This window comes from Streptomyces sp. NPDC037301 (assembly GCF_055602785.1).
Window position 1 is genome coordinate 1 of sequence record NZ_JBVJWD010000014.1, and the last position, 55,081, is coordinate 55,081.

56 protein-coding genes, 2 tRNA genes and 1 pseudogene (1 of these 59 cut by a window edge) are annotated in these 55,081 nt (G+C 68.8%); 24 read left to right on the forward strand and 35 right to left on the reverse strand.

What is annotated here, in order from left to right:
* Positions 1-662 precede the first annotated feature (662 nt).
* Both ACZ7IB_RS22455 and ACZ7IB_RS22460 read left to right on the forward strand, forming a co-directional pair.
* Positions 663-1,421, forward strand: a complete 759-nt coding sequence (locus ACZ7IB_RS22455) for a helix-turn-helix domain-containing protein (protein WP_470915000.1) — start codon at positions 663-665, stop codon at positions 1,419-1,421.
* Between the two features lie 2 nt (positions 1,422-1,423).
* The gene (locus ACZ7IB_RS22460; protein ID WP_470915002.1) at positions 1,424-1,897 is read left to right on the forward strand and encodes an NUDIX domain-containing protein; all 474 of its coding nucleotides are present in this window, start codon (positions 1,424-1,426) and stop codon (positions 1,895-1,897) included.
* On the opposite strand, the gene ACZ7IB_RS22465 is transcribed toward ACZ7IB_RS22460, so the two are convergent.
* Both ACZ7IB_RS22465 and ACZ7IB_RS22470 read right to left on the reverse strand, forming a co-directional pair.
* Positions 1,885-2,457, reverse strand: a complete 573-nt coding sequence (locus tag ACZ7IB_RS22465) for an HD domain-containing protein (protein ID WP_470915004.1) — start codon at positions 2,455-2,457, stop codon at positions 1,885-1,887. The two genes, ACZ7IB_RS22460 and ACZ7IB_RS22465, sit on opposite strands and share 13 nt — an antisense overlap.
* On the reverse strand, positions 2,454-2,921 hold the full coding sequence (locus tag ACZ7IB_RS22470) for a GntR family transcriptional regulator (RefSeq protein ID WP_470915005.1): 468 nt from the start codon (positions 2,919-2,921) through the stop codon (positions 2,454-2,456). The genes ACZ7IB_RS22465 and ACZ7IB_RS22470 overlap by 4 nt, the downstream gene beginning before the upstream one ends.
* Positions 2,922-4,980: 2,059 nt before the next feature.
* Between ACZ7IB_RS22470 and ACZ7IB_RS22475 the strand changes: the two genes are divergently transcribed.
* A complete protein-coding gene (locus ACZ7IB_RS22475) occupies positions 4,981-5,193 on the forward strand; it encodes a DUF4287 domain-containing protein (protein WP_401997951.1) in 213 nt (70 codons plus the stop codon).
* A gap of 162 nt (positions 5,194-5,355) precedes the next feature.
* Here the strand turns inward: ACZ7IB_RS22475 and ACZ7IB_RS22480 are convergent, their stop codons facing one another.
* The 3 genes and pseudogenes from ACZ7IB_RS22480 to ACZ7IB_RS22490 all read right to left on the reverse strand — a co-directional run.
* Positions 5,356-5,703: a hypothetical protein gene (locus tag ACZ7IB_RS22480; protein WP_470915007.1), complete on the reverse strand. Its 348-nt coding sequence runs from the start codon at positions 5,701-5,703 to the stop codon at positions 5,356-5,358.
* Positions 5,700-6,287 carry a DUF6232 family protein gene (locus ACZ7IB_RS22485; RefSeq protein ID WP_470915009.1) on the reverse strand — a complete coding sequence of 196 codons (588 nt, stop codon included), beginning with the start codon at positions 6,285-6,287 and terminating at the stop codon, positions 5,700-5,702. Before ACZ7IB_RS22485 ends, ACZ7IB_RS22480 begins: the two co-directional genes overlap by 4 nt.
* Positions 6,288-6,473: 186 nt before the next feature.
* Positions 6,474-6,593: pseudogene (locus ACZ7IB_RS22490) on the reverse strand (bifunctional DNA primase/polymerase); the annotation flags it as partial.
* A gap of 110 nt (positions 6,594-6,703) precedes the next feature.
* Here ACZ7IB_RS22490 and ACZ7IB_RS22495 point away from each other — a divergent pair.
* From ACZ7IB_RS22495 to ACZ7IB_RS22525, 7 genes are all read left to right on the forward strand, one after another.
* A complete protein-coding gene (locus ACZ7IB_RS22495) occupies positions 6,704-7,879 on the forward strand; it encodes an acyl-CoA dehydrogenase family protein (protein ID WP_470915011.1) in 1,176 nt (391 codons plus the stop codon).
* Positions 7,876-8,835, forward strand: a complete 960-nt coding sequence (locus ACZ7IB_RS22500) for a bifunctional MaoC family dehydratase N-terminal/OB-fold nucleic acid binding domain-containing protein (protein WP_470915013.1) — start codon at positions 7,876-7,878, stop codon at positions 8,833-8,835. The genes ACZ7IB_RS22495 and ACZ7IB_RS22500 overlap by 4 nt, the downstream gene beginning before the upstream one ends.
* 1 nt (position 8,836) lies before the next feature.
* Positions 8,837-9,871 (forward strand): acyl-CoA dehydrogenase family protein, encoded by a 1,035-nt coding sequence (locus tag ACZ7IB_RS22505; protein WP_470915015.1) that lies wholly within the window; start codon positions 8,837-8,839, stop codon positions 9,869-9,871.
* A complete protein-coding gene (locus ACZ7IB_RS22510) occupies positions 9,868-10,263 on the forward strand; it encodes a MaoC family dehydratase (protein ID WP_470915017.1) in 396 nt (131 codons plus the stop codon). The genes ACZ7IB_RS22505 and ACZ7IB_RS22510 overlap by 4 nt, the downstream gene beginning before the upstream one ends.
* Positions 10,260-11,426: a lipid-transfer protein gene (locus ACZ7IB_RS22515; RefSeq protein ID WP_470915019.1), complete on the forward strand. Its 1,167-nt coding sequence runs from the start codon at positions 10,260-10,262 to the stop codon at positions 11,424-11,426. Before ACZ7IB_RS22510 ends, ACZ7IB_RS22515 begins: the two co-directional genes overlap by 4 nt.
* Before the next feature lie 189 nt (positions 11,427-11,615).
* Positions 11,616-12,239, forward strand: a complete 624-nt coding sequence (locus tag ACZ7IB_RS22520) for a SigE family RNA polymerase sigma factor (RefSeq protein WP_470915021.1) — start codon at positions 11,616-11,618, stop codon at positions 12,237-12,239.
* 145 nt (positions 12,240-12,384) lie between these two features.
* The gene (locus ACZ7IB_RS22525; protein ID WP_470915332.1) at positions 12,385-14,034 is read left to right on the forward strand and encodes a long-chain fatty acid--CoA ligase; all 1,650 of its coding nucleotides are present in this window, start codon (positions 12,385-12,387) and stop codon (positions 14,032-14,034) included.
* A gap of 120 nt (positions 14,035-14,154) precedes the next feature.
* Here the strand turns inward: ACZ7IB_RS22525 and ACZ7IB_RS22530 are convergent, their stop codons facing one another.
* A complete protein-coding gene (locus ACZ7IB_RS22530; protein ID WP_470915023.1) occupies positions 14,155-18,192 on the reverse strand; it encodes a PAS domain-containing protein in 4,038 nt (1,345 codons plus the stop codon).
* Positions 18,193-18,407: 215 nt separating this feature from the next.
* Entirely contained in the window at positions 18,408-18,854 is a 447-nt protein-coding gene (locus ACZ7IB_RS22535) for an SSI family serine proteinase inhibitor (protein WP_470915025.1), read from the reverse strand.
* A 240-nt stretch (positions 18,855-19,094) separates the two neighbouring features.
* Between ACZ7IB_RS22535 and ACZ7IB_RS22540 the strand changes: the two genes are divergently transcribed.
* Together ACZ7IB_RS22540 and ACZ7IB_RS22545 are read left to right on the forward strand one after the other, a co-directional pair.
* Positions 19,095-19,185 (forward strand) — tRNA-Ser (locus ACZ7IB_RS22540).
* A 272-nt stretch (positions 19,186-19,457) separates the two neighbouring features.
* Positions 19,458-19,530: transfer RNA gene (locus ACZ7IB_RS22545), tRNA-Arg, on the forward strand.
* Positions 19,531-19,607: 77 nt separating this feature from the next.
* Here ACZ7IB_RS22545 and ACZ7IB_RS22550 read toward each other — a convergent pair.
* The 14 genes from ACZ7IB_RS22550 to ACZ7IB_RS22615 all read right to left on the reverse strand — a co-directional run bounded on the left by ACZ7IB_RS22550 (position 19,608) and on the right by ACZ7IB_RS22615 (position 27,158).
* Entirely contained in the window at positions 19,608-20,834 is a 1,227-nt protein-coding gene (locus tag ACZ7IB_RS22550) for a site-specific integrase (protein ID WP_470915027.1), read from the reverse strand.
* A complete protein-coding gene (locus ACZ7IB_RS22555; protein WP_470915029.1) occupies positions 20,831-21,037 on the reverse strand; it encodes an excisionase family DNA-binding protein in 207 nt (68 codons plus the stop codon). The genes ACZ7IB_RS22550 and ACZ7IB_RS22555 overlap by 4 nt, the downstream gene beginning before the upstream one ends.
* The gene (gene repSA / locus ACZ7IB_RS22560) at positions 21,037-22,440 is read right to left on the reverse strand and encodes a replication initiator protein RepSA (RefSeq protein WP_470915031.1); all 1,404 of its coding nucleotides are present in this window, start codon (positions 22,438-22,440) and stop codon (positions 21,037-21,039) included. Before repSA ends, ACZ7IB_RS22555 begins: the two co-directional genes overlap by 1 nt.
* The gene (locus ACZ7IB_RS22565; protein ID WP_470915034.1) at positions 22,437-22,607 is read right to left on the reverse strand and encodes a hypothetical protein; all 171 of its coding nucleotides are present in this window, start codon (positions 22,605-22,607) and stop codon (positions 22,437-22,439) included. Before ACZ7IB_RS22565 ends, repSA begins: the two co-directional genes overlap by 4 nt.
* A gap of 5 nt (positions 22,608-22,612) precedes the next feature.
* Entirely contained in the window at positions 22,613-22,795 is a 183-nt protein-coding gene (locus ACZ7IB_RS22570; protein WP_470915036.1) for a hypothetical protein, read from the reverse strand.
* Positions 22,796-22,888: 93 nt separating this feature from the next.
* Positions 22,889-23,125 carry a hypothetical protein gene (locus ACZ7IB_RS22575; RefSeq protein WP_470915038.1) on the reverse strand — a complete coding sequence of 79 codons (237 nt, stop codon included), beginning with the start codon at positions 23,123-23,125 and terminating at the stop codon, positions 22,889-22,891.
* A 14-nt stretch (positions 23,126-23,139) separates the two neighbouring features.
* Entirely contained in the window at positions 23,140-23,691 is a 552-nt protein-coding gene (locus tag ACZ7IB_RS22580) for a GGDEF domain-containing protein (protein ID WP_470915041.1), read from the reverse strand.
* Between the two features lie 5 nt (positions 23,692-23,696).
* Positions 23,697-24,038 carry a SpdD protein gene (locus ACZ7IB_RS22585; RefSeq protein WP_470915044.1) on the reverse strand — a complete coding sequence of 114 codons (342 nt, stop codon included), beginning with the start codon at positions 24,036-24,038 and terminating at the stop codon, positions 23,697-23,699.
* A 12-nt stretch (positions 24,039-24,050) separates the two neighbouring features.
* A complete protein-coding gene (locus ACZ7IB_RS22590) occupies positions 24,051-24,239 on the reverse strand; it encodes a mobile element transfer protein (RefSeq protein WP_406381178.1) in 189 nt (62 codons plus the stop codon).
* A gap of 6 nt (positions 24,240-24,245) precedes the next feature.
* Positions 24,246-24,425, reverse strand: a complete 180-nt coding sequence (locus ACZ7IB_RS22595; RefSeq protein WP_470915048.1) for a hypothetical protein — start codon at positions 24,423-24,425, stop codon at positions 24,246-24,248.
* A gap of 12 nt (positions 24,426-24,437) precedes the next feature.
* Entirely contained in the window at positions 24,438-25,118 is a 681-nt protein-coding gene (locus ACZ7IB_RS22600) for a DUF2637 domain-containing protein (protein WP_470915051.1), read from the reverse strand.
* A gap of 79 nt (positions 25,119-25,197) precedes the next feature.
* Positions 25,198-25,389, reverse strand: a complete 192-nt coding sequence (locus ACZ7IB_RS22605; RefSeq protein ID WP_470915053.1) for a hypothetical protein — start codon at positions 25,387-25,389, stop codon at positions 25,198-25,200.
* Positions 25,390-25,473: 84 nt separating this feature from the next.
* The gene (locus tag ACZ7IB_RS22610; protein WP_383971497.1) at positions 25,474-26,826 is read right to left on the reverse strand and encodes an FtsK/SpoIIIE domain-containing protein; all 1,353 of its coding nucleotides are present in this window, start codon (positions 26,824-26,826) and stop codon (positions 25,474-25,476) included.
* Between the two features lie 2 nt (positions 26,827-26,828).
* On the reverse strand, positions 26,829-27,158 hold the full coding sequence (locus ACZ7IB_RS22615; RefSeq protein WP_328898328.1) for an SCO3933 family regulatory protein: 330 nt from the start codon (positions 27,156-27,158) through the stop codon (positions 26,829-26,831).
* Positions 27,159-27,296: 138 nt separating this feature from the next.
* Between ACZ7IB_RS22615 and ACZ7IB_RS22620 the strand changes: the two genes are divergently transcribed.
* Positions 27,297-28,163, forward strand: a complete 867-nt coding sequence (locus tag ACZ7IB_RS22620; RefSeq protein WP_470915058.1) for a GntR family transcriptional regulator — start codon at positions 27,297-27,299, stop codon at positions 28,161-28,163.
* A 34-nt stretch (positions 28,164-28,197) separates the two neighbouring features.
* Entirely contained in the window at positions 28,198-28,851 is a 654-nt protein-coding gene (locus ACZ7IB_RS22625) for an HAD family hydrolase (RefSeq protein ID WP_470915061.1), read from the forward strand.
* Between the two features lie 460 nt (positions 28,852-29,311).
* On the opposite strand, the gene ACZ7IB_RS22630 is transcribed toward ACZ7IB_RS22625, so the two are convergent.
* Entirely contained in the window at positions 29,312-29,704 is a 393-nt protein-coding gene (locus tag ACZ7IB_RS22630) for a hypothetical protein (RefSeq protein ID WP_470915062.1), read from the reverse strand.
* A gap of 286 nt (positions 29,705-29,990) precedes the next feature.
* Entirely contained in the window at positions 29,991-30,473 is a 483-nt protein-coding gene (locus ACZ7IB_RS22635; RefSeq protein WP_470915064.1) for an SMI1/KNR4 family protein, read from the reverse strand.
* Positions 30,474-31,667: 1,194 nt separating this feature from the next.
* Here ACZ7IB_RS22635 and ACZ7IB_RS22640 point away from each other — a divergent pair.
* The 7 genes from ACZ7IB_RS22640 (at position 31,668) to ACZ7IB_RS22670 (ending at position 40,586) form a co-directional block, all read left to right on the forward strand.
* A complete protein-coding gene (locus ACZ7IB_RS22640; protein WP_470915065.1) occupies positions 31,668-32,606 on the forward strand; it encodes an SRA domain-containing endonuclease in 939 nt (312 codons plus the stop codon).
* Between the two features lie 239 nt (positions 32,607-32,845).
* A complete protein-coding gene (locus tag ACZ7IB_RS22645; protein ID WP_470915067.1) occupies positions 32,846-33,727 on the forward strand; it encodes a DUF2797 domain-containing protein in 882 nt (293 codons plus the stop codon).
* A gap of 34 nt (positions 33,728-33,761) precedes the next feature.
* Positions 33,762-34,640 (forward strand): amidohydrolase family protein, encoded by an 879-nt coding sequence (locus ACZ7IB_RS22650; RefSeq protein WP_470915068.1) that lies wholly within the window; start codon positions 33,762-33,764, stop codon positions 34,638-34,640.
* A gap of 91 nt (positions 34,641-34,731) precedes the next feature.
* Positions 34,732-35,472: a response regulator transcription factor gene (locus ACZ7IB_RS22655; protein ID WP_114245611.1), complete on the forward strand. Its 741-nt coding sequence runs from the start codon at positions 34,732-34,734 to the stop codon at positions 35,470-35,472.
* Positions 35,473-35,476: 4 nt separating this feature from the next.
* Positions 35,477-37,033 (forward strand): HAMP domain-containing sensor histidine kinase, encoded by a 1,557-nt coding sequence (locus ACZ7IB_RS22660; RefSeq protein ID WP_470915071.1) that lies wholly within the window; start codon positions 35,477-35,479, stop codon positions 37,031-37,033.
* Between the two features lie 26 nt (positions 37,034-37,059).
* Positions 37,060-38,400 (forward strand): bifunctional glycosyltransferase family 2/GtrA family protein, encoded by a 1,341-nt coding sequence (locus ACZ7IB_RS22665; RefSeq protein ID WP_470915073.1) that lies wholly within the window; start codon positions 37,060-37,062, stop codon positions 38,398-38,400.
* Positions 38,397-40,586: an ArnT family glycosyltransferase gene (locus tag ACZ7IB_RS22670; protein ID WP_470915075.1), complete on the forward strand. Its 2,190-nt coding sequence runs from the start codon at positions 38,397-38,399 to the stop codon at positions 40,584-40,586. The genes ACZ7IB_RS22665 and ACZ7IB_RS22670 overlap by 4 nt, the downstream gene beginning before the upstream one ends.
* Positions 40,587-40,590: 4 nt before the next feature.
* On the opposite strand, the gene ACZ7IB_RS22675 is transcribed toward ACZ7IB_RS22670, so the two are convergent.
* The gene (locus tag ACZ7IB_RS22675; protein ID WP_470915077.1) at positions 40,591-41,448 is read right to left on the reverse strand and encodes an endonuclease/exonuclease/phosphatase family protein; all 858 of its coding nucleotides are present in this window, start codon (positions 41,446-41,448) and stop codon (positions 40,591-40,593) included.
* A 129-nt stretch (positions 41,449-41,577) separates the two neighbouring features.
* On the opposite strand from ACZ7IB_RS22675, the gene ACZ7IB_RS22680 reads away from it, so the two are divergent.
* On the forward strand, positions 41,578-43,107 hold the full coding sequence (locus tag ACZ7IB_RS22680; RefSeq protein ID WP_470915079.1) for an MFS transporter: 1,530 nt from the start codon (positions 41,578-41,580) through the stop codon (positions 43,105-43,107).
* A 94-nt stretch (positions 43,108-43,201) separates the two neighbouring features.
* The gene (locus tag ACZ7IB_RS22685) at positions 43,202-43,960 is read left to right on the forward strand and encodes a TetR/AcrR family transcriptional regulator (protein WP_470915081.1); all 759 of its coding nucleotides are present in this window, start codon (positions 43,202-43,204) and stop codon (positions 43,958-43,960) included.
* 452 nt (positions 43,961-44,412) lie between these two features.
* Here the strand turns inward: ACZ7IB_RS22685 and ACZ7IB_RS22690 are convergent, their stop codons facing one another.
* The 4 genes from ACZ7IB_RS22690 to ACZ7IB_RS22705 form a co-directional block, all read right to left on the reverse strand.
* Complete coding sequence (locus ACZ7IB_RS22690; RefSeq protein WP_470915083.1) at positions 44,413-44,883, reverse strand: PPOX class F420-dependent oxidoreductase; 471 nt, start codon at positions 44,881-44,883, stop codon at positions 44,413-44,415.
* A 9-nt stretch (positions 44,884-44,892) separates the two neighbouring features.
* Positions 44,893-45,708 (reverse strand): YceI family protein, encoded by an 816-nt coding sequence (locus ACZ7IB_RS22695; protein ID WP_470915086.1) that lies wholly within the window; start codon positions 45,706-45,708, stop codon positions 44,893-44,895.
* 155 nt (positions 45,709-45,863) lie between these two features.
* Positions 45,864-48,278 carry an MFS transporter gene (locus tag ACZ7IB_RS22700; RefSeq protein WP_470915333.1) on the reverse strand — a complete coding sequence of 805 codons (2,415 nt, stop codon included), beginning with the start codon at positions 48,276-48,278 and terminating at the stop codon, positions 45,864-45,866.
* A gap of 104 nt (positions 48,279-48,382) precedes the next feature.
* A complete protein-coding gene (locus ACZ7IB_RS22705) occupies positions 48,383-48,904 on the reverse strand; it encodes a MarR family winged helix-turn-helix transcriptional regulator (RefSeq protein WP_470915087.1) in 522 nt (173 codons plus the stop codon).
* A gap of 566 nt (positions 48,905-49,470) precedes the next feature.
* Here ACZ7IB_RS22705 and ACZ7IB_RS22710 point away from each other — a divergent pair.
* Positions 49,471-49,689, forward strand: coding sequence for a hypothetical protein (locus ACZ7IB_RS22710; RefSeq protein ID WP_470915089.1), 219 nt, complete (start codon positions 49,471-49,473; stop codon positions 49,687-49,689).
* A 39-nt stretch (positions 49,690-49,728) separates the two neighbouring features.
* Here ACZ7IB_RS22710 and ACZ7IB_RS22715 read toward each other — a convergent pair whose 3' ends face one another.
* The 7 genes from ACZ7IB_RS22715 to ACZ7IB_RS22745 all read right to left on the reverse strand — a co-directional run.
* Positions 49,729-50,535, reverse strand: a complete 807-nt coding sequence (locus ACZ7IB_RS22715) for a hypothetical protein (protein WP_470915092.1) — start codon at positions 50,533-50,535, stop codon at positions 49,729-49,731.
* Positions 50,536-50,602: 67 nt separating this feature from the next.
* Positions 50,603-51,469: an RNA polymerase sigma factor SigF gene (locus tag ACZ7IB_RS22720; RefSeq protein ID WP_266747420.1), complete on the reverse strand. Its 867-nt coding sequence runs from the start codon at positions 51,467-51,469 to the stop codon at positions 50,603-50,605.
* Positions 51,470-51,704: 235 nt separating this feature from the next.
* Positions 51,705-52,613, reverse strand: a complete 909-nt coding sequence (locus tag ACZ7IB_RS22725) for an RNA polymerase sigma factor SigF (protein WP_470915094.1) — start codon at positions 52,611-52,613, stop codon at positions 51,705-51,707.
* Between the two features lie 197 nt (positions 52,614-52,810).
* Positions 52,811-53,104 carry a Dabb family protein gene (locus tag ACZ7IB_RS22730; RefSeq protein ID WP_470915097.1) on the reverse strand — a complete coding sequence of 98 codons (294 nt, stop codon included), beginning with the start codon at positions 53,102-53,104 and terminating at the stop codon, positions 52,811-52,813.
* A 9-nt stretch (positions 53,105-53,113) separates the two neighbouring features.
* Complete coding sequence (locus ACZ7IB_RS22735; RefSeq protein ID WP_176729265.1) at positions 53,114-53,278, reverse strand: hypothetical protein; 165 nt, start codon at positions 53,276-53,278, stop codon at positions 53,114-53,116.
* Between the two features lie 668 nt (positions 53,279-53,946).
* A complete protein-coding gene (locus ACZ7IB_RS22740; protein WP_470915100.1) occupies positions 53,947-54,459 on the reverse strand; it encodes a GNAT family N-acetyltransferase in 513 nt (170 codons plus the stop codon).
* Positions 54,460-54,499: 40 nt separating this feature from the next.
* Positions 54,500-55,081, reverse strand: the 3' portion of a protein-coding gene (locus ACZ7IB_RS22745) for a GntR family transcriptional regulator (RefSeq protein ID WP_470915334.1). 195 nt of this gene lie beyond the right edge of the window; 582 of the gene's 777 nt are visible here — the last part of the coding sequence; its start codon lies off the right edge, out of view; it ends in the stop codon at positions 54,500-54,502.

The window sequence follows — 55,081 nt, forward strand, 5'->3', positions numbered from 1 at the left end:
GCGATGTGTCCGGCCACAATGTTCTTCATGGGTCGTGGTTCTCCTTAGCGGTGGAACGGCCCAGAACAGCGGGCCCGGTGCTCGAACACCGGGGCCGCGCGCCGTTCAGATGGGGTGAAGCGGGAAGTGATCTCCGGCTCCCCTCAACCCCGCCCGTACGAGACGGGCAGAGGAGGCAACCGGCCGTTTCGCGAGGAAGCGGCAGTCGTTCGGTTCTCCGATTCGCATGGCGCTGCTCGTTCCGGGGAGGCCCGAAATCCCGGAAGTCGTCGCAGTCTCGAAGGTGTGCCGTAGCGGTTCTTTAGAGCCGATGGCGTGTCCCCCATCTGGGGTGTGGGGCCCGGTTGTGACGCGGGCCCGTTCTCGGTCGGCTGGTCTCCACTCGCCTCGGCCAGAGTCGTCACGGCCGTCGTGCTGCGGTGGATCACGCTGTGGAGTTGTTGAGTAACCCGCCCCGGCGAACCGATGCGATACCTGTATTACAGGTCTTGCATCATGGGTTCGTCAAGCGGAGCGGTGGAACTTCTTGGCTTCGCGCCGGGACTTCCTGGCGCACCATCAGCATCGGTGCAGGCCAGGGGCGTTGGTTACCCCGTACGTGGACAGCTCAGATTCATCTGGATACCTTCAAGAGGTCCCAAGACGTCCCATCGGGGGTTGCGATGTCCAACGAACGCTTGCGGTCGGCCCTGCTGGCGCAAGGCATGACCGTGCAGGACCTGGCCGATTCAATCGAGGTCAACCCGAAGACAGTCGAACGTTGGATCACTCAGGGCAAGGTTCCGTACCGGCGACATCAGTACGCCACCGCGTCGCTGCTCCAGGTGGACGTGACAACCCTGTGGGACGACTCCCGCGCCGTCGACACGGCGGCAGACCTGAGCAAAGCGGAGATCGTCACCATCTATCCGCACCGCCACATGGTGCCCAACAGCCTGTGGCGCGAGATCTACGAGCGAGCAGAAGCGCGCATCGACGTTCTCGTCTACTCCGGTCTGTGGCTATCAGAAGATCCCTTGTTCCATGATCTTCTGAAAAGGAAGGTGCAGGGGCCAACGCAGGTACGAATCCTGCTGGGAGATCCCGACTGTACGGCTGTGCACCAACGCGGCATAGACGAAGGTCACCGCATCATGGACGGCAAGATTCGCAACGCCCTGCTGAACTACCAGCCACTCTTCACGAGCCACCCCGACATCGGCTTTCGCCTGCACGACGGAACGCTCTACAACTCACTCTTTCGTTCCGACGACGAGATGCTCGTGAACACCCACGTGTACGGAATCGGGGCGTACATGGCGCCTGTCCTGCACCTGCGTCGACTCCCCGGCGGTGGGCTCTTCGACACTTACGCGAATAGCATCGAACAGACCTGGGGCAGCGCACGCCCGGTCACGGATCGCGACATCACGGGAGCTTGAGCATGGGACGCATCGACTACCTTCACGACCCCGCCGCTCCGCCGGCCAACTCGGTCGTACCGTCCGTCGTGGCCTTCGTGCAGAACGACGCGGGCGATGTCCTGCTGATCCAGCGCTCTGACAACGGTCGTTGGGCGCTACCGGGCGGCGGTCATGACGTGGGCGAGTCCATCAGTGACACCGTGGTGCGTGAGGTCTGGGAAGAGACAGGGATCAAAGCCGAAGTCGTCGACATGTCGGGGATCTACACAGACCCGGGCCACGTGATGCTGTACGACGACGGCGAGGCCCGGCAGCAGTTCAGTATCTGTTTCCGCGCTCGTCCGGTCGGCGGCGACGTCCGTACGAGCGACGAAACGACACAGGTCCGCTGGGTCTCCCCTGCGGACCTGGTGGATTTCGACATCCACCCCACCATGCGGCTCAGGATCGAGCACGCGATGGACCGGGCGCGGACCGCGCCTTACGTCGGCTGACGTTTGGCGGCGGCGAGCCGTTCGACGACGCGGGCAGTACTCGCGAGGATCTCCGGTTCGGCCCGGCGGATGAATGTGCCGATCAAGCTGTCCGGTCCGTAGCGCCCTGCGATCTCGTTCACCCGGTCCACGGGATTCGTTGGGGTACCGTCCGGCGTCGTGTTCATGTCGCAGTAGCAGAGCGCATCGGCGAGGTGGGGATGCTCCCGAGGGAACTCCCCTTCCAGTTCCTCGCGTAGCCCGCGCGCCTCTGCCTCCATCCACGCACAGGAGTGGTGCGCTACCAGGCACACGACCCGCTCGTCTGCGCGGGCAACGTTTCGGAGGTACCGCGCACCGTCCAGTGGGTGAAAGCCGGTCTTGGCGAGGTCCGGCGCGTAGCCGATGTCATGCAGGACCGCGGCTGCCTCCATCAGATCGGCATCCGAACCCAGGATCGGGGCGATCGTACGGGCTCTCTCTGCCACACCCTGCGAATGAGCCCACCGGCGAGGCAGGGGCTCGGAGAGCAGTGATTCGGCGAGGGGATAAGCCCACTCAGTCAGTCCCGTGGTGCTCAAGGTTTGGAACTCTCCTCTCGGTTCGGCAGGGACAGCACGGTTCGTTGCTTCCCTTGCTTCCCTTCTGACAGCAGCCCGGCGGCTTGCAGCTTGTCGAGTGCCTTACTCACAGTCGGCCGCGAGACGTCGAAGCGCGCGCACAGCGCTGAGGCACTCGGAAAGGCTGCCCCCACGGCGAGCCCGTCATCCGTGATCACCTCAGCGATGCGTTCGGCCAACGGCCGGCGGTCGACGGATTGGCCACGCCGGACTACTCGCCAGCGCCCGCCGGGCACCGGTTCCGCGACCCCATCCTTCTGGAGAACACCGAAGACTCGGAGCGCGACGCCACGAGATACCCCGTGGTCGCGCATCAAGTCTGCAGCCGACGGCAGCTCAGTCATCTCGTCGTCGGCGTCGATCTGTGCCCTGACAAGATCAGCGATCTTCAGGAAGGTTCCCCGAGGGCTGGCCTGCTGCGACACCCGCTCTCCCTCTCTCCGTAGTTGTCTCAAGCCTGCCATGCTCCTCTCCTCGACAGGGCTGCCCGGTAGTGATGCGCTCGACTTCGCCGGGCGCGCTCCCGGCTCTGGCTGCGCCCGCTCCTGCCTTCGGCCCGCTCGGCATGAGACGAGAACCTAGCCCGCGGCTTCAGGACATGCCTCCGGCGGGAGCGCCCAGACTCCGGGATGGGAGCTGGGGCAAGTGGTGCGTTGGCGTAAGGGGTGTGCAGCCGTTCTCTTCGGTCAACGTCGCGGGCGCCGATCGTGCGCTACGTAGTGGTCGTCTACTTGCAAACCAAGGCGGGCCGCAGCTGCGAACTCATCCCGACACGTTCGACAAACCTCGACAGCGTCGGCTGCCCGGTCAAACGGAACATAACCCTCGACAAGACCAATCACCGTCCCCAGTGATTCGAGCAATTCACCAGCAGTATCGGATTCCACTGGGGTGCCTATAAGGGTAATCTCTGCCGCCAATTGCTCCAAGGTCTCATGCTTTTCCATGGATAGCGTGTGACTCTCAAAGAGGATCGCTCGCGCCTCTGCGTCAAGTATTCCTGGAACTCCTTCTGGTGGAGTCGAGACGATACTCGTGCAGCCCCCTAGCCTCTCAACCCTGGCATCGTCCCGATCCAGGAAGGCGCAGGCCGACCAAAGTTCCCGCTCAAGGGAGAGCGCGCCGCTCAAGAATTGCGCGTTTATTCGAAGCCTGTCCGACAGCCATCGAGCCCGGTCCTCTCTCCGGAATCGCTCTCGCTCGGCCCTTCGAGCCATGAGCTGCGTGAGCAAAGCTGCTGCCAACGTCCCCCCGATCCCGAGTCCAGCAGTGACGAGTTGCATGACCTCACTAGACATGGGGCCATCATCCTGAAAGGGGGGCATGAATGCTGGCCCCTTGAGGCTCTTGGAACCGCGACTGGCTGACTGACGTGGGTCGGACCGCTGACCTAGTGACCTGAGCCAGCAATCTGAGCGATCTTGGTACGGGTTGAAGATCTTTTTCTCATACACAGCCGGTGGACGGGATGTTCGCAGGTCGGAGGCCTGAGACTGGCGGCGCAATGCAGTCATTCACACCCCTGTCCCCCGGTCTATGCACAGAAATGGGCCAACTGCCCACAGATACTTGCGAGTTATCCACAGGCTCTGTGGATAGTCGGCTTGGCCGACGGCCCGTCACATGCCACGATCGGGTGAGAACTACGGACGGTAACTGTCGCCTGATGGTGGCTCACTGACCGAGGGTGGGCGTCGTCTTGAGGTCCGCCACAACGCAAAGGGCGCCCGAGATTCTTTGGCGAGAGTCGGGCGCCCCAGAGGAACCAAGGAGAATCATGCCTGCCCAGGCCCTCAACGTCCGCCTGCCCATTGGGAGCGGACGCACACTTCGGACTGTCGCACAGAGCGGTGCCAGCCGCAATTTTCTCATCCTGCTGGGTGCCATCGCTGGGTGTGTGATCAACGGGGATACCGCCACGTCCATCCTTAGGCAGGGGACCTGGTTGGTGGTTGTCCTTATCGTTCTCGTGTTGATCCGCACTGTTGAGGCCCTCGTGCGGCAGCGCGGAGGCGGCGCAGCCCGTCCGCCCGGCGTCATCAGCGACTGACACCAGCAGCGGCGCAGCGAGACGGCCTCTGATGGGCCCTCGGCGGGGATGTGGGCCATGTGTGGGCCACAGCAGCGGCGCCGGGGATCATTCGTAGCGAATGCGCAGGTCAGAGGCTCAGGCGTTCGCGTATGCGGGCGGTCTTGAAAACCGTCGTGGCGGCGACGTCACCGTGGGTTCAAATCCCACACCCACCGCAGATGAACGGCCCCTGACCTGGTGAATCGGTCGGGGGCCGTTGTCGTGTGCGCTGTCCGCAAGGTCACGTCATCCCCTGTGGTTTTTCGAGCGGTCGGGGGAGAGGGTGCCCTCCCGGCTGGAGCGCCCGGTCGGTCGTCCTTTTCCGTCCGTCTTCGACTGCCGAGCGATGAGTTTTCCTCCCTCATGCAGTCGTATCAGCATCACTTCACACCAACGGATGGGACACTGCCGACATGACTGAAACCGTGAAGGGCCCCGCCAGCTACTTCCCCTCGATCGAGAAGAAGTACGGGCGCCCCATTGCGGATTGGAAGGAGCTCATCCGCTCCTCCCACCTGAGCAAGCACATGGAGATCGTCTCCTGGCTCAAGGCCGAACACGGGCTGGGGCATGGCCACGCCAATGCTCTCGTCGCCCACACTCTCGCGGAGGACAGCAACAAGTAGGCGACCGACCGGGCGGCGATGGCGCGCTGGACGGGGCTCGGCGCCGACCGGGATTCTCGAGATCCGGACCTGTGCCGGACCGCGGGAGGTCCGGCGGTCCGGCAGGGGCCACGGAGGAACGCTGCAGCAGGTTGCGGGTCCGCGGTTGCCTGCAGTGCTGTCCTACCGGGCGCCCAACAGCCCCAGGATCTTGTCGACCGCATCGGCGACCGGTTGGCCGAGCGTTCCGACGGTCGCGGCGATGGTGGCCACGGCGATCAGGGCGCGGTGCCGCTCCTGCGGAGCGCTCGTACCGGAGGTGATCGCAGGCAGGGAGTCGTCGATGACCCGCGCGCTCGCGGGCGCGAGATCACCGCGCAGATTCTGAAGCAGCCGTACCAGTTCCCCGATCGCCTCCGGAAGTTCCGGGGACTGGTGCTTGACGATGCCCCTGTTGCCCGTACCGCCGTACATATTGACGTTGTCGCCGTGGATGTTGTTGCCGTAGTGATAGGAGTCGCCGTCGCTCATTTGCTCACCCCTGTGTTGAACATTCCGCCGTACATGTTCACGTTGTCGCCGAAGTGGTAGTTCTTCGGATTGACCAGCACACGCTCCACGCGCACCTGGAACTCGGCCTCCGGGTTCTCCATGGCGGTGACGAGGTATCGGACCAGCTGACGCAGTTGGTCCGGATTGGGCAGCGTGACCAGCGCGCTGGATGCGCTGGACGTCTCGACGGCCAGCACGTGCTCGGACGGCGCGGCCAGATCCTTCACCAGGCGCACGACCAGGCCGATCGCGATCGCGATGGCGAGGAACCACAGTGTGCCGGCGGTTCCGTCCGCGCTTTCGCCGTCGAACGACGAGTTCTCGTTGGTCATCTGGAAAAGGACGAACAGTGCGAACGTGATGCCGAGCCACTTCAGGAAGCTCATGAAGGCTTCCGCGCGCTTGGGTCTGAGTTCGAAGGTGTGGACCCGGGTGATGTTGTGCAAGGGATAGGCCGCCTCTCCCACCCACAGCAGGCGTCTGCTCACCTTCAGGTCGACGCCTGTTCCGGTCGGGGGCGGCGGTAGAGGCAGTGGGGTCCCCGCAGTTCCGGCGTTCTCCATGAGCTCCCCCGTGGGTATCGGTTCCGCGTTCGTATTCCGCCCTGTGTCTGTGTGGGAACCAATAAGTACGCGTCCCGCGCGTTCGAGTAGAGACGAAATGAGGCCAATCTCGACGCGTGGTGCTGTTCGGGGCGCGAGGCCGCCCTAATTTACGGGGACGTCCCGATTTACGGCGTCCCTGATCCGTCAGCCCGTGGTGAGGCGGGCCGCCGAGGCGATGGTGGCGCGGGCTTCGCGTTCGGTGAGGCCGGTGCGGACGGCGGCGTGGGTGAGGGCGTCCGCCAGGGCGTCGCCGAAGCCGTGCTTCGCGTTGCCCGGCGACTGTGTCGGAGCGTCGACGACCTTGACAGCGAGTACGTTTCTGACGGACAGTCAGAAACCCTGATCCGTACGCCCGTGTCCGGGAGGCAGCCGCCGTGCACCTGGCCCAGACGGAGCGTCAGCAACAGCTGCGCGCCGAACTCCGTACGTACTTCCGCAAGGTGATGCCCGGGAGGGACACGAGGACGGGGCCCGGGGTCGAGGACCCGGCCGAGCAACGCAGACTGCTGCGCCGGATCGGCGCGGACGGGATGCTCGGACTCGGCTGGCCCGTCGAGTACGGCGGCCGGGGGCGCGGCCCCGACGAGCAGTTCGTCTTCTTCGACGAGGCCTACCGGGCAGGGGCGCCCGTTTCGATGGTCACCCTCAACACCGTCGGGCCGACGCTGATGAAATACGGGACCGAGGAGCAGAAGGCGTACTTCCTGCCCAGGATCCTCAGCGGCGACATCGTCTTCGCCATCGGCTACAGCGAGCCGGAGGCCGGTACGGACCTCGCCGCGCTGCGCACCAGGGCCGTGCGGGACGGCGACTCCTGGGTGATCGACGGGCAGAAGATCTTCACCAGCAATGCGCAGAACGCCGACTGGATCTGGCTCGCCTGCCGCACGGACCCGGATGCACCCAAGCACCAGGGCATCTCGATCGTTCTGGTCCCGACGGACGCCCCGGGGTTCGCCTGGACGCCGATCGAGACCGTGGGCGGCCTGACCACGACATCCACCTACTACGACGCGATACGGGTGCCCGCCACTCATCTGGTCGGTGCGGAGAACGGCGGCTGGGGGCTGATCACCAACCAGCTGAACCATGAACGGGTGGCTCTCGCCGCCATCGGAATGCAGGCCGAGGACTTCTACGAGGCGGCACTCACCTTCGCTCGCACCCCCGACCCGCTGACGGGCCGGCGTCCGGTGGACGAGCCGTGGGTGCGGACCCGGCTGGCCGAGGCGTACGCCCGGCTGGCGGCGACGCGCCTGCTCAACTGGCGGCTGGTGGGGGATGTCGGGGCAGGTTCGCTGGCCCCGGGCGAGGCGAGCGGCGTGAAGTTCGTGGGAACCGAGAGCGCTGTCGAGGTGTATCGGATCTGCCAGGAAATCACGGGCGAGGCCGGGACGGTCCGGGGCGGTTCGCCCGGCTCCTTCGGGGACGGGGAGCTGGAGCGGATGAACAGGGCGGCGCAGATCAACACCTTTGGGGGCGGAGTGAGCGAGGTGCAGCGGGAGATCGTCGCGACGATGCGGCTCGGCATGAAGAGGGGCAAGCGGTGACGGGCGTGCGGGAAGGGCGGGAAGAACCGGGCGGGTCGGACCAGTTGCACGGGCGGCTCAAGGAGTTCGAGGGGCGTGCCGCCGCGACCGCGGGCGTCGGCAAGGACCTCGTCAACGAGCCGATGATCAGGCACTGGTGCGAGGCGATGGGGGACACCAACCCCGCCTACACGGGGCCGGAGGCGATCGCCCCGCCGACGATGCTGCAGGCGTGGACGATGGGCGGCCTCTCGGGGCACACCGACCGCTCCCAGGCGTACGAGGACCTGTTCGGCCTGCTCGACGGCGCGGGGTACACCTCGGTGGTCGCGACCGACTGCGAGCAGGAATATCTGCGGCCGCTGCGGCCCGGCGACCGGATCACGTTCGACGCGGTGATCGAGTCGGTCTCGGAGCGGAAGACGACCAAGCTGGGAACGGGCTACTTCGTGACGACGCGGATGGACGTCCGCGCGGAGGGGGAGCCCGCCGGGACGCACCGCTTCCGGATTCTCAAGTACACACCGGCAGCGGTGAAGCGTGCGGCGCCCCGCGGCGGCCGGAGCCTGCGCCCGAGGCCGGTGATCAACCGGGACAACGCCGGGTTCTGGCAGGGCGTCGCCGAGCACAGGCTACTGATTCAGCGGTGCGGCGAGTGCGCGACGCTGCGTTTCCCCTGGCTGCCCGGCTGCAACGGGTGCGGCTGTCAGGAATGGGACACGGTCGAGGCGAGCGGCGAGGGCACCGTCTTCAGTTACGTCGTGATGCATCACCCGCCCTTCCCCGCCTTCAGCACCTTTGCGGAGGGCGGGCCGTACGCGGTGGCGCTGATAGAGCTGGCGGAGGGCGTGCGGATGGTCGGCAACGTGGTCGGCGTGCCGTACGACAAGGTGCGGACGGGAATGCCGGTGCGGCTGGAATTCCTCCGTACGGACCCGGAGTTGGAGCTTCCGGTCTTCCGGGGAGGCGAAGGCTGACATGGACTTCGCGCCCACCGAGGAGCAGACCGCGGCACAGGGGCTGGCGGCGCAGATCTTCGGGGATCTGTCGACGCACGAGCGCCTGGCCGGAGCCGGCACGGGCACGGACGCCGAGCTGTGGAAGGAGCTCTGCGCGGCCGGGCTGACCGCAGCCGTGGAGGAGATCGGGCTGCTGGGCCTGGTGCTCCTGCTGGAGGAGCAGGGCCGGACGACGGCGCAGGTGCCGTTCGCGGCGAGCTGTGTGTACGGGCTGCTCGCCGTCGCCGGCCACGGCACGGACGAACAGCGGGAGCGACTGCTGCCTCCGCTGCGGGACGGCACGGTTGTGGCCACCGGGGCGTTCCCGGCTCGCGGTGGGATACGGGCGGACGGCGAGGGGCGGCTGAGCGGCAGCATGCCGTACGTGCCGTGGCTGCGGGACGCGGGCCTCGTCCTCGTCGCGGACTCGGACCGGGGGCTGTGGATCGTACGGACCGCTGATCCGGGTGTGGCGACGGAGCCGGTGGAGACCACGGCGCCGTGGTCGGCGGCGCGGCTCGTCCTGGACGGGGCGCCCGGGGAGCGGCTCGGTGGCGCCGGGGCGTACGAGGCGGTGCTGGCCGCGAGCCGGACTGCGTTCGCCGGGTTGCAGGCCGGGGTGTGCGCCGGTTCGCTGGCCAGGGCCGTCGCCCACACGAACACGCGGGAGCAGTTCGGGCGCCCGCTCTCCACCAAACAGGCGGTGCTGCTGCGCGCCGCCGACGCCCATATGGACACCGAGGCGATACGCGTCACCGCGTACGAGGCGGCCTGGCGGTACGACACGGGACTGCCGTACGGGCCGCAGGCGCTGACCGCCGCCTGGTGGGCGTCGGAGGCGGGAAAGCGGGTGGTGCACGCCGGACAGCATCTGCACGGCGGAACGGGCGCGGACCTCGACCATCCCGTACACCGCCACTTCCTCTGGGGCCGTCAGCTCGATGCCTATCTGGGATGCGGCAGCGAAGTACTGCAGGAGATCGGCCATTCACTGGTGAAGGAGGGACCGGAATGAAGGTCGGTGAGGAGCTGGCGCCGCTGGAGATCGCGGTGACCCGCACGCTGATCGTGGCGGGCGCCATCGCCTCCCGCGACTACCAGGACGTGCACCATGACGCGGAACTCGCCCGGGAGAAGGGCTCCCCGGACATCTTCATGAACATCCTCACGACCAACGGCCTGGTCGGCAGGTACGTCACCGACCGCTTCGGTCCGTCGGCAGTGCTCCGCAAGGTCGCCATCAGGCTGGGCGTGCCCAACTATCCGGGGGACACCATGGTCCTGAGCGGCACGGTCACCGCCTTCGGCGACGACGGGACGGCCGAGGTGTCGGTCGTCGGAGCCAACGGTCTCGGCAGGCATGTCACCGGCACGGTGACCATCAGCGTTCCGGAGGGGGTGGCATGAGCGTGCGCAGGGCCGACTCGCTCGGCGGCAGGGCGGCGATCGTGGGGATCGGGGCGACCGAGTTCTCCAAGGACTCCGGGCGCAGCGAACTCAAACTGGCCGTCGAGGCGGTGCGGGCCGCCCTCGACGATTCCGGGCTGACCCCTGGCGATGTCGACGGCCTGGTCACCTTCACCATGGACACCAGCCCCGAGATCACCGTCGCCCAGGCGGCCGGCATCGGGGAGCTGTCGTTCTTCTCCCGCGTCCACTACGGGGGCGGGGCGGCCTGCGCCACCGTCCAGCAGGCGGCCCTGGCCGTGGCGAGCCAAGTGGCCGACGTCGTGGTCTGCTACCGCGCGTTCAACGAGCGCTCCGGACGCAGGTTCGGTTCCGGGGTGCAGCAGCGGGAGCCCACCGCGGAGGGCGCGGCGCTCGGCTGGAACCTCCCCTTCGGGCTGCTCACGCCGGCCTCCTGGGTCGCCATGGCCGCCCAGCGCTATCTGCACACCTATGGGCTGACGCCGGATGTCTTCGGCCATGTCGCGGTCACCGACCGCCGCCATGCCGCCCGGAACCCCGCGGCGTACTTCTACGGGAAGCCGATCACCCTGGCCGACCATGCCGCATCGCGGTGGATCGTCGAACCGCTGCGGCTGCTCGACTGCTGCCAGGAGACCGACGGCGGCCAGGCGATCGTCGTCACCAGCGCGGAGCGGGCCCGGGATCTGCCGCAACCGCCCGCCGTGATCGTCGCCGCCGCCCAGGGGGCCGGGCGGGCGCAGGAGCAGATGACCAGCTTCTATCGCGACGATCTGACAGGCCTGCCGGAGATGGGGGTGGTCGCCCGGCAGCTCTGGCGGAACTCCGGCCTCTCCCCCTCCGACATCGATGTGGGCATCCTCTACGACCACTTCACACCGTTCGTCCTGATGCAGCTGGAGGAGTTCGGCTTCTGCGCACCGGGCGAGGCCGCCGACTTCGTCGCGGCCGACGCGCTGCCCCTGAACACGCACGGCGGCCAGCTGGGGGAGGCGTATCTGCACGGGATGAACGGCATCGCGGAGGCGGTCCGGCAGATCCGCGGCTCGTCGGTGAACCAGCTGTCCGGGGCGGCCAGGACCCTGGTCACGGCGGGCACCGGCGTGCCCACCTCGGGACTGATCCTGGGCGCGGACGACTGAGTGCGGGTCAGCTGCCCGAGTGAGGTGCCGTCCGGGTCCGGGCAGGACATCGGGGGCGACCCTGAGCCCTGATGGCGACGACTCCACCTACAGGAGGTGGAGCAGGCCCCACCCCTACACCCTGAGGCGGACGCGGTTTCGGGACCTGGGGCCGATCCCCGCGGCGGTGCCCGCTCCTAGCGTGGAGCCATGACCACGCCAGTCTGCACGGGCACCTCCGGGGGAGCTGCCACCATCGGACACGTCCCGCACGGCCCGTACGCCGCGCGCACTCCGTATGCCGCGCGCACTCCACACGCCTCACGGGCTCCGCACGCTCCGTATCCGTCGTTCTCCTCGTTCGTACGGGCACGGGGGCCCGTACTGCTGCGTGCCGCGCGCTCGCTCACCGCGAACCCGAGCGATGCCGAGGATCTGTTGCAGACCGCGCTCACCAAGACGTATGTCGCCTGGGAACGGATCGAGGACCACCGGGCGCTCGACGGCTATGTCCGCCGGGCACTGCTGAACACCCGGACCTCGCAGTGGCGCAAGCGCAAGGTCGACGAGTTCGCCTGCGACGAACTGCCCGAGCAGGAGGCATCGCCGACTTCCGACCCCGCCGAGCGCCAGACGCTCCACGACGCGATGTGGCGTGCCGTGCTGAAGCTTCCGGACCGGCAGCGGGCGATGGTGGTCCTGCGGTACTACGAGGACCTGAGCGAGGCCCAGACGGCCGAGGTGCTCGGGGTGTCCATCGGCACGGTGAAGAGCGCGGTGTCGCGGGCGCTCGGCAAGCTCAGGGAGGACCCGGAGCTGGCTCCGGTGCGGTGAACCCGGGTGTGCGGCAGCGTGCCGAGCAGGCCTGATTTTGCCGAACGACACCGATTCGTACTCCCGGGACTAGTGACATACCGCTTGGTATGTGAGCAGAATCAGCGGAACTCTACTGCCGCGTAGCGCCCACCGGGAGGACGCCGTGCTGAGCACCATGCAGGACGTACCGCTGACTGTCACCCGCATCCTCGAACACGGGATGACCATTCACGGGAAGTCCCAGGTCACGACCTGGACCGGCGAGCCCGAGCCGCAGCGGCGCAGCTTTGCCGAGATAGGCCGGCGGGCCACGCAGCTCGCGAACGCGCTGCGCGACGAGCTCGGTGTCGACGGCGACCAGCGGGTATGCACCCTCATGTGGAACAACGCCGAGCACGTCGAGGCGTATCTCGCGATCCCTTCGATGGGCGCGGTCCTCCACACGCTCAACCTCCGGCTCCCCGCCGAGCAGCTGATCTGGATCGTCAAGCACGCCGACGACAAGGTCGTCATCGTCAACGGCTCCCTGCTGCCGCTGCTCGCGCCGCTCCTCCCCCATCTGACGTCGATCGAGCATGTGATCGTCACGGGGCCAGGAGACCGTTCCGTGCTCGACGGCGCGGCGCCCCGGGTGCACGAGTACGAGGAGCTGATCGCCGCCCGGCCGACCAGCTACGACTGGCCCGAGCTCGACGAACGCCAGGCCGCCGCCATGTGCTACACCTCCGGCACCACCGGTGACCCCAAGGGCGTCGTCTACTCCCACCGCTCCATCTACCTGCACTCCATGCAGGTCAACATGTCCGAGTCGATGGGCCTGACCGACAAGGACACCACGCTGGTGGTCGTCCCCCAGTTCCATGTGAACGCATGGGGTCTGCCGCACGCCACGTTCATGTCCGGCGTCAACATGCTCATGCCGGACCGGTTCCTGCAGCCCGCCCCGCTCGCCGACATGATCGATCGCGAGAAGCCGACCCATGCCGCCGCCGTCCCCACCATCTGGCAGGGGCTGCTCGCCGAGGTCATCGCCAACCCGCGCGATCTCACCTCCATGGCCCGTGTCACCATCGGCGGCGCAGCCTGTCCGCCCTCCCTCATGGAGGCGTACGACAAGCTCGGCGTCCGCCTCTGCCACGCCTGGGGCATGACGGAGACCTCACCGCTCGGCACCATGGCCAACCCGCCCGCCGGGCTGACCGAGGAGCAGGAGTGGCCCTACCGCGTCACCCAGGGCCGCTTCCCGGCCGGCGTCGAGGCGCGCCTGGTCGGCCCCGGCGGCGAGCATCTGCCGTGGGACAACGAGTCGGCCGGTGAGCTGGAGGTGCGCGGCGCCTGGATCGCCGGTGCCTATTACGGGGGCACGGACGGCGAGGCCCTGCGCCCCGAGGACAAGTTCAGCGAGGACGGCTGGCTGAAGACCGGTGACGTCGGCGTGATCAGCGAGGACGGCTTCCTCACCCTCACCGACCGGGCCAAGGACGTCATCAAGTCCGGCGGCGAATGGATCTCCAGCGTCGAGCTGGAGAACGCGCTCATGGCGCACCCGGATGTGGCCGAGGCGGCGGTCGTCGCCGTCCCGGACGAGAAGTGGGGCGAGCGTCCGCTCGCGACCGTCGTCCTCAAGAACGGTGCCACCACCGAGTACGAGGTGCTGAGGAACTTCCTCGCCGAGTCCGGCATCGCCAAGTGGCAGCTGCCGGAGCGCTGGACGATCATTCCGGCGGTGCCGAAGACGAGCGTCGGCAAGTTCGACAAGAAGGTGATCCGCAAGCAGTACGCGGAGGGCGAGCTGGACATCACCCGGCTCTGACCCGACCCGGTCGGGGAGCACGACGAGGGCGGTACGGGACCTCCCGTACCGCCCTCGTCGTCATCTCCGGGCGTCCGCCGGGCCGTTCGCGCCCACGTTCGTATGGTGTGCCCATACGCGTCAGTTCGTGCCGATCTTCGCGAGCAGGTCGACGATGCGCGACTGCACCTCGTCGCTGGTGGAGCGCTCGGCCAGGAAGAGGACGGCCTCGCCCGAGCTGAGCTTCGGCAGTTCCGACCCGGTCATGTCGGCGGAGGTGTAGACGACCAGCGGGGTTCGGTTCAACTGGCCGTTGGCACGCAGCCAGTCGACGATCCCGGCCCGGCGGCGGCGTACCTGCATCAGGTCCATCACCACCAGGTTGGGCCGCATCCGGGTGGCGAGCGCCACCGCCTCGTTGTCGGTGGAGGCCCGCGCGACCTGCATGGCGCGGCGTTCCAACGTCTCCGTCAGCGCCAGCGCGATCTCCTCGTGCTCCTCGATCAACAGCACGCGCGGCGGATGCTGTTCGCTGTCGCGCGGGGCGAGCGCCTTGAGGAGCACGGCCGGGTCGGCACCGTATGCGGCCTCCCGCGAGGCCTGCCCCAGACCGGCCGTCACCAGCACCGGGACCTCGGCCGCCACCGCCGCCTGACGCAGTGACTGCAGCGCCTTGCGGGTGATGGGACCGGTGAGCGGGTCGACGAAGAGCGCGGCGGGGAACGCCGCGATCTGGGCGTCGACCTCCTCGCGCGAGTGCACGACCACCGGCCGGTAGCCGCGGTCGCTCAGTGCCTGCTGGGTGGAGACATCGGGCGCGGGCCAGACGAGCAGCCGACGCGGGTTGTCCAACGGTTCCGGGGGCAGCTCGTCGTCGACCGGCTGCGGCGACGGGCGGTTGGCGACCTCGACCGCGCCACCCGGACCATCCAGCGGCTCCGGCCCCTCGGCGCCCTCGTCGGGCGCCCCTATGGCATACGCGCGTCCTTCGGCCTCGGGAGCGGAGAGCAACTGCCCCGAACCCGGGCCCTGGCCTTGCGCGGCGGCGGACTGGGACGGCGCGGACTGCGGGGTGCGCTCGCCCTCCGGCGGGGCGGCGAGCTTACGGCGCCGGCCGGCACCGCCGAGCGTCTGGTTCTGCTGGTGCGCGATGTGCTGGGCGAACGGCACACCCTGCCCGAGCGTCCGCACGCTGAACGCGCGTCCCTGCGTCGAGTCCGACGAGCCGCCGGGCATCGGAGTTTCTGCGGGCAGCGGCTGCCTGCGCGCGTCCGCCACGGGCGTGATGCTCCGCGGACGGCTCTCCGCGATGCCGGTGGCGTCGGCGGTGCCTGCGACGGCTGTGGTGCCGGTGGTGTGCGTGGTGTGGCCGGCCACGGGCCATTCCGGCTTGCCGCCGGACCGGCTGACGGGGTGATCGACGGGGGGGTCGTCGACCCGGTCGTCGTCCTGCTCGCCGGGCGTGGTCGGCGCGGCCGGGTTCTGCCCCGAGGAACCGTTGTCCGCCCAGCCGCCGGACTGCACGGGCTGCTGCTCCGCAGGCTGCCCGACGGCCGGTCCGGCCTGCTGGGGAGCGTCGGCGCGACGAGCCCGGCGCTGCCCGGTCGCTTCGGGCGCTCGGGGCGGTGTGTGGGTGCCGTCCGGCGCGAGGCGTACGGCGTCGTGGCGTCCGGGCAGCGAGGCGTCGGCGTCGACGGCCGCGGGCGGGGTCCGGTCGGCATCCGCCGGCGGGAGCGCGAACGCGGTACGAGGCCCGGTCGGCTCGGCCTGAGTGGAACGCTCCTGCATGGCCGCCAATGCCCGTCGCGCTCGCCGCCCGGTCGGCTGAGGCGCCGACGCCGAACCGTCACCGGCCTGCGGGAAGCCTTCGGCGGCAGGAGCGGAAGCAGAGGCAGAAGCGGAAGACGGCAGGGCCAGCTGGTTCTCGCCGCCCTGGCGCGCCCGGTGTCCACCCGCAGGCACCGGCATCGGCGTCTCGGCCGGAACGCCCTGCGGAGGCACGGTCTGCCCACGCTGCGGACGGCCACCGCCACCCTGCGCGCCCTCGGCCGCCGTCACCACCGCCCCCTCGGACGGTGCCGAGGCCGCGGGCAGCGCCAATGCCTGCCCCGGCCCCTGCTGCTCGACAGCAGGCTGCCCAGGCCCCTGCCCCTGCGCCTGCTCGGGCAACTGGGACAGCTGAGCAGGAAGTGAATGCTGAGCACCGGTCTCGGCCGGACTCGGCCGCCCACGCCTGCGCCCCGACCCCTCGCTCTGCTGGGCCGGAATGATCTCGTGCGGGCTGTGCGCGCTCTGCGCACCCTGCGTCTCCTGCGCGCCCTGCACCGCGGGCTCACGACGTGCCCGTCGGCGCCCCGTCGGCTCGGCCGCAGCGGTGTCTCCGTCCCCGGATCCGGCCCCCGCCCCGGAACCGCCCACAGGGCTCTCCAGGAACGCGTCCGTGGACGCCCGCCGCGCCCGCCGCCGCCCGCCGCCCGGCGCGGCCTGACCGGCCATCGGCTCCGGCCCGGGTTCGGGCTCCGGCTCGGGCGCCGGTGGCATCACCGTTCCCGAGCCCGCGCCCAACGGCACTTCGAGCACGTACGCGCTGCCGCTCATCCCCGGCACCTCGTGCGTCTGGAGCACGCCGCCGTGCGCCCGTACGATCCCGCGCACGATCGGCTCATGCACCGGGTCTCCCCCGGCGAACGGCCCGCGCACCTCGATCCGTACGACCTCACCGCGCTGCGCCGCCGCGACGACGACCGTCGAGTCGACGTAGCCACCGCCCGGCACCACGCGGGCCTTGCCGGTCGAGTCGACCCCGGCGACATCCGCGACCAGATGGGCGAGTGCGGTCACCAGCCGGGCCGCGTCCACCTCGGCCTCGATCGGCGGCGCGTGCACCGCGAACTGGGCGCGCCCGGGACCGATCAGCTCGACGGCCGCGTCGATACCGGCCGTCACGACCGAGTCGAGCAGCACGTTCGCCTTGACCAGCTCCTCCGCCCCGGCGTCCAGGCGCTGGTAGCCGAGCACATTGTCGACGAGCGTCGTCATCCGGGCGTAGCCCGCGGCCAGGTGGTGGAGGATCTGGTTGGCCTCCGGCCACAGCTGGCCGGCCGGGTCGGCGGCGAGCGTGGAGAGTTCGCCCCGCAGCTCCTCCAGCGGCCCGCGAAGCGACTCGCCCAGTACGGCGGTGAGCTGGGTGTTCCGGGCGGTCAGCGCCGCCAGCTGTTCGGCCTGCACTTCCAGTTCGGCCGTGTACCGCTCGACCCGGTCGGCCAGCTCCGCGCTGTGCCGTTCCGCCAGTCCGGTTACCTCCGTGGTGTGGCCCGCGGTCAGTTCGGCGACCTCGGCCTTGTGCTGCTCGCTGAGCTCCTCGTACGGCCTGCGGTCGGTGAATGTCATGACCGCACCGACCAGCTGGTCCCCGTCCCGGACCGGCGCGGTGGTCAGATCGACCGGCACCTGCGCACCGCTCTTGGACCACAGGACCTGCCCGCGCACCCGGTGCTTGCGGCCGGACCTGAGGGTGTCGGCGAGCGGCGACTCCTCGTACGGGAACGGCTCGCCCTCCGCCCGTGAGTGCAGGATCAGCGGATGCAGTTCCTGGCCACCCAGATCGCTGGCGCGGAAGCCGAGGATCTGCGCGGCGGCGGGGTTGACCAGGACGACCCGGCCGTCCGTGTCCGTGCCGACGACGCCCTCGGCCGCGGCTCGCAGGATCATCTCGGTCTGCCGCTGCGAACGGGCCAGTTCGGCCTCGGTGTCGACGGTGCCCGACAGATCCCGTACGACGAGCATCAGAAGCTCGTCACCCGTGTAGCTGCCGCTGTAACTGCTCTGGAAGTCGTTGTACGCGGCCTGCCCGTCCTCCAGGCTGGCGCTGGTGACCTCGACCGGGTACTCATTGCCGTCGGTCCGCCGTGCGGTCATCCGCGTCGGCTTCGTACGGCCGCGGTCGTCGGCGGACTCGGGCCGGCGCATCGACCCCGGAATCAGCTTGGAGTCGAACTCCGGCAGCAGGTCGAGGAGCCCGCGCCCGACGAGCGCGGTGCCCGGCGTCTCGAACATCTCCAGCGCGATGGTGTTGGCGTTGACGACCGTGCCGTTGCAATTGACGAGCAGCAGCCCGTCAGGGAGTGCATCGAGTATGGCTGCGAGGCGAGCAGTGCCTCGGGATGGCCTGCTGCTCACGACGACGCTTCCTCCCTGGTTACCGCACCTTGCCGACAGCGGGCCCCATCTTGCCCCTCGGGCCGCAGGCTGTCACGGAAGGAGTCTAAAGGCAGGGGAGGGGCGTGGGGCGGCGGATGAGGGGGAGCTCTCACCAAGGTTCTGTGCATACGGTGTACGACTCCAGCCCGTCACGTGACGTTCGATAGGCCCTGGACAGGGATGTGGACCCCTGCTCATCGGACGTTGGGGAGCACCGGCCGCAGCCCGTTCCAGCGTGAGATCGCGCAGCCGTCGGTCCGGTCGAAGACCGTGTCGATGCTCCTCCCCCGCCAGGTCCCGGTGACCCGGGCGGTGGCCGGACCCCCGAACTGCTGGGTGCACATCGCATCCCCGCGCACCGGGGCGAACGGGTCCGCGTCCTCGCCCGCCAGCTCCTCCAGCCGGTCACAGGCCTGCTGCGCCGCCGGATGGCTGCCGCCCGCCGGTCCGCACTTCAGCTCGAAGACACCCTCGGCCGCGGGATCTCCCGTGCCCGAGACCGTCACCGTCAACCGGGTACGGGCGTCGTCGGCGTGCAGCAGGGGCAGCGGAAGGGGGGCGGTGGCCGCGGTCGCGGCCGGCGCGGCGGCGGACAGCGCGGCGAGAGACGCGACGACGGTGAGGGCGAGGCGACGCAGCATGCGGGCTCCTGTGCTCGTGCACTTCGACGAGAGGGACGGGACAGCGGGTGGAACGAATGCAAGAACAGGAAGGGCGGTGCCTCCCTCATCTCACTAACGCTCCGCACGCCACGGCGTTGCGCAACCGCAGGCGCTTTGCTCTCGTGCCCGACTGCCTAGTACCGTAGGCAGCGATTGGTGAGGCAGTGCTCAGCTGTGTCATCATCTGCACGCACCACTCGCGCTCGCGCGAGGTGTGCTGGAGGCGTCGCCTAGTCCGGTCTATGGCGCCGCACTGCTAATGCGGTTTGGGTCTTAAAGCCCATCGAGGGTTCAAATCCCTCCGCCTCCGCTTCATCACCGAAGCCCCGTGTCACTGACACGGGGCTTCGGTCGTATCCGGACCCGGGCGGTCCGGATACGACTCCGTGGTGGCCCGCGGCTCGCTCGGGTGTCCGGTCGGACAGCTGTCTGCGGCAGCCCCAAACGGAGCGTTTTCGCAGGTCAGAGGCGGTGCGGCTAAAGGATTTCGCGCTACGGCGCAGGTCATGTAATGTTGTTCCCGCAACGCCGACCAGGCAGAAAAGCCCGGGAGGTAACGCCAGCGGCCAAGGCCGCGGGCAAGCACTCGTAGCTTAACGGATAGAGCATCTGACTACGGATCAGAAGGTTGCAGGTTCGAATCCTGCCGAGTGCACACAGGCCAGAGGCCCCCAGGAGAAATCCCGGGGGCCTTTCGCGTTGCTCGTACAGCAGCGAAGTACAGCAACCCTGTCAGCCGGTGTCGCCCATCGCTTCGGACAGCTTGCCGATCGCGTCGCGTACTTCTTCCTCGCTCGCCTCGGCGTAGACCTCCATCGTCATGGCGATCTGTGAATGGCGGAGGATGCGCTGTGCCACCTTCGGGTGAACCTTGAGCGCGACCAGGAGCGAACTGCATGTGTGCCGCGTGTTCCGCAGCGGGATGACCCGAAGGCCGGCGCGACGGGCGCGGAGGGCGAACATTCGGGTGAGGTTCCCCGGCTCGATCGGGGTCCCGTACTTGGTCGTGAAGACTAGGCCGTGAGTGTCCTGCCAGAGATCCCCAGCAGCCTTCCGGTCACCCAGCTGCTGAGCCCGACGCATCCGAAGCGCCTTGAGGCAGAGCGCGGGCAGCGGAAGGAAATTGTCGGAGTCCTCGGTCTTGGTTTCGCGGTGGAGGATCTGACGCCCCGCGCGCTGGATCTGATGGTCCACGTACAGTTCACCGGTCTCGAAGTCGACGGACTTCCACGTCAGCCCCAGCACTTCACCCCGACGCAGCCCAAGGGTCAGCACGAGCACCCAGGCCGCGAAGAGGTGGTCATCACGAGCAGCTGCATCGGCGAGGAAACGGCCGGCCTCAGCGACGGACCAGGGCTTGATCCGGCGGCGGCGCGGCTTGGGCACCTTCACCAGTGAGGCGACGTTCTTGCCGATCTCCTCTTCCGTGACCGCATGGGTCAGCGCAGCCCGCAAAGCGTCACGGGATGCCTGCACCACTCGACGGGACGGGTACGACTCGCAGCAGTCCCCGACCGCGCAGCACTTCCGGCGAGCGGGCTCCCGCTTCGCGTCCTTGCCTTGGGCACAGCACTGGCAGATGCTCCCCAGCTTGGTCAGCCACTCCCGCACATCCCGCACGGTCAGCTTGTCCAGGCGCTTCGCACCGAGGTGCGGGGTGATGTAGAGCCGCACATAGCCCTCGTACGAGACGTACGACAGTGGGGCGAGGTTGGGCTTCACGATCGAGTCGAGCCAGTACGTCAGGAAGGCAGTAAGGGTGCGGTGCCGAGTGGCCACGGGACCCTTCTTCGCTTCGGCGTGCAGCTTGATCCACTTGTCGTGGACCTCTTCGCGCGTCTTGCCGTAGGCGTACTTCCTCGCGCGCTTTCCGTCCGGCTTGGTGACCCAGACGTAGGCCGCGTAGCCGTTCTTGTACGGGTAGATGGACCCTTCGCCGTTACTGCGCTTGCCAGTCATGCCGCCCACCCTTCGGCGTCGGCGGTGACGCTCTGGACGTACTCGTCCACCCAGATAGGAAGGATGCGGCGGTTGCGGCCGACCTTGACCGAACGGATTTCTCCGGTGAGCACGAGCATCTTCGTCTTGGAGAGCCCGAAGCCGAGCATTTCCGCCACCTCGGCGGTGGTGTGCCACTTCCGCTCGATCACGGTGGTAGTCATCAGCATTCCTCCCCTTCCAGGGCTTGCAGTTCGGCTCGGTGTTCGCGGGCGGTGTCTCGGTTGTGTTGGATGTCGCGGTGGATGTTGGCGGCGAGCCAGGACTCGCCGGGGGTGTGGCCGTGGCCGGCGTAGGTCCAGTGGGCGAGGGTGAGCGTGGTTGCTTCGGGGTGGTCGTCGGGGTCGGGCAGGCCGAGGGCTTCGCGTTGCTGGTGGGCGCGGTAGTCGGCGCGGACCTGTCGGAGGGCGCCGAGGGTGGTGGAGTAGCGGCGGGATTTGGTGGAGAAGTGGCCGCGGAAGCCGAGCATGTGGGCCCATTCGCGGAGCTTGCGGTCCGGGTAGGCGTGGTGGAGGTCCAGGCACGCTTCGATCAGCCGGCGTGGGTGGTCGGGCACGTTGAGGAGGATCAGAGCTTCTTTGTTGCCGATGCGGTGATCGACGGTGCCGGTGGTCTCGGCCGCTTTGGTGGCGTATTTGGCGACGTAGGAGGCAACGGCTTGCTCGGTGAGGTCTTCACCGTTGCCGAAGGCTCCGATGGGCTGGACGTCGAGTTGCGTGCCCCAGCGCAGGACCCAGCCGGTGGGGAAGCCAGCTTCCTCGTTCGCGGGGATGACGAGTTCGACGCGGGCGGCGGCGGCGCGGATCGCGTCTTCGAGGAGTTCGAGGGTGGCCCAGGGCGGCGGAGGTGAATCCGGCCCCTCGGGCCCGTCGAAGCGGATCACCGCGTGGAAGTGGACCGCACCGCGCTTCTGGTACTCGGCGACCTTCCCGAAGGAGAGCCGGGACTGTTCGCGGGCGGCTTTTTGAGTAAGGCCGGCTCGGCGGGCGATTTCGCGGCGGAGGTAGATCGTGAAGTAGCGCCACAGGTCGGAGGCGTGGTTGTTCCACAGCACCGCGCCCGCGTAGTCGTACCGTGCCGGATCAAGCGGGGTGCCGAGTTCGGGGGCGGTGTCGGGGTGGTGGGTGCCGCAGCGGCAGGGCCGGTTCCCGGGCCGGTTGTGGACCGGACCGAAGGACGGGGCGGTGAGGGTCGCGAAGACCCGAGGGTGGTCCCGGATCGTGTGGGGGGTGCCCTTGTCAGGGTCGCCAGTGAGTCCGGCGCGGATGAGGTGGTAGGTGTCGCCGGCGTAGGTCCAGGCGCAGGCGGGGCAGCGGGAGGCGCGGCGGTTGCCGCAGGCGATCCGTAACCGGCCGCCGGGCTCGGTGTCGGTGGTGTAGTGGTGCAGGAGGGTGCCGGTGGCCCGGTCGGTGGTCTTGGTGGCGCCCGTGAGGTGGATGGGCTGTGCGCATCCTCCGGTGCGGCGGATCTGTTCGTTCCAGCGGTCGTAGCCGGTGGACCCGGCCACCCTCAGCACGTCGGCGAGGGTGGTCGGGTCCAGGCCCGCCGCGGTGGCGGAGTTGATCACTGGTTGTTCTCCTTGGGCGGGTGGTTGTCGATCCACTCTTCGGCGCAGACCTTGTGGACGGGCTTGCCGCGGTCGGAGCGCAGCGGGGTGGGCTTGTCGCACAGGACGCAGGGCTTGTCGCCGGTGGGGTCGAAGTGCTTCTTGTCGCTCCAGTCGAGGAGGGCCATGGGGATCACACCCCGACGCGGGTGTCGGCGCGGGCGGGGAGGGTGTGGCCGGTGCCGTGGCAGGCGGGGCAGTCGGCGGTGATGGTGTGGCGCTCGCCGGTGGCGGTGGTCTGGCCGGTGGTGATGGCGACGGTGGGGAAGCCGTCGCAGTGGGCGCAGATCGGCCGGGGCCGGGTGCTCTGGGGCATGATGGGATCTCCCTTTCGGGTCTGCTTGATCTGGAAGGTGGGAAGGCGCCCGGGGCAGCGGAAACTTGGCGGTTGAGGCCGCCCCGGGGGCTGTTAGCGGCGACGGTTGCGGCGCGGGGCCTTGATGGGCGGGATGGCGTCGTAGGCGTCCTGGCCGCGCTGGAACGAGCCGGCGTCGTTGTCGGTGCGGGCGGTGTTGGAGTACTCGCGGCCGATGCGGCGCATGGTCTTGCGGTCGCCGTGCCGGCGGGCGATAGCGAACTCACGGCCGAGTTCAGCCATGGCGGCGTTGGCGGGCGATGAGTCCTTGTTGCGGTTGAACAGGCCCATGACGGGGCGTCCTTTCATCGGGGTGTGTTGTTGCGGCGACCGTGGCCCTTGGCCGCATACATGGCGGCGTCGGCGTCGGCGAGTGCATCGGTGAGGGTGCGTACGGGCAGGTCCGTGAGGTGGCAGAAGCCGGCCGATGCGGAGACCGGTACGGGAAGCGCGCCGTGAGACACCGGGCGGTGGAGAGCTTCGATAAGCGTGCTGATTCCGGGGGTTGCGGCGGGGTCGGTGACGATGGCGGCGAACTCGTCACCTCCCAGGCGGGCGGCGATGCCGTGCCGGCCGCACCAGGTGGCCAGGCGCGAGGCGGTTGCGGCGATCACCGCGTCCCCGGCGGCGTGGCCGTGGGTGTCGTTGATCGCTTTGAAGTTGTCCAGGTCGACGAGGACGGCGAGAGCGTTCGGCGAGCGGCTGATGATGCGTTCGGCGCGGGCGGTGAATCCGGCACGGGTGTGCAGGCCGGTGAGCGGGTCACGGCGGGCAGAGGCGAGCCGGCGGACGAGCAGACCGCTGTGCAGGGCCCAGCCCAGCGCGGGTAAGGCGGCAGCGACGACGGGTAACTCCACAGCTCTCACCGACCCTTGTCCGCGTGGTTGACGAGCGAGCGCAGGACGACGGCGCAGATCGCGACGGAGACACCGGCGATGGCGACCGCGAGGAGCATCGAGACCAGGACGGCGCCGACGACGAGGACCACGGCGGTCCCTCCAGCGACAGCAGCAACTAGGGAACCCGGGGTGAGCTGGACCGAGGACCGGGCCGCCGGGACGAGCGCGGGAGCCGGGGCGGACGGGATCGCGGGGCTGTGCTGGCAGTCGCAGGCCGGGGCGTGAGCGTCGCCCGTCGGCGGGGGGATCAGGGACGTGGTGGGGGGCGGTGCGGTGTCCGGTGTCGGGTACTTCGGGGTGAACATGTCTTGCTCCTCTCAGGGGTTGCAGCGGTGGGTGCGGGCGGCGAGTTCGGCGGCGGAGCGGTTGCGGTAGTCGGCGGAGAAGTTGCAGCCGGGGGCGGTGCAGGCGGCCGTGTGCTTGGTGCGGCCACGGCCGTCGTAGTGGGTGCCGACCTGTACAGGGCCGATGCGGATCACGTCGGTGAAGCGGTTCGGGCGCGGCATGGCCGGTCAGCCGTTCCGGCCGACGAAGTCGTCGGCGTGGTCGGTGAGCCACTGACGGATCTCGGGGTGTTCGTCGTCGGTGGCCTGGCGGATCGCGGACTCTCCCAGCTCCAGGCCGTCAACGAGCCTGTTGTTCCGGGTGAGTTCAGCGGCGTGTTCGAGTGCGGCGCGGATGGACGGTCGCATGTGGTTCTCCTGTCAGGTGAGTTGGGCGGTGATGGCGTCAGCGAGCAGCGCGGGTACACCGAGGCGTGCGCGGAGGGTGGCCGGGTCGATCCGGTTGCCGGTGGTGGCGTGGTGCTGGTCGGCGACCTTCCGGGCGTGGTCGAGCAGGGCCGGGGGGACAGCCACCGTCGGCATAGGCACGGGAGCAGCCGCGGGGACGGAAGCAGGTGCAGGCGGAAGCTCCGGGGCCGGCTCGGGCTCCCGTTCCACGGTGACCTCCGGGGCCGGCTCGGATTCTGGGGCAGGGAGCGGGGCTGCGACCGGTGTCGCCGGTTCGGGCTCGGCCGGTGTGTCGGCGGGTGTGTGGGCGAGGAGGGTGCCGCCGAGAAAGGCGAGGGCGGGCCATCCGGCGACGAGGATGCGGAGCCAGGCCGGCACGGCACCCAGGTCGAGGAGTCCGGCGGTGGCGATGTTCGCGCCAAGGGACGCGGCCAGGGCGATCACGAACCAGACCCAGGCAGGGCGGTTGCCGGCATGGGTGCGCATGCGGCGCCATGCAGCAACCAGCAGCAGATCCACGCTGATCGGGTAGGCCCACGCCTTCCAGCCGTCCTGTCCGGCCGCCAGGGCCAGATCGTGCAGGTGGGAGAAGGACAGAGCACCGGCGATGACGGCCTGGACCAGAACGGCGTCGAGGCGGACGGTGCGGGACATAGGGGTCACCTCCTTTCGGGGGTGGGCCGGTGCCGGGCGGGATGCTTTGGTCGACCGCCCGACGCCGGGGGCAGTGGGGTCAGGACTCGGAGGCGGTACCGGAACCGAGACAGGCCAGGCACAAGCCGTTCTGCTGGCCGACCGGGCGGCGCTTACGGCCCACGCGCACGGTCACGGCGACGTTTCCGGTCCCGCCGCAGGGTTTGCAGTCGGCCGGTTCCGCCGGGACGGGAGTCTTTGCGGGTTTCGTGGTGGTCCTCTTGGTGGCCATGGCGGTGCTTCCTCTCGGGTTCCGGGCATGGGCGGGGTAGGGACCTGGCGCGAGGCGGTCGCGCCGACCGGGGAGCAGGGGGTGTTACTCGGTGACCGGCCTCGGCTTGACCAGCGGTGAAGCCGAGGCCGGGGTGGCGCGGACGACCGGCCGGAACGGGGCCAAGGCGGGGATGTCCGGGGTCAGGTGCGCGTATTCGTGGCAGAGGGCCACGGCGTCGGCGGCGGTCATTTCGGGGGTACGGATGCGGGACCAGCCGCCCGACGAGTCGCCGGCCACAGCCACACCAGGGCGGTCCGGCGGGATCGTGGTAGCGGCGAAGACCGCATCGGGGGCGATGTCGCCCAATCCCATGTCAGCGGTCTGTTTGTCGTTGACCCGGTGGACGACACGGCCGGTGAGCTGGGCGCGGAGCATGGTGGCGCCCTTGCCGAGTTCTGAGCCGAAGCGCTGCCCGCAGATCTCCAGGTAGATACCGACCGCGCGAGCCATCTGCGCGAGCCGCACCAGGTGCATCACCATGCGGTCCCGGCGTTCCTCGTCCTTCTTCACTGCGACGAGGAAGAGTTCCGCCACCTCGTCCACCAGGACAACCAACGGCACGGGCCGCACCTTCGCGGGCAGGTCCCACAGGTCCGAGACACCATGAGCGCTCAGGATGTCGAAGCGGTCTTCCATCTCCCGGACCAGGACCTCCAGCAGGTCCGACGCCTGATCCGGAGTGACCGCGAGAGCGGAGAGACGGGGCGCGTATCCACGCTGTTCGACACCGCGCTTGCAGTCGATCCCGACGAGCCCGACCGGGAGCTTCGCGAGACCGGTGATGAGGTTGCGCTGATACATCGACTTGCCGGACTGGTTCGCGCCGACGATCAGGCCGTGCGGGATCTTCTGGTAGTCCCGGACGAACGCGGTCCCGTCCTCCCGCAGGGCCACCGGCACCACCATCGGGCCCGAGGTGAGCTTGCGGGGCAGGCGGCGCGGCATCTTCACCCGCCGCAGCACGTCGTAACCGGTCATGCGCAGCTCGACGAAGCCGGGCTTGGTCTCCACCACGTGCACTGAGTGGACACCCCAGGCGTGCCGCAGACGTTCCGAGGCAGCCGCCACATCCGCGGGCTCAAGGCCGGCAGGAAGGCGGAGTATCGCCCGCATCCCGGTCGACGAGCCGCGGACCCGGCGAACCTTCGGAGGGACCGGCTGCACATCCTGGCGACGGGCCACGTTGCGGACCATGAACGCCCGCAGGCGAGACGGCTGAACCGTCAGCCCACACACATCCATCGTCGAGCGGTACGTAGCCGCGAACCGGACCCGGGCGACCGGCAGGCCGACCAGCGACCAGAACACGCGAGGAGCGCGAACCTTCGCATAACCGAGCCCACCGGCAGCCGATAAGACCCCGGCCGTCTCGATCAGCGTGGACAGGTCCGACATGATCAGGCACCCGCCGTGATCGCTACCGCGCGGAAGCTGATCCCGTGCCGGGTCTGGCCGTTGAAGGTGTTCTCCCAGTCCCGCGCCTTGAGTCCGATCACCGTGACCGGAGTTCCCGGGGTCAGGCTCTCGGGGACGCCCGTGCTCGGGACGGTCACCTGGTAGAGGTTGCCCTCCCCGTCGTCCGAGATCAGCAGGCCCACGGTCGCGAGCGGGGCGCCGGTCTCCCGGTCCATCGCGATCTCGCCGGTCTGCTTGCTCACGAGCTTCGGGGTCGGGGGCGTCGCGACGAACACGACAGCGGTCGAGACATCGATCTTGAAGGAAGGCATGGAGTTTCTCCCTTGAGGAGGTGACTGACTTGGCTAGCCTTGCCGGCTACATGACCAACGTACGCAGCATGGCTAGTCATGTCAACACCTGACTATCTTGGCTGCCCCAATGTCAGTTCGGCCGCGTACCATCGCTGCATGACGTTTGCTCCCGATCCCCTTGACCCTGATGACGACCGCCCGCCCTACGAGCAGGTGGCGAGCAGCCTCGGAGCGGCGATCCGGACGCGGAAGATCGCACCGGGCGAGAAGTTGCCGTCCCACAAAGAGCTGACAGAGATGTACGGCTTCGCGCGGGCGACGATCCAACGCGCTTTGAGGGAACTCGAAGACGAGGGCCTTGTGGTGTCACGCAAGGGAAGCGGCGTCTTCGTTCGCAACCGGACGGAACGGCCGGCAGGACTACGCCCGTACGTGGAGCAGGCGTTCGCGAGCAACGCCGTCACCATCGACTTCGCCGGGTTCTCCAGTGAGACGCTCCACGGTGCGCTGCAAGAGCCGTTGGACAAGATCCGAGTCGGCAGGCTGACGCCGTCGAGCATCACCGTGCGCATACTCGTCCCGGACATGTCGGTGCCCCAAGCCGCCCCGGTACGCCGCGAAGACTGTGGTGATGATGAACGCCTGCGTACCCGGATGCGCGACATCATGGTCGCTTACGCCCGAAGCATCCGTGACTCGATGGCGGAGTTGAGGCACCTGGGATTGGTGCCCGAAACCAGCGTCGACGTAAGGGTCCACAGCGGTACCCAGTTCTTCAAGCTGTACGTGATCAACCAGGAAGATGCTTTCTTCGGCTACTACCCGATCAAGCCCAACACGGTTGTAGCGCAAGGAGAAACCATCGAGATCTACGACCTGGTCGGGAAAGACACCGTTCTCTTTCACCACTCGGTCAATGACAGCGATTCGTCCAGCGGTGCACAGCAGGTCCAGCAGGCTCGCATGTGGTTCGACAGCGTCTGGGAGACCATCGCGAGGGGATTCGATCTCGATGGAAAGTGACCACCTCAGCGCAGCTCTGGCCGACACTGCGGCAGTGTTCTTCGACTTCGACGGCCCGCTGTGCGACGTGTTCGCCGGCCGCCCCGCGAGAGAGGTCGCAAGGGAGCTGGCCAAACTAGCCGCCAGGGGCGAACCCGGTCTCAGCGGGAAGCTGAACGGGACGGATGACCCTCTCGAAGTCCTTCGACTCACACACGAGGCCGACCCAGAGATGGGGATGGAGGTGGAGCGTGCTCTCACCGCCGCCGAGATTGAAGCAGTCGGGGTGGCGGGGGAGCCCACGCCAGGGGCGGTCGCTGCGCTGGAAGCAGTTCGGGTGACGGGGCGGAAGATCGCTGTGGTGAGTAACAACTCCGCCGAGTGCGTTCGGGTATTCCTGGATCGGCACGGTCTGACGGGGCATGTGCTGGAGGTGGTGGGTCGCCCTGCAAATCAGCCGGGGCTCATGAAACCGAACCCGCATTCCCTCATTAGGGCTGCTGACGCACTCGGAGTCGACGTCACGCTGTGCGCCCTGATCGGCGATTCACTGACAGACATCCAGGCTGCTCACGCGGTCGGCTGCACTGCCATCGGCTACGCCAACAAGACGCGCAAGCGCCAAGCATTCACCCAGGCAGGAGCCGAAGCGATCACCGAGTCCATGCAGACCATCGCAGACGCGATCCGCCCCCAGCCGAACAGCTGAGGGATCGATTCCCCCCAGAGCTGTTACAGGTTTCTCTACCTCATCAAGGCACCCGGCTGCGCTCCGCTCCGCCGGGCGCGCTTCCCGGCTCTGGCTGCGCCCGCGCTCCTGCCTTCGGCCCGCTCGGCGCTGCCGCCGCCGACGCGCGCCCGCTGTGTAGGCCCGAGGGCATGAGTCGAGACCAAAGCCCGCGGCTTCAAGACATGCCTCCGGCGGGGGCGCTCAGACTCCGGGATGGGAGGGGCGCCGTTCGCGAGTGCTGGCCGGAGCGTGGCGAGCGTCGTGGGCTCCCATCCCGTCCACCTTCGACCCAGGCAGAGCCGAGCAGTCGCGGCCCAGGGCGTCAAGGTCGTTCGTACAGTGGCGCGCTCCACCTTGACGCCCTGAACCACGACCGCTCCACGGTGTGTGGGTCGAAGGCGGACGGGATGGGAGCTGGGGTGAGTGGTGGGTTGAGGGGCTACCTGGCCCTTTTCAGCTGCTCGACCAACCTGGCCAGCTCCTCCGGGTCCAACTGGAATCGGTCCGGGTCCCAGTCCACCTTGTAATGGGGTTCCAGCTCAGCAATCGCCTGACGCATGGCGAAGGTCGCGTCGAAAAACCGCTCCATCCGTCGGGGCCGAAGCTGGTCCAGAAAGTCCTGTGCATAGCTGCTGTTACCAAGCTCAGAGCGGGACACGTCAGTGGGAGCTGTGTACGCGTACAGAACCGCATTGGTTGCGGCAATCGTTCGATCGAACGCCTGGTGACGCTCATGACGTCGGTCGAACCACGCTTTGGCCCATGGTGCCAATAGACCACCGCTCAACCCCCCGATGAGAGCTGCCCCCATCGGCACCAGCCAACCAGCCACTGCAACTCCCCCTCAGGACCGCACGCAGATTCCAGATGAGGTTACCGAGGAAGCGCGGTCGGTATCCGGGGCTCAGCAGAAGCGCCCTCCCGGGGCCGTCTCGGGGCCGTGGGAGGGCGCTCAACAATGACCAACGCTGACAACACCTGACTGCTCAACCGCAGGTCAAAGTGTTGTTCGACTACAAGGTGGCAGGCCGAGGGATGGGCCGATCACTTCCAGAAGAACTGATCGCCTGGCCTGAGAGATCTCAGACTCCGCCGGCCGTGCCGGACCATGCGTTTGGTTAGTCCCGTGCTGAGGCAGGCTGACTCGCGGTGATCGTGTGCACGGTCAGTGATCCCGCCGCGGTTTCTGTTATCCATTCCGCAAGCGTGATGCCTTGCGGCCAGAAGTCTCCCTGGTGCGTGCACCACATCGGACCAGACGGATCGCGGAAGTCCGTCATGGACCAGATCGTGCACCCCCAGTCGTAGAGCAGCACCATGCCAGGAGGGATCTGCCCGGACGGGTCTGGCCCTTGCTCGTAGATCTCGGCAATGTGCATGAAATTGCCGCCATCCCAGTTGCCTCCCCGCACTCCCAGCACACCGCGTCCTGGACCGAACCCTCCGTTGGCAACTTCCAGGTACAGCCGTCGCAGAAGCGGCGGAATTCGGAACCCAATGATCCGTTCCGCCTCGATCACAGCCTCCAGCGTGGCTGGGGGAGGCATACCTCCCGCCTGAGCAGCGATCCGGATGCTCTCGACCACCTGATCTTCCATCACCAGCCCATGCTCCCAGGCCCGGAACGCTCACACTAGCCATCCATGCGTACGCAGTCTGCATGTCGAAGTCTGCACGTCGCAGGTCAGGCTGAGTGCTGTGCAGCAGGGAAGTACAGCAACCACCACAACCATCCCGATCACCATCGGCCCCAAGCAACCGTCTAACGTGCTCGGCAGACCTCATCGACCGCCCCGCCCATAGTTCGCATCGAGAGGGTCACCCGTGCACGGCTCTGTGCCACTCTCGTGCCAGAACGGGCGGGGAATCACGGGGAATAGGGGTGCGCAAGGGTACGGCCGCAGGACTCCGTCCAAGACAGGGAACCCGCAGGTCAGGCACGTGGTCGCCCACCTCGCTCCTAAAGCGGTGCTACCGATTAGGGTGGAGCGGCTCATGATGGTGCCAGACGAGGTATCGGTCTTCGCGGCGTAGCTCCGCGGAACCCCACTCAAGTCGTATCAACCCGCGGCCCATGGAGCAGGCGTAGGCGACGAGGACTAGCCCCACATCCGGGGGGGAGCTGTCCGAGGTCTCGGTGAGCTTCTTGCTCTTCGAGCTCTTCGAGTCCTAGGTCCAGTTCGCCTTGCATGGGCTCTGGCCCGTGACGTCGGATTAGGTCGGCGCGCAGTCCGGTTGCTCGTCGTAGTCGTGCCGCGGTGACAGGCACGTCCGTCTTGGCGTAGCGGATCGGGTAGATCACGTTGCCGGCGACGATCATGACTGTTCGGGCCTGGAGTCGTACGGCGGTTGCGTCGGGGAGATGTTCGAGGCCGGCGGCGAGCTCCTCGTACTGCACCGCGTGGAGACCGTGCCCGTACGCCTCCAGCGTTTGGGTGTGCACACCTTGGTGCCCGTTGCGCGCTCGCTCGTGGGCACGTGTCAGGCACGCCGGGATGGTGCCTGCCAATGCGCCTGCTACCTCTCCGAACGTCTCTTTGGCCCACGGGGTCACCGAGCTCATCGCCTACCGCCCTTCCCTCCCGGCATCTCGTGCCAGAGCAGCAATGGGTAAACCGTCTGCCCCCGTCCTCAGACCCACAAGTGCGCATAGGGGCGCATCCACGCACAGGGCAGGCGCATAGCTTGACGTCGCATCCAAATCGGATGTCGAAATTTGACATCCGATTTGGATGCGTACATAGTGCCTATGTTCGCTCCCCATTGTGGGGTGCGACATCCTTCGAGGGAGGCCCGTGAGCGAGACGGCATCGGAAAACGTGAAGTGGCAGCTCAAGCCCGGTGATCGGATCGAGCGCAAGGAGCTGCACGGCAAGTTCGGGGGACGCACGCAGGGGGGCATCGGACCGTCGGCCAAGACGCCCAACGTCTTCGTCTTCACGGACCCCGTCGCCGGCGAGAAGCACGGCTACTACGACGACTGGATGCCGGACGGCCGCTTCCACTACAGCGGGGAGGGCCAGTACGGCGACCAGCGGATGATCTCCGGTAACGCCAGCATCCTGAACCACCAGGCCGAGGGACGCGCACTGCGTGTCTTCCAGGGCGCCCGCGGAACGGTCACCTACCGCGGCGAGTTCGCCGTTGATCAGGAGGACCCGTGGTACTCCGCGGACGCTCCCGAGACCAACGACGGCCCGCTCCGTAAGGTCATCGTCTTCCGGCTCAAGCCGGTGGACACTGCACCCCAGGAGCCCGCCACCAAGCTCGGTCGGCTGCTGGTATCCCATCCCAACCAGGTGGACGACCTCCCCCTGGAACGGAACGAGACCGAGACGACGTTCGTCAATCCGAACCGTGAGGCCTACGAGGCCGACCGGAAGGAAGCCCGTCTGGTCAAGGCGTTCGCCGACTACCTGACTAGCAGCGGCCACCAGTCCGGCCGGCAGCGGATCTTGCCGCCGGGTGAAAGCCGCCCGCTCTTCACTGACCTGCACGCCAAGGGACTCGGTCTCCTGGTCGAGGCCAAGGGCAGCGTCACCCGTGAAAACGTCCGCATGGCCATTGGACAGCTCGCGGACTACAGCAGGTTCGTGGACCACACCATCCGCGCCATCCTTCTCCCGTCCGAACCGCGGAAGGACCTCCTGGCCCTGGCCATGACGCAGGACTGCACGGTGATCTGGCCCGAGGGCAAGGGCTTCGTCAGCACCAACCCCAAGGCACTTCCGTAGCGGTGGAACTCTGTACAGCAACGCAGTACCGCAACCACAGCAACCGCCCCCGTCCGCTACCGTCTCTCTGGGGCCTCGTAGCGGCTGGAATGGCCGTCGCTGACCGATCTCGCTAGAGCTACGGATCAGAAGGTTGCAGGTTCGAATCCTGCCGAGTGCACAATGCCAAGAGGCCCCCGGATTCATCCGGGGGCCTCTTGGCATTCCCTCCGCCTGAATCGGAATCCGGGAGTTCGCGCATGGGGTGGCAGTGCACCGGGCTGCGATGGCCCAACGCGCAGGGGGCGCCCGTGCTGAGGTGGCGTCGGGGCGGGGCCGTTCGGGTGAGTGTGCTGCCCTACGGGACGGAGCTCGGCTTCCGGGCCGTGGGGGAGCGATGCTGCGTCGGGGCGCGAGGGAATGCGTGTCCGGTGAAGGCCGTGGTGTCGGGGCGCAGCGCGGGGGCGCGGTGTCCTGAGTGCGCGCGGCTGGACCGGGCGCACTCGGTGGCCGCCGACACGATCGCCGATGACCCCCGGACGTACCGCGTGTATCTCGCCTGGTTCGGGCCGGGGATGGTGAAGGTCGGGATCACCGCCGAGGAGCGGGGGGCGGCGAGGCTGCGGGAGCAGGGGGCCGTGGTGTTCAGCTGGCTGGGGCGGGGGCCGTTGATGGCGGCGCGGCGGACCGAGGAGTTGCTGCGGTCGGCGCTCGGTGTGCCGGACCGGATTCCGTACGCCAGGAAACGGGCCGTGCGCGCGGTGCTGCCGGGGGTGGCGGAGCGGCGGGCCGAGGTGGCGCAGCTCTACGGGCGGGCTGCGGCGCTGGAGGGGGCCGGGTGGCCGGAGGCGCTGGAGCGGTTGCCGTTCGAGGCGGTCGATCATGCCGGGCTGTTCGGTCTTGACGGCGCGGTCGAGGTGGCGTGGGCGGTCACCGAGTTGGTCGACGGGGGTGTGGTGGCGGGGCGGCTGGTGGCGGCTGCGGGGCCCGATCTGCATCTGGAGACGGTGAAGGACGGGATCGTGGTGCTGGACACCCGGCTGATGGCCGGGTGGGAGCTGGCGGGCGCCGACGCGCAGGCAGGAGTGGGCGTGCCGGTGGCCGACATCGGGGGCGGTGGCGTGCAGGGCGGGCTGTTCTGAGATCGTCGGGGCCGGACGGCGAAAGGGGTGTGCAATGAGTGGTGACGCCGACGACGTCGTGCGGTTCTGGGAACGGCTGGGGCTGCCCGGGATCATCGATGTCCATACGCACTTCATGCCGGAGCGGGTGCTCCGCAAGGTCTGGGCGTATTTCGACTCCGCGGGGCCGCTGACCGGGATGGAGTGGCCGATCGAGTACCGGCACGACGAGGACGAACGCCTCGCGCTGCTGCGCTCGTTCGGCGTGCTCCGGTTCACCTCGATGCTCTACCCGCACAAGACCGGCATGGCGGCCTGGCTGAACGGCTGGGCGGCCGACTTCGCGCGCCGGGTGCCGGACTGTCTGCACACCGCGACGTTCTTCCCGGAGGAGGGCGTGGAGCGGTACGTACGAGAGGCCGTGGAGGCGGGGGCGCGGGTCTTCAAGTCGCACCTTCAGGTCGGCGCGTACGACGCCAACGACCCGCTGCTGGAGCCGGTGTGGGGGCTGCTCGCGGAGGCCGGGGTTCCGGTGGTGATGCACTGCGGCTCCGGGCCGGCGCCCGGCAAGTACACGGGGCCCGAACCGGTCGGCCGGCTGCTCGCCCGGCATCCGCGGCTGCGGCTGATCGTGGCGCACATGGGGATGCCGGAGTACACGGAGTTCCTGGCGCTGGCGCAGACGTACCCAGAGGTGCGGCTCGATACGACGATGGCGTTCACGGACTTCACGGAGGACTTCACACCGTTCCCGGTGGCCGAGCGGGGGCGGCTCGCGGCGCTCGGGGACCGGATTCTGCTGGGGACGGACTTCCCGAACATCCCGTATCCGTACGCGCATCAGCTGCACGCGCTGGAACGGCTGGAGCTGGGGGACGACTGGCTGCGCGCGGTCTGTCACGGGAACGCGAGCGCGTTGTTCGCCATGGACTGACGGGCTGCCGGTCCGCCGAGGGTTCCGCTTTCTCAGGCAATTCACAGAATCGGGAAAGGACCCTCTCAGAGGAGCCTCACAGGGTTGGGGCATGACGACGACGACCTCGCCCCAGGGACGTACCGAACTACTGAGGGCGGACCGCAGCCCCGTCCGTGTGCTGGTGGTGGACGACGAGGCTCCGCTCGCCGAGCTGCTCTCCATGGCCCTGCGTTACGAGGGCTGGGAGGTGCGCAGCGCCGGGGACGGTGCCGGTGCCGTACGGATGGCGCGCGACTTCCGGCCCGATGCGGTGATCCTCGATGTGATGCTGCCCGACACGGACGGGTTCGCCGTGCTCGGCAGACTGCGGCGGGAGCTCTCCGAGGTCCCCGTGCTGTTCCTGACCGCCCGCGACGCGGTGGAGGACCGGATCGCCGGGCTCACGGCAGGCGGCGACGACTACGTCACCAAGCCGTTCAGCCTGGAGGAGGTCGTGGCGCGGCTGCGCGGGCTGATCCGGCGGTCCGGTACGGCGGCCGTACGCAGCGAGTCGACGCTCGTCGTCGGCGATCTGATGCTCGACGAGGACAGCCATGAGGTGAGCCGGGGCGAAACGTCCATCCACCTCACGGCGACCGAGTTCGAGCTGCTGCGCTTCCTGATGCGCAATCCGCGGCGGGTGCTGAGCAAGGCGCAGATCCTGGACCGGGTGTGGAACTACGACTTCGGCGGGCAGGCGAACGTCGTCGAGCTGTACATCTCGTATCTGCGCAAGAAGATCGACGCCGGGCGGTCGCCGATGATCCACACCCGGCGCGGGGCGGGATACCTCATCAAGCCCGGTGAGTAGACGGGTGAGCCGGCGGCGGGGGCCGTGGACGCTGCGGACCCGGCTCGTGGTCTCGGCGGTGGCGCTGATCGCCGTGGTCGCCGCGGTCATCGGCGCGGTCACCACCATCGCCTACCGCAGCTATATGTACAGCAAGCTCGACGATCAGCTCCATTCCATCGCCATGCGGGCCTCCAGGCCGCCCCTCGGCGCCGGGGGGCCGATGCCCGGCGGTGCACCGCAGAGCGACGACCCGCTGGCCTTCGTCGACGCGCGGGGGCTGCCCGTCGGCGCCTTCGGGGCCGTTCTGTCGGACGACGGCTCGGTCACCGAGTCGAGGGTGGTACCGGACAGCTCCACCACGCCGGATCAGGGGACCGAGGACAGCGCGCAGCCGATGACCGGCGCCCAGGAGAGCGCCCTGGAAGCGGCGGACACCCCTGTCGAAGGCGGGGCGCAAAGCATCGACCTGCCCGGACTCGGCTCCAACCGGGTGGAGGCCGTCGCGGGCCCGCAGGGGACGACGATCCTCGTCGGCATCCCCGCCGCCGAGGTGAGCTCCGCCCTCACCATCCTGATCACCGTCGAGGTCTGTGTCACCGGAGCCGGTCTGATCGCGGCCGGTATCGCGGGCGCCGCCATGGTCGGTGTCGCGCTGCGGCCGCTGCGCCGGGTCGCCGCGACCGCGACCCGGGTCTCCGAACTCCCTCTGCACAGCGGCGAGGTGGCCCTCCTGGAGCGGGTCCCGGAAGCCGAGGCCGATCCGCGGACCGAGGTCGGGCAGGTGGGCGCGGCGCTCAACCGGATGCTGGGCCATGTCGGTTCGGCGCTGGAAGTGCGGCAGGAGAGCGAGATGCGGGTACGTCAGTTCGTCGCGGACGCCAGCCATGAGCTGCGCACCCCACTGGCCTCGATCCGCGGATACGCCGAACTGACCCGGCGCGGCCGCGAGGAGACCGGCCCCGACACCCGGCATGCCCTGGGGCGGATCGAGTCCGAGGCGGAGCGGATGACGGGCATGGTGGAGGATCTGCTGCTGCTCGCCCGCCTGGATGCCGGACGCCCGCTGAGTCATGAGAGCACCGATCTCTCGCCGGTCGTCGTCGACGCGGTGAGCGATGCCCGCGCCGCCGGGCAGGGGGATCACCACTGGCGCCTCGAACTGCCGGACGAGCCCGCGACCGTGTACGGCGATCCGCCCCGGCTCCATCAGGTGCTGGTCAATCTGCTGGCGAATGCCCGTACGCACACCCCGCCCGGCACCACCGTCACCGTGCGGGTGCGTGCCACGGCCGGCCACCCCTGGGTGACGCTGGAGGTCCAGGACGACGGGCCCGGCATTCCGCCGGAGCTGCTGCCGCATGTCTTCGAACGGTTCGCGCGCGGTGATGCCTCGCGCTCCCGCCACGCGGGTTCCACCGGGCTCGGTCTCGCCATCGTGCAGGCCGTCGTCGCCGCGCACGGCGGCCGGGCAGAGGTGGCCTCGGTTCCGGGACACACGGTGTTCGCCGTCCATCTGCCGGCGCTTCCCGCGGTTGCTCCGCACTCACAGCAGGGGGACAGGCTCAGCACATCGGCGTGACAGCGGGGCCGGCGAGTGTCGATGGCATGCGAACCGACACTCCTTGGAGCACCCTGCCGGCCCGGGACCACCTCCTCGCCGGAGCGGTCGATGCGGCAGGTGCACCCGTACTCGATGTGGTGGTACCCGTCTACAACGAGGAGAAGGACCTCGAACCGTGTGTGCTGCGCCTGCACGACCATCTGGCGCGTACCTTCCCGTACGCCTTCCGGATCACCGTCGCGGACAACGCGAGCACCGACCGGACACCGCTGGTGGCGGCCCGGCTCGCGGCGGCGCTGCCCCGGGTGCGGTCGTACCGGCTTGAGGAGAAGGGCCGCGGGCGGGCGCTGCGCAGCGTCTGGTCGCACTCGGACGCCCCGGTCCTGGCGTACATGGACGTCGATCTCTCCACCGACCTCAACGCGCTGCTGCCGCTGGTCGCACCGCTGATCTCGGGCCACTCGGACCTGGCGATCGGCTCACGGCTGGCCCGTAGCTCGCGGGTGGTGCGCGGATCGAAGCGGGAGTTCATCTCGCGTGCCTACAACCTCATTCTCCGCTCGTCGCTGGCCGCCCGGTTCAGCGATGCGCAGTGCGGATTCAAGGCCATCCGACGTGAGGTCGCGCAGCGGCTGCTGCCGATGGTCGAGGACACGGGCTGGTTCTTCGACACCGAGATGCTGGTGCTCGCCGAGCGCGCCGGGCTGCGTATCCACGAGGTGCCGGTCGACTGGGTCGACGATCCCGACTCCACCGTCCACATCGTGCGGACCGCGACCGAGGATCTGAAAGGGGTGTGGCGGGTGGGGCGGGCGCTGGCGGTCGGCGCACTGCCGCTGGACCGGCTGGCGAGGCCCTTCGGGGACGATCCGCGCGACCGCGCTCTGAGCGGGGTGCCGCGCGGCCTGGCCCGGCAACTCGTCGGATTCTGTGTCGTCGGCGCGCTTTCCACGCTCTTCTATCTCGCCCTGTACTCGCTCTTCCGGCTGGGTGCCGGCCCGCAGATCGCCAACGGCGGCGCGCTGCTGGTGTCCGCCGTCGCCAATACGGCAGCCAACCGGAGGCTCACCTTCGGCGTACGCGGCCGGGGCGGAGCCGTACGCCACCAGGCGCAGGGCCTGGTCGTCTTCGCCATCGGTCTCGCGCTGACCAGCGGCGCGCTGGCCGCACTGGGAGCAGCGTCCGGATCGCCGTCGCACGGCACGGAACTCGCCGTACTGATCGCGGCCAACCTCGCGGCGACGGTGCTGCGGTTCCTGCTCTTCCGCGCCTGGGTCTTCCCGGAGCGGGCCTTTGGGGGGCCCGTGGCTTCCGCGGCCTCTGCGGCTCCCGCCTCGGCCGGGCGCGCCGATGACACTCACCACGAACTGGGGAACGTCCGATGACCACGCTGCAACCCGACCACCTTCCGGCCTCGCCGGACGTGCCGACGCCCCCGGCACCGGCCGCCGGGGGCGGCCACGCGCGCCCGAACAAGCCCTTGGCGCACCGTGTGTGGCGGGGCAGGCCCGAGGACCCGAGCTGGGCGCGGCCCGCCTTCCTGGCCATGCTGCTGGTCATCGCGCTCGCGTACCTGTGGAATCTCAGCGCCTCCGGGTACGCCAACTCCTTCTACTCCGCGGCCGTCCAGGCCGGCAGCCAGAGCTGGAAGGCCTTCTTCTTCGGCTCATTGGACGCGGCCAACGCGATCACTGTCGACAAGCCCCCGGCCACGCTCTGGCCGATGGCCCTGTCGGTGCGGGTCTTCGGGCTCGGTTCGTGGGCGGTTCTGGTTCCGCAGGTGCTGATGGGGGTGGCCACGGCCGGGGTGCTGTACGCGGCCGTACGCCGCCGTTTCAACGCCCCCGCCGGACTGATCGCGATGGCGGTGTTCGCGCTCACGCCCGTCGCCGCGCTGATGTTCCGCTTCAACAACCCGGATGCGCTGCTGGCGTTGCTGATGACCGTCACCGTCTACTGCGTGCTGCGCGCGATGGAGAACGGCCGTACCAAGTGGTTGGTCTGGGCGGGTGTCGCGGTCGGTTTCGCATTCCTGTCCAAGACCCTGCAGGCGTTTCTGATCCTGCCGCCGCTGGCCGCGCTCTACGCGGTGTTGGCGCCCGTCTCCGTACGCAAGCGGTTCGGCCAACTCGGGCTCTCGGCGCTCGCGACGGTCGTCGCGGGCGGCTGGTGGGTGGCGATCGTCGAACTGTGGCCCGCCTCGTCGCGTCCGTACATCGGCGGCTCCCAGAACAACTCCTTCCTGGAACTGACCTTCGGCTACAACGGCCTCGGCCGGATCGACGGCGACGAGACCGGCAGCGTCCAAGGAGGCGGGGGCGGCGGCGGTCAGTCCGGCGGTCAGTGGGGGGAGACCGGCATCGGCCGGATGTTCAACTCCGAGATCGGCGGCCAGATTTCCTGGCTGCTGCCCGCCGCACTGATCCTGCTCGCCGCGGGCGTCTGGCTCACCTGGAAGGCCAGGCGCAACGACACCGCCCGTGCGGCGTTCCTCGCCTGGGGCGGCTCGCTGCTGATGACGGCGGTCGTCTTCAGCTTCATGGCCGGCATCTTCCACCAGTACTACACGGTCGCCCTGGCTCCGTACATCGCGGCGCTCGTGGGTACGGGTGCCACGGTTCTGTGGGAGGAGCGGACCAGGTGGTGGGCGCGTGGAGCGCTCGGTGCGACGGTCGCGGTGACCGCGCTCTGGTCGTACGTCCTGCTGGGACGGACTGCGGACTATCTGCCGTGGCTGCGCTGGGCCGTCCTCATCGGCGGTCTGGCCGGCGCGGCGGGCCTGCTGCTCGCCGCGCGCCTCGGACGTCAACTGGCGCTCGCAGCGGTAGGGGTGAGTTTTGTCGCGTCGCTGGCCGGGCCGACGGCGTACACCCTCAGCACGCTGAACACCGGGCATCAGGGCTCGATCGTCACGGCCGGTCCGTCCGGCGCCGGCTCCATGGGCGGTCCCGGCGGCGGCCGGGGCGGTCCCGGCGGCATGGGCGGCGGAATGCGGCCTCCCGGCCAGGGCAACCAGCAGGGCGGCGGCGTGGGTCAGCCCCCGACGGGCGGCCAGGGCGGTGGTCCCACCGGACAGCAGGGGCAGGGTCAGGGCCAGGGCGGCAACCAGCAGAACGGCCGGCAGCCGGGAGCCATGCCCGGTACAGGCACCGCACCCGGCGGCAGGGGCGAAGGCGGCACCCCAGGAGGCGGCGGCATGGGCGGTCTGCTGGGCGGCTCGTCCGTCAGCGCCGAGGCCGAGAAGCTCCTGGAGAAGAACGCCGGCGACTACACCTGGGTCGCCGCCGCGATCGGCTCACAGAACGCGGCGAGCTACCAACTCGCCACCGGCGACCCGGTGATGGCGATCGGCGGCTTCAACGGCAGCGACCCGTCCCCGACGCTCTCCCAGTTCAAGAAGTACGTCGAGGACGGCAGGATCCACTACTTCATCGCGGGAGGGATGGGCGGGGGCGGCGGCAACAGCGGCACCTCGTCCCGGATCTCCTCCTGGGTGGAGGAGAACTTCAAGGAGGTCACGGTCGGCAGCGCCACCTTCTACGACCTGACCCAGCCGAAGAGCGGCGAGTAGAGGCTCAGCGCCGCAGCAGCAGATCCGCGACAACCGGGCGGTGGTCCGAGGCAAGCGTCTCGGCCACCGCCGCGTCGCGTACCCGTACGGAATCCTTCGACACCGCCACGTAATCGATCCGCTGCACCGGATCCTGCGCCGGGTACGTCGGCCCGCCGGGCTCGATGTCCGTCAGCTCCTCCCACAGCGGGGCGAGTTCGGGAGCGGCCGGTGCCGCGTTGAAGTCGCCGAGCAGGATCTGCCGCACCTTCTGCCGCCCCGGTGCCTCGTCCTCGGCCATGACCCGGCGGGTGTCGGCGACCTGGGCGGTCCGTACGGACGGGTCGCCGCGGTAGTCGAGCTGCGTCACATACACATGCACGGGCAGCCCCTTCACCCGCAGGACCACCTCGCCGAAGCCGGGCGCAGGGGCCGGAACCGGGTTCGGGTCCTGGGTGGAGAGCCGGGTGATCTCGTGGTTCTCGGCGCTCACGATCCGGTACCTGGACAGCACCGCGACACCGAACTCACGCCGGGGCCCACCCGGAGTATCGGGATCGAGGCTGTAGATCGGGGCGAACGAGACCTGCATGTGCAGCCGCTCGGCCAGCTCGGCCGCCAGATCGCGCCACTCGCTGCGGGTGCCCCAGTGGACGTCGACCTCCTGGAGCCCGATCACATCGGCGTCCAGTGAGCGGAGCTCGGCGGTCTGCCGGTCGAGATCGAAGACGTTGTCCATGCCGGCGCCTGCATGGATGTTGTACGTGGCCACGCGCAGCGGCACCGCGTGCCCCTGCCCGGCGGCCGATGCCGGGGGCGCGACGGCGGTGCCCAACAGGCCCGCTGCGATGAGCACTTCCACCGCACGACGACGCAGTGACATACCACTCCAGCCCTTGTCGGATCAGCGGCGAGCACGGTACCGAGCGGAAATGGGTTGTACACCGTATGGGGGCTGGCTATACGGTGTACGTCTCGTACTCGTACACCGTATAAGGCATCAGGAGTCCGCATGACGGCGACCGTCGCCGAGCAGAACCGCCTCTCGCCACCGAGCCACCCGCAGCGCTGGCTGATCCTCGGCGTCATCTGTCTCGCCCAGCTCACCGTGCTGCTCGACAACACCGTCCTCAACGTCGCGATCCCCTCCCTCACCCGGGAGCTGGACGCCTCCACCGCCGATGTGCAGTGGATGATCAACGCCTATTCGCTGGTCCAGTCGGGTCTGCTGCTCACGGCCGGCAGCTCCGCCGACCGCTACGGCCGCAAGAAGATGCTGATCGCGGGGCTCGCCCTGTTCGGCATCGGCTCGCTGGTGGCCGGACTGGCCCAGTCGTCCACGCAGCTGATCGCCGCCCGCGCGGGCATGGGCATCGGCGGTGCGCTGCTGATGACGACGACCCTGGCCGTCGTCGTGCAGATCTTCGACGACTCCGAGCGGGTCAAGGCGATCGGCATCTGGTCGACCGTCAGCTCGCTCGGCTTCGCCGTCGGACCGCTGGTCGGCGGCGTGATGCTCGAACACTTCTGGTGGGGTGCGATCTTCCTGATCAACATCCCGGTCGCTGTCATCGGCCTGGTCGCCGTCATCCGGCTCGTCCCGGAATCCAAGAACCCCAGCAGTGAGCGCCCCGACCTGCTCGGCGCACTGCTCTCCACCATCGGCATGGCGTCCGTCGTGTACGCGATCATCTCCGGTCCGGCGCACGGCTGGGTGTCGGGCCAGGTGCTGCTGACCGCCTTCGTCGGGGTCGCCGTACTGACCGGGTTCGTGCTGTGGGAGCTGCACATCCCGTACCCGATGCTGGACATGCACTTCTTCCGGAACCAGAAGTTCATCGGCGCGGTCGCGGGCGCGATCCTGGTCGCCTTCGGGATGGGCGGCTCGCTGTTCCTGCTCACCCAGCAGCTTCAGTTCGTCCTCGGCTACGGGGCGCTGGAGGCCGGTCTGCGTACGGCTCCGCTGGCGCTGAGCGTCGTCGCGCTCAACCTCACCGGACTGGGCGCCAGGCTGGTGCCCAAGCTGGGCACGCCCGTCACCATCGCGGCCGGGATGAGCCTGCTGGCCGCGGGCCTCGCCGCGATCGCGCTGCTCGGCGGCGACGGCTACGGCGGCATGCTGCTCGGCCTGGTCGTGATGGGCGCGGGCATCGCGCTCGCCATGCCCGCCATGGCCAACGCGATCATGAGTGCCATTCCGCCGGAGAAGGCAGGCGTGGGCGCCGGGGTCAACGGCACGCTCGCCGAGTTCGGCAACGGTCTCGGGGTCGCCGTCCTCGGCGCGGTGCTCAACTCCCGGTTCGCGGCGCTCGTGCCAGCGGCCGTCGGGGCCGCCTCGCTGCCCGCAGCGCTGGCCTCGGCCACCGACGACGGGGAGCGGGCGCGGATCACGGACGCCTTCGCCTCGGGGCTGGAGACCAGCCAGCTGGTCGGAGCGGTGGCGGTGCTGGCCGGCGGCCTGCTGGCCGCGGCGCTCCTGCGCCGTGCGGAGCGGGCAGAATCTGCCCGGGCGGGCTCGGCCGAGGCCGAGGTGGCGGCATAGCATCGAGGCGGGGCGCATCGGACCGTACGGATCCGCTTCGTGCGCACGAGTACGCATCCGGTCCGTCCCGCCGGCAAGACGAGGAGAGTGCGCCATGGTGTCCGCGGCCGACCGTGTGAAGAACCCCGCCAGGACCAGTGTGTGGCTGGAGCAGCGGGCACCGTCGCGCACCCGTAAATCGGACCAGCCGGCCGGTCTCGACCGGGACAGGATCACCGCGGCTACGGTCCGGCTGCTGGACGCGGAGGGCCTCGCCAAGTTCTCCATGCGACGGCTCGCCGCCGAGCTGGACGTCACCGCGATGTCCCTCTACTGGTACGTGGACACCAAGGACGATCTGCTGGAGCTGGCCCTCGACTCGGTCTACAGCGAGATCGCGCCCCCTCGCGAGGACGCGCACTGGCACGAGCGCCTGCGGGAACTGGCCATCTCCTACCGGGAACTGCTGGTCCGGCATGTCTGGGTGTCGCCGCTCGCCGGTCACTTCCTCAACATGGGCCCGCACTCGATGCTGTTCTCGCACGCCGTCCAGGACGTGATCCGGGCGACGGGGCTGCCGCTGCACCAGCAGACGGGCGCGCTCTCCGCGGTCTTCCAGTTCGTGTACGGATTCGGCACCATCGAGGCCCACTTCGTGCAACGCAGCGCGGAGACGGGGGTCAGCCAGGACGAGTTCTTCCAGCAGGCGATGGGCGCCATCCGGAGCCAGCCGCAGCTCAGCCGGATCGTCGAGTCCTCACAGGACCTGATGGACGCCCGCGGCGGCGAAACGGTCGAGGAGATGCGCGACCGGGACTTCACCTTCGCCCTGGACCTGCTGATCGCGGGCATCGAGGCGATGCGGGACCGCTGAGACCTCGTTCGCCCCTCAGTACCCGCGCCCCACATCCACGGCCGTCCCCGGCAGCCGGCGAGCAGCCGGGCCAGCACGTACTGGGCGATCCGCTCCCCCATGCGGCCCACCGTCCGGGTGAGCAGCGCCCCGGACGGCCACGGTCCGGCGGCCAGCAGGGCGTCCGTACCGGCGTTCACGCTGTGGAACCACACCAGCGACCCGTCCCGAAGCGCATCCGGCAGCGAGGCCCCGACATGGATGAAGGGCTCCTCAGGCGCTGTGCCTGAAGAACCCTGTTCCACGGGGCGGCCGGTGATCCGCTCCAGTTCGCGGACGACGGAGGCGTCCGGCGCGGCCGGCAGCCGGGCCCGAGCAGGCCCGGCGCCGGTACATGCGCATGTATTCGGGAAGGCATCCGGGAAACGTATCCGGCAGACAGCAGACAGCAGACAGCAGACAGCAGACGGCTGTCAGCTGCCGGGCGCCAAGTGGGCGGGGAAGCCGCCGGTTGCGACCGGACCCCAGCGCTCCGGAGTGATCCGGATGATCGACTTCCCCTGCTTCACCATCGCCGCCCGGTACTCGTCCCAGTCCGGGTGCTCACCCGAGATGTTCCGGAAGTACTCGACGAGCGGCTCGACCGAATCCGGTGAGTCGATCACCTCGGCCGAGCCGTCGATCTGTACCCACGGCCCGTTCCAGTCGTCGGACAGGACGATCACGCTGACCCGCTCGTCCCGTTTCGCGTTGCGGGCCTTGGCCCGTTCGGGGTAGGTCGAGACGACGATCCGTCCGGCGTCATCGACGCCGCAGGTCAGCGGGGAGCCCTGGGGGCGGCCGTCGGACCGGGTGGTCAGCAGGATCGCCCGGTGCCTGGGCCGTACGAAAGCCAGCAACTCGTCGAGTTCCACGGCGGTGTTCGTCGCGATGTCGGGTGCCATGTCCGCAGACTACGACGGCAGGGACTCACCCTGCACGGCCTGGATGTCGAGCTCCACCCGCAGCGTCGTACCGATCGCCGAGATGCCCGCCTGCACCACCTGGTTGTAGTTCATGGCGAAGTCCTCGCGGCGCAGCTCCGCCGTTGCGCTGAATGCCGCACGCACCCCGCCCCACGGGTCCGGGCCCGTCCCGAGGTAGCTCAGGTTCAGGTCGACCGGCCGCATGACGCCGTGCAGCGACAGTTCGCCGTGGACAAGCCAGCGGTCGGGTCCTGCCGGGGTCAGTCCGTTGGAGCGGTACGTGATCTCCGGGAACCGGTCCGAGTCCAGGAAGTCCGGCGAGCGCAGGTGCTTGTCGCGCATGCCGTTGCCGGTGTCGATGCTGGCCGCGCTGATGACGGCGTCGACCCGGGACTGCGCGACGTCCTCCGCGATCTCGATCCGGCCGCCGAATTCGGTGAACCGGCCGTGCACGCTGGAGATCCCCAAGTGCTGCGCGACCGCGGCCACCGAGGAGTGCGCCGGGTCCAGCGACCAGGCGCCCGGCGGCGGCAGCTCCACACCGCCCTGGCGGGCCAGCACCACCGTGCCGGCCTCGACCCGTCCGCTCGCGGTGACGAGGGCGGTGGAGGCGGCGGGGGCGTACCCGACCGCCGTGACGATCACTGTGTACGCGCCGGCCTGCAGGGGAGCGTCGGTCCGCACCGCCCCGTCCTCGTCGGCAGTGGCCCGCAGCACCTGCGCGCCGGTCATGTCGGTGACCGTCACGACCGCGTGCTGGACCGCCCAGCCGTCCCGCGTCCGTACCTGTGCGCGAAGTCCCATCCCGTTTTCTCTCCTTGCTCAATGACTCAATGAGTCGGGCCCCGGGGCAGGGGACGGCAGGCCGTCCCCTGCCTGCCGTCCCCTGCACCGGGGCCCATTTCCACCGGCCGGTACAGCGTCTCCGCTCGAAACGCCGACCCGCCAGGGGTCTGTGGTTACTCGCCGGGGTGGGCGAGCTCGATGTCGTGGCCGTCGACCCCGCGACCGGCCACGGTCAGCGCTCCGGCCACCGGCGGGTAGCCGGTCGCGATGACCGAGTACTCGCCCGCGTCCAGGTCGGCGAACGCGTAGGCCCCGTCGTCCCCGGTCGTCGAGGTGGCGACCACATTGCCCGCCGCGTCGACCAGCGTGACCCGGGCGTCCGGCAGCGGCCGCCGGCCGGAACCGGCCCGCACGACGCCCTGCACCAGCGCGCCGGACTGCAGTGCGGCCTCGATCCGGGTGACGCCCTGGCCGCCGATCTCCACCGGCAGCGCCAGCGGACGGAACCCTGCGGCGTTCACCGCGACGGTCACCGAACCGGGGACCAGCTCACCGAAGGTGAACTCGCCCGTCTCACCGGACTTGCCGGTGGCCAGCACATCGCCGCGCACATCGGTCACGACGACCATGGCGCCGTCGACCGGCGCAGCGGTCTCGGCGGTCCGCACGATCCCGGCCAGGCCGCTCGTACCGGACAGCAGGATGTCGTACGAGAGCGGCTCGGCACCGACGACCACAGTGGACGCCTGCGGCTGGAAGCCGTCGGCGGACGCGATCAGGACGTAGCTGCCGGAGCCAGGCGCGTCCAGACCGTAGCTGCCGTCGGCCTGGGCGACGGAGCGCCCCAGCTGCCGGCCGGCCAGCGAGATCAGCGTGACGGCGGCCCGTGCGACGGGTGTGCCCTCGGCGCCGCGCACCACACCGTGCACGGCCGTGCCCTGCAGGGTGGCGACCGGGGCTTCCAGGGTGTCGGCCGAGGAGACCGGGGCGGCCTGGGCCGTTGCCCGGGAGACCGGCGCGGCAGCGGTGGCCGGAGCCTCGACCGTCTCCGCGACGGGGACCTCGGCCGTGGCCGGGGCGTCATTCGCGGCGTTCGACTTCAGAGCGACCTCCTTGATGAAGATCGTGATCAGGAAGGCGACCAGCGCGGCCGGGGCGGCGTACAGGAAGACATCGCCGACAGCGTGCCCGTAGGCGCTCTCCATGACCGTACGGAACGGCGCGGGCAGCTTGTCCAGGTCGGGGATGCCCCCGCCGCCGGTGCCGCCGTGGCCCATGGCCGCGCCCTTGGGACCGAGCTCCGCGAGGCCGTCCTGGACGTAGTGGGTGACGCGGTTCGCCATGACGGCGCCCAGCGCCGAGACGCCGATCGCACCACCGAGGGAACGGAAGAAGGTGACGACGGAGCTGGCCGAGCCGAGGTCGGCCGGAGCGACCTGGTTCTGCGTGGCGAGCACCAGGTTCTGCATCATCATGCCTATGCCCAGACCCATCACGGCCATGAAGACCGCGATGTGCCAGTACTCCGTGTCGTACCGGATGGTGCCCAGCAGCCCGAGCCCGGCGGTGACCAGGAAGCCACCGGTGACCAGCCAGGCCTTCCAGCGGCCGGTCCTGGTGATGATCTGGCCGGAGACCGTCGAGGAGACGAACAGACCCGCGATCATCGGGATCGTCATGACACCGGACATCGTCGGCGACTTGCCGCGCGCCAGCTGGAAGTACTGGCTGAAGAAGACAGTGCCCGCGAACATCGCGATACCGACGAACATCGAAGCCAGCGAGGCCAGCGCGATCGTGCGGTTACGGAAGAGGCGCAGCGGGATGATCGGCTCGCTGGCCTTGGACTCGACGGCGACGAAGAGCCCGGCGAGCACGGCGGAGCCGATGAGCATCGCGGCGGTCTGCCAGGAGAGCCAGTCGTACTTGTCGCCCGCGAAGGTCACCCAGACGAGCAGCAGCGACACGGCGGCGCTGATGAAGACCGCACCCCACCAGTCGACCTTGACCTCACGCTTCACGACCGGGAGCTTCAGCGTCTTCTGCAGCACGACCAGCGCGATGATGGCGAACGGCACACCGACGTAGAAGCACCAGCGCCAGCCCATCCAGCTGGTGTCGGTGATGACACCGCCGAGCAGCGGACCACCGACGGTGGCGACGGCGAACACCGCACCGATGTATCCGCTGTAGCGACCGCGCTCGCGCGGGGCGATCATCGCCGCCATCACGATCTGCGCGAGGGCGGAGAGACCGCCGACGCCGATGCCCTGGACGACACGGCAGGCGATCAGCATCCCGCTGCTGGTCGACATACCGGCGACGACGGAGCCCGCGACGTAGATGATGAGGGCTATCTGAACCAGCAGCTTCTTGCTGAACAGGTCGGAGAGCTTGCCCCACAGGGGGGTGGTGGCGGTCATCGCCAGCAGCGAGGCCGTGACGACCCAGGTGTAGGCGCTCTGGCCGCCGCCGAGGTCGGAGATGATCTCCGGAAGGGCGTTGGAGACGACCGTCGACGACAGGATCGCGACAAACATGCCGAGCATCAGCCCGGCCAGTGCTTCCATGATCTGTCGGTGTGTCATCGGCGCGCCGGACGAGGCATCGGACGATCCCCCGTGCTTGGCGTGGCCGCCCCGCACACCGGTTGGTGTGGTCGTAGCCATTGAGTTCCTTGTCTTTGCTTCTGTTACACAGGTGTACGGGTGTGCGAGTCGTTGTCGCTGTCGGCATGCCGGAAGCGGCAGTCGCCGATGTGCTTTCCGGGGGCGCACCCTCCGGGGCCGCGACAGGCAAAACTGTCGCGCAGCCTGGCCAACAGCGTGTTGAGCTGTCCGACGTCGTCGTCGGACCAGTCGGAGAGGTTATGGATGAACATTTCGGTGGTCCGGCGGTTCAGATCGCTGAGTACGTCATGTCCGGCGGGGGTCAGCCGCAGGATGCGGGACCGCTTGTCCGCCGGATCCGAGGACCGTTCGATCCAGCCACGCTCTGCCACATGGGCGACATGACGGCTGGTCACCGACATGTCGACGGCCATCAGCTCGGCCAGTCTGCTGATCCGCATTTCGCCGTGTTCGCGGAGAAGTGCCAGTACGGCCGCCGAGCCGCCAGGGCATTCGGGGGGCAGCATGCGGGCGAGACCCCGCTTGACGGCCCCGATGGCGCTGAGCTGCCGGGCCAGTTCTTCGTACTGACTTCGTACGGCCACGGGCCCCCCAGACATCTCACCGGTTCATCTTGTTGCTTAGGGCAACCATATAAGTGTTGGTTGCTGCAGGCAAACGAAATGAGGCTTGCATAAGTAAAGGAAGGCAAAAGGCTGCGTAGGGCTTGAGTCAAGCGCCCAGCGTGTGCGGGACGGGTCGGGGCGGGTGTGTCTCGTGCCACACCGGAGGTGTGGACGGTGGCCCCGAAACGGCAGTAGGCCCCAAGCGTTACTCGGGGCCCGGCCGTCGCCCCGTAGGGGCATAAGGTGCCGCCGGACCGTTAGGGTCCTGACCCATGACACGCGACCGTTCCTTGGCGCCCGGCGCGAGGTGCTGTGCGTCTGGCGGGCCATCCCGAACGGTCTTGGGCGACCTGGTTCTCCGCTTTCGCACCCCGGTGGCGGCACGCGTGACGCGCTTGATCCAGTCTGTGGCGGGCGGAGTCCCTGGCGAGAGGGCGTCGAGCGTTGGCCGCAGGACCCTCTCCCACGTGACGACGCTACAGTTCCACAGGCTTCATATCGCAGTATCCGACGAGCACTTCACCTGATCGAGTGGGAATGCATTCATGCGTAATCAGCCGCCGGTAAATGGCAGCCCCCAGGGCCCCGAGGGTAATTACGACCCCGCGGGCAGCACCCAGATGTTCCGCGCCTTCGTCGACGAGGGCGAGCCGCAGCGTCGGCAGCAGCCGGCCGCCTCGTCCGGACCGAAGACCGGGGTGATCGTCACCGTCGTCGCGGTGATCGTCGTCCTCGCAGCGGTCGCCTGGCTCGCGCTCGACTGACCGGCGCACCGGTTCCTCCGTACCTCCTGCCTCCACCCGTCACTTCAATACGGCGGTGACGTCCCGGGTCTCGACATGCATACCCAGGGGCACCCGCCAGGCGTCCACGCAGACGGCGTACGTCTTCGTCCGGGCCGCTCCCGCGTTGATTGGCGCGGGCAGTGGCTCGGTCGACTCGATGGTCGCCCAGTCGATCCCCAGTCCGCCGATGATGTGCGTGGCGAAGGTGACGGTCCCCGAGCGCGCCGGTGATCCTCCGGTGTTGCGGAACTCCACGGTCACCTTCTCGCACCAGCGCTCGTCCGCTGCCGCCCGCTCGGGGGCACCCACCACCAGCACAGCAGGCCCCGCGGGCGCGGTGGAGCCGGGCGCCGACGGGGTTGCGGGGCCCGTGGGGCCTCCTTCGGAGCCACCGGAGTCGGCGGAGCCGGTCGTACCGCCTGTACCGCCGCCCGCACTGCCGGTGCCGCTGCCCGCGCCGCCTGCGCCGGGGCCGGTTGTACCGGGCGGCCGGTCGGCCGCGCCACTCGCAGTGCTCGTACCCCCGGAGCTGTCGCCTGCGGCGGAGGCGTCCGGCGAAGGCCCGCCGCCGCCGGCCCGGTCTCCGGCACTCCCACCGCCCTTGCCGCCCCTGTCCAGCGGCACCAGCGTCACCTTCCCCGACGGCGCCACCGCTCCCGACGGCGCTCTCTCGGGGCCCGCGCCTGCCGCGCCGACCGCCACGTAGCCGTCGTCCGCCGTCCCGCCGCCGCAGGCGGCCAGCGCGCCGCCCAGACACAGCACGGCCGCCGAGGCGGCGATCACGGAGCCCCGGCGGCCGGTCGAGTCGCGTATCTGACGTCGCATCGCGCCAGTGTGGCTGACGGTCCGTCAAATCGGAACCCTCGTGCCACGGTGCGGCGGTCCACGGCGGTCAGTCGGCGATGAGCCCTTCCCTGAGCTGGGCGAGCGTACGGGTCAGCAGGCGTGAGACGTGCATCTGTGAGATGCCGACCTCCTCGCCGATCTGGGACTGCGTCATGTTGGCGAAGAACCGCAGCATGATGATCTGGCGTTCGCGTGGCGGGAGCTTGGCCAGCAGCGGCTTGAGTGATTCGCGGTACTCGACGCCCTCCAGTGCCGAGTCCTCGTATCCGAGCCGGTCCGCGAGGGAGCCTTCGCCGCCGTCGTCCTCGGGCGAGGGCGAGTCCAGCGAGGAGGCGGTGTACGCGTTGCCGACGGCCAGTCCGTCGACCACGTCCTCCTCGGAGACGCCGAGCGCCTTGGCCAGCTCGGGCACGGTCGGCGAGCGGTCGAGCTTCTGGGCGAGCTCGTCGCTGGTCTTGGTCAGCGCGAGTCGCAGCTCCTGGAGGCGGCGCGGGACGCGCACCGACCACGAGGTGTCGCGGAAGAAGCGCTTGATCTCCCCGACGACGGTCGGCATCGCGAACGTCGGGAACTCCACACCCCGTTCGCAGTCGAACCGGTCGATCGCCTTGATCAGCCCGATCGTGCCGACCTGGACGATGTCCTCCATCGGCTCGTTGCGGCTGCGGAACCGCGCCGCGGCGTAACGCACCAGCGGGAGGTTGAGCTCGATGAGTGTGTCCCGTACATAGGCACGCTCCGGGCTGTCCGTTCCATCGGGGCCCGGCGCGGGCCCCAGCGCGGCGAGCCGCAGGAACAGGGAGCGGGACAGAGTGCGGGTGTCGATGGCTTCCGGCGAGCTGGTGAGCACAACGGGTGCGGGTGCGCTCTTCGTGAGCGTGAGCACCTTCGAGCTGCCCTGTTCTGCGGACATGCCACCCCCTTGAGGTCGCGGACGGTCGCGTTGAGCCGCGACCATCGGAGGAACGCAGCCTCCACCTGAATACCGGCGGCGAGGCCACGGCAAACGCGGTTCCCGCAGAATGTCACATGTCGGCAACACGCTGTAGTGACATGTCGACAAGTCTTTGTGGCGTCTGTGCAGTTAACAGGGGGCGTGCGGCATTTCGGCCGCCCGAACCGGACTTCGAGTGCTCTACCCGTTCCGGTTACGCCTCGATCCTGTTTGCGGATCGAAGCCGGGCGAAACTGCGGGCGAGCAGCCTTGACACATGCATCTGGGAGACACCCAGTTCGGCGCTGATCTGCGACTGTGTCAGATTGCTGTAGTAGCGCAGCAGCAGGATGCGTTGCTCGCGCTCGGGCAACTGTACGAGCAGATGCCGGACCAGGTCGCGGTGCTCGACCCCGGCGAGGGCCGGGTCCTCGTAGCCGAGCCGGTCCAGCAGGCCGGGCAGCCCGTCGCCCTCCTGTGCGGCTTCCAGCGAGGTTGCGTGGTAGGAACGGCCGGCCTCGATGCAGGCGAGCACCTCGTCCTCGGAGATCCTCAGCCGCTCGGCGATCTCCGCGGTTGTGGGAGAGCGGCCGTGAGCGGTCGTCAGATCCTCTGTGGCGCCGGTGACCTGGACCCAGAGCTCGTGCAGCCGGCGCGGGACATGGACGGTCCGTACGTTGTCCCGGAAGTACCGCTTGATCTCGCCGACGACGGTCGGCATCGCGAAGGTCGGGAACTGGACACCGCGTTCGGGGTCGAATCGGTCGATGGCGTTGATCAGGCCGATCGTGCCGACCTGGACGACGTCCTCCATCGGCTCGTTACGGCTTCGAAAGCGCGCCGCGGCGTACCGCACCAGGGGGAGGTTCGCCTCGATCAGCGCCGCCCGTACGCGGCCGTGCTCCGGGGTCCCCGGCTCCAGGTTCTTGAGCTGTCCGAAGAGGACCTGAGTGAGCGCCCTGGTGTCGGCGCCCCTGGTCCTGGCGGGCGGTGTCGTGGTGTCGGGCGTTTCTGTCTCGACCGTCTCGACCGTCTCGACCGTCTCAACCGTCTCGATGGTTTCGACGGTCTGGACGGTCTGGACGGTCTGGGGAGGCACTTGAGGCGCTGCACTGGCCGGCACGGTGACGCCACCCCTTTGCGGTCAACTTCGGTCAACTCATCCGTCAAAAGCGGTCATAGCATCACAAGACATGTCCACTGTGTGCAAGCACCGTATAGCGTCGTGTTGGGGTCAACCTGGTTTAAACACAAAGAAAAGCCCCTTGCCGTGGTGGCGAGGGGCTCAGGGGGCCGACCGGATCAGGCGGACCGGGCGAATCAGAACGGATAGTCGGCGATCACCCAGGTGGCGAACGCGCGCCACTGTCCGGCGGCGGCCTGATGGGCGGGGTTCTCGATGTAACGCTTCAGGGCGTCCTCGTCGGCGACCGCGGAGTTGATGGCGAAGTCGTACGCGATCGGCCGGTCGGTGATGTTCCAGGCGCACTCCCAGAACTCCAGCTCGGGGACCTGTCCCGCCAGCTCCTGGAAGGCCTTCGCCCCCGCGACCACCCGCGGGTCGTCCCGCTCGACGCCGTCGTTCAGCTTGAACAGGACCAGATGGCGGATCACGGGGTACTCCTACTTCACGAGCTCGGACATGAAGTCGCCGACGCCCTGTGCGGCACTTGAAACGCCCTCGAACCCTACCTGGACAAGATCCGCCGCCCGGGCCGGAGACGTGATGATCGTGTACAGCACGAAGACGACTATCACGTAGAGAGCTATCTTCTTCGCTTGCACCATCAGCCCCTGCCTCGCCTTCGATCCCCTGTGCAGTCGGGCGATTCTATCCGCACGAATGGCCGTATCCCTCTGGTGTTTCCGACCACTCACAGGGCCTTTACGGACCAACGGCTCGGCGATCGGGGGCCCTTTGCCCGCTCGTAAGGCCTCTGCGAGGCCGCAGGATGGACGGTGAGCCCGGCGGATCCGGCTGGAATCCGCGAGGCGAGGAACGGGACCTCACTGTGGGGTTCCCGCCGCGAGCTTCCCCCTGACTGCGGCGAGGGCTTGAGGGGCCTGTTCTCATCGGGGGGAGCGGCTTGTCCCCCCGATGCCGCTTCCCCCGGCCAATACTTCGCGGGCTGTGGTCCCGGGTGCGACGACCGACGCGCCCGGGACCACAGTCGTGTCCGTATCTGTCCGTATCCGCGAGTGCAGGTGCGGAAAACCCGAAGGGCCCGACGCGATGCGCCGGGCCCTTCACAAGAGCGGTAGCGGAGGGATTTGAACCCTCGGTGAGTTTCCCCACACTCGCTTTCGAGGTCTGTTCCTGCTGATCAGGGGTCCGTACGCGGTCGTTCATGGCCGTTCACGGAGGGACTGAACCTGAAGTCGTGAGCGGGTGAAGTACCGCCATGAACGACGGTGTACGGCGGTGAACGAGACGGAAACTGAGACGGGGCTCGGAGTCATGCGGCGGCGCGCGAACCTACTGCCAAGGGCGAATCAGGAAGGCTCAGCGTGGTGACTGGACGCTGCGCCAGCCACCCAGAGCGCCGATGCGGTGGGCTCTCTGTCCGCACGTGCTCGAAGCCGATTCGTTCGTAGTAGCTGTGTAGGCCCTTGTTGGCGCGCCAAGTATCTATACGCACCCAGTCGCGCCCCTCCAGTGCTGCCAGATTGGAAGCCCAGTCCACCAAGCGCTCACCGAGGCGTCGCCCCGCCGCGTGGCGGGCGACGATCAGCTTGTAGAGGTAGAAGGCCGTTTCTGGGCGGTCGTCATCAGTCCAGAAATCGCGGTCGATAGGCCCCCTGCTGACGGTAGCCAAGACCGTCTCGGAGTCATCGACGACGACCCATGCGCGCCCTTCGTCGATCGATGCCCGCCACTTCGTGATGGCTTTGGCTCCGGTCTCCGGGTCGCTCCATTGGTCGGTCCCCTTGGACTCCAGCCAACTTTCGGCCTCTGTCCTCAGCGCCATGAGGGACCGTACGTCTTCCGCCCGTGCAGGGCGGACACGCTCAGTCGGTGTCGACTTCATAGAGGATCTTGTGCCTATCGCCGGGGAGGATGGTGACCATGCAGCGCAACGGCTTGCCGTCCGCGTCGTAGCCGGTTCGCGTGTGCTCGGCTACCGGCGTCGCCGCAGGTAGGGCGAGAAGTTCAGCTTCATGTCGCGTCGGCATTCGCACCGCGATCTCATCCCTGTACTTGATCTGGATGAGGCCGACGGACGCGAGCACACCACCAGGCGCCGCCACGTCGCGCGGCTCCATGAGGAGCGTGCCGGCGACGAGTTCCTGGGGGAAGTACGAGTCGGCGAGCGCGTACGGGCGGTTGTCGACGTACCGAATCCGCTTGCGGGCCACAGCCAGGCCGCCGTCAGGCAGAGCGAGCGCATCACGGACGTGTGAGGGCGGCTCGACGATGGAGACGGTGATCTCCTGCCGAGGGGACTGGCCATCCAGCGCTATGGCGCTGGCCCACTGGTCACCCGCTGTCTGACCGTTTACGGCGTTCTCGTGGCGGCTCCGGCTTTCCAGGGTCGACCAGTTCCACACCACAGGTGGGTAGTTCTCGCGGACGTATTTGCCCTGGCCCCA

Excerpts from the sequence above, each read along its gene's own strand:
- ACZ7IB_RS22485 (WP_470915009.1), bottom strand. The coding sequence starts at position 6,287 with ATGGAGAACGCCGGAACTGCGGGGACCCCACTGCCTCTACCGCCGCCC.
- ACZ7IB_RS22605 (WP_470915053.1), bottom strand. The coding sequence starts at position 25,389 with ATGGCCACCAAGAGGACCACCACGAAACCCGCAAAGACTCCCGTCCCG.
- ACZ7IB_RS22520 (WP_470915021.1), top strand. The coding sequence starts at position 11,616 with ATGACCACGCCAGTCTGCACGGGCACCTCCGGGGGAGCTGCCACCATC.
- ACZ7IB_RS22610 (WP_383971497.1), bottom strand. The coding sequence starts at position 26,826 with ATGTCGGACCTGTCCACGCTGATCGAGACGGCCGGGGTCTTATCGGCT.
- ACZ7IB_RS22665 (WP_470915073.1), top strand. The coding sequence starts at position 37,060 with ATGCGAACCGACACTCCTTGGAGCACCCTGCCGGCCCGGGACCACCTC.
- ACZ7IB_RS22680 (WP_470915079.1), top strand. The coding sequence starts at position 41,578 with ATGACGGCGACCGTCGCCGAGCAGAACCGCCTCTCGCCACCGAGCCAC.
- ACZ7IB_RS22570 (WP_470915036.1), bottom strand. The coding sequence starts at position 22,795 with ATGCCCCAGAGCACCCGGCCCCGGCCGATCTGCGCCCACTGCGACGGC.
- ACZ7IB_RS22575 (WP_470915038.1), bottom strand. The coding sequence starts at position 23,125 with ATGGGCCTGTTCAACCGCAACAAGGACTCATCGCCCGCCAACGCCGCC.
- ACZ7IB_RS22650 (WP_470915068.1), top strand. The coding sequence starts at position 33,762 with ATGAGTGGTGACGCCGACGACGTCGTGCGGTTCTGGGAACGGCTGGGG.
- ACZ7IB_RS22655 (WP_114245611.1), top strand. The coding sequence starts at position 34,732 with ATGACGACGACGACCTCGCCCCAGGGACGTACCGAACTACTGAGGGCG.
- ACZ7IB_RS22695 (WP_470915086.1), bottom strand. The coding sequence starts at position 45,708 with ATGGGACTTCGCGCACAGGTACGGACGCGGGACGGCTGGGCGGTCCAG.
- ACZ7IB_RS22720 (WP_266747420.1), bottom strand. The coding sequence starts at position 51,469 with ATGTCCGCAGAACAGGGCAGCTCGAAGGTGCTCACGCTCACGAAGAGC.
- ACZ7IB_RS22515 (WP_470915019.1), top strand. The coding sequence starts at position 10,260 with ATGAGCGTGCGCAGGGCCGACTCGCTCGGCGGCAGGGCGGCGATCGTG.
- ACZ7IB_RS22505 (WP_470915015.1), top strand. The coding sequence starts at position 8,837 with ATGGACTTCGCGCCCACCGAGGAGCAGACCGCGGCACAGGGGCTGGCG.
- ACZ7IB_RS22710 (WP_470915089.1), top strand. The coding sequence starts at position 49,471 with ATGCGTAATCAGCCGCCGGTAAATGGCAGCCCCCAGGGCCCCGAGGGT.
- ACZ7IB_RS22615 (WP_328898328.1), bottom strand. The coding sequence starts at position 27,158 with ATGCCTTCCTTCAAGATCGATGTCTCGACCGCTGTCGTGTTCGTCGCG.
- ACZ7IB_RS22460 (WP_470915002.1), top strand. The coding sequence starts at position 1,424 with ATGGGACGCATCGACTACCTTCACGACCCCGCCGCTCCGCCGGCCAAC.
- ACZ7IB_RS22565 (WP_470915034.1), bottom strand. The coding sequence starts at position 22,607 with ATGGCCCTCCTCGACTGGAGCGACAAGAAGCACTTCGACCCCACCGGC.
- ACZ7IB_RS22675 (WP_470915077.1), bottom strand. The coding sequence starts at position 41,448 with ATGTCACTGCGTCGTCGTGCGGTGGAAGTGCTCATCGCAGCGGGCCTG.
- ACZ7IB_RS22535 (WP_470915025.1), bottom strand. The coding sequence starts at position 18,854 with ATGCTGCGTCGCCTCGCCCTCACCGTCGTCGCGTCTCTCGCCGCGCTG.
- ACZ7IB_RS22595 (WP_470915048.1), bottom strand. The coding sequence starts at position 24,425 with ATGCGACCGTCCATCCGCGCCGCACTCGAACACGCCGCTGAACTCACC.
- ACZ7IB_RS22550 (WP_470915027.1), bottom strand. The coding sequence starts at position 20,834 with ATGACTGGCAAGCGCAGTAACGGCGAAGGGTCCATCTACCCGTACAAG.
- ACZ7IB_RS22685 (WP_470915081.1), top strand. The coding sequence starts at position 43,202 with ATGGTGTCCGCGGCCGACCGTGTGAAGAACCCCGCCAGGACCAGTGTG.
- ACZ7IB_RS22510 (WP_470915017.1), top strand. The coding sequence starts at position 9,868 with ATGAAGGTCGGTGAGGAGCTGGCGCCGCTGGAGATCGCGGTGACCCGC.
- ACZ7IB_RS22670 (WP_470915075.1), top strand. The coding sequence starts at position 38,397 with ATGACCACGCTGCAACCCGACCACCTTCCGGCCTCGCCGGACGTGCCG.
- ACZ7IB_RS22475 (WP_401997951.1), top strand. The coding sequence starts at position 4,981 with ATGACTGAAACCGTGAAGGGCCCCGCCAGCTACTTCCCCTCGATCGAG.
- ACZ7IB_RS22735 (WP_176729265.1), bottom strand. The coding sequence starts at position 53,278 with ATGGTGCAAGCGAAGAAGATAGCTCTCTACGTGATAGTCGTCTTCGTG.
- ACZ7IB_RS22590 (WP_406381178.1), bottom strand. The coding sequence starts at position 24,239 with ATGCCGCGCCCGAACCGCTTCACCGACGTGATCCGCATCGGCCCTGTA.
- ACZ7IB_RS22480 (WP_470915007.1), bottom strand. The coding sequence starts at position 5,703 with ATGAGCGACGGCGACTCCTATCACTACGGCAACAACATCCACGGCGAC.
- ACZ7IB_RS22620 (WP_470915058.1), top strand. The coding sequence starts at position 27,297 with ATGACGTTTGCTCCCGATCCCCTTGACCCTGATGACGACCGCCCGCCC.
- ACZ7IB_RS22600 (WP_470915051.1), bottom strand. The coding sequence starts at position 25,118 with ATGTCCCGCACCGTCCGCCTCGACGCCGTTCTGGTCCAGGCCGTCATC.
- ACZ7IB_RS22700 (WP_470915333.1), bottom strand. The coding sequence starts at position 48,278 with ATGACACACCGACAGATCATGGAAGCACTGGCCGGGCTGATGCTCGGC.
- ACZ7IB_RS22555 (WP_470915029.1), bottom strand. The coding sequence starts at position 21,037 with ATGACTACCACCGTGATCGAGCGGAAGTGGCACACCACCGCCGAGGTG.
- ACZ7IB_RS22740 (WP_470915100.1), bottom strand. The coding sequence starts at position 54,459 with ATGGCGCTGAGGACAGAGGCCGAAAGTTGGCTGGAGTCCAAGGGGACC.
- ACZ7IB_RS22585 (WP_470915044.1), bottom strand. The coding sequence starts at position 24,038 with ATGTTCACCCCGAAGTACCCGACACCGGACACCGCACCGCCCCCCACC.
- ACZ7IB_RS22715 (WP_470915092.1), bottom strand. The coding sequence starts at position 50,535 with ATGCGACGTCAGATACGCGACTCGACCGGCCGCCGGGGCTCCGTGATC.
- ACZ7IB_RS22645 (WP_470915067.1), top strand. The coding sequence starts at position 32,846 with ATGGGGTGGCAGTGCACCGGGCTGCGATGGCCCAACGCGCAGGGGGCG.
- ACZ7IB_RS22690 (WP_470915083.1), bottom strand. The coding sequence starts at position 44,883 with ATGGCACCCGACATCGCGACGAACACCGCCGTGGAACTCGACGAGTTG.
- ACZ7IB_RS22455 (WP_470915000.1), top strand. The coding sequence starts at position 663 with ATGTCCAACGAACGCTTGCGGTCGGCCCTGCTGGCGCAAGGCATGACC.